This is a genomic window from Nostoc sp. (genome assembly GCF_036917555.1).
Lineage (GTDB): Bacteria > Cyanobacteriota > Cyanobacteriia > Cyanobacteriales > Nostocaceae > Nostoc.
In genome coordinates, this window is record NZ_JBALDD010000065.1 from 1 (window position 1) to 57,671 (window position 57,671).

Here is a 57,671-nt window from a genome sequence, read left to right on the forward strand (position 1 = left end):
CAACAGCAAGATTTGATTCAAGGCTTAACTGGTTTTCATTGGTGGATTCAAATCGAGGCTTAATCATAAGTAATTTACCGAACATGATATAACTCATTATCAGCAATAAAGTCTGATGCTAAAAAATCGGGGCTAACCAATAATACTGCCACTTTTGCTGCTGCTAAAGCATTTTCAATTTCTTTGCGCCACTCAGCACCAGCCTGGATTTTGGTATCGTCCCACACAAGCATATTTTGGTTACGAATCATTGGCTTGAGGTGTTTCTGGAGTTTGGTAAGCCATTCCTGATCTTGATGACTATAGCTAATGAAAACTTGATTTCTGGTTATGGGTTCAGACATAAATATTTGCAGAGTTGGTGAGGTCGGTAAAACATCGTCAATTAGTTTGCGGACATCTACCATATCACCGCTATCTTGGCACTGAATTTGGTCGCGATTATTTTCTCGGAATTTGTACAACACGTCTCGGCGGTAAAAATGAGGCGTTTGACTATCCTTACAGCTTTCACAGTTACAGGGAACAAGTGTTTGATATTGCAGACGTTCGTAAGAGTTATGAATTTTTTCTAGTTCATGGATGATAACTGCTAGCCGTTCTTTCTTGTCTTTTCCTGCTACGCGGACTTTAATTTCTCGTTGATTGTAGTGTTCAATCACTTCAGCACGGGTTTGGTCTTTAGCAAGAACAACGCCTGTTTTCCAAACTAGGGTTTGTTGTTCAATATCGGAGTGCATTTCGACTATAAAGCGGGTGAGAATACCTTTCGGCATGAAGTCATATTTATAACGCAGGATTAGGTTATTGGATTCATCCCAATTGAAATCAGGTTGGTTGACAGAGAGTAATTGAGGTGCAATATAAGTGCCGGGACGACTAGGTATTTCGTAACACAGTTTAAATTTCATCATTAGCCGCAACAGTTCTGGTCGCATATTGGCATATTTGTTTTCGTGCCAAATATTTTTTAAATCATTGCGATCAAATTTACCCAGGTTTTGAATTACTTGTGGATTATCTAACACTTTGTAAACGGCATCTGTACCCCAAGTGGGCTTGAGAATCACGGTTTTTCTTAAAAAGTCATCATCTTGGAAGTGAAGGCATACACCTAAATCATGCAGATAGTCACTGAGTTGGAGTTTATCCTCCTGTTTAGTAAAACCGTGTTGCTCACAGATGTTTAGATATTCTTCCAAGCTAATATATTCGCGAGAGTTACCTTCTAAAGCTTCTCGCACTTTGACCCAGGTTTTAGGGAGTTCTATTCCTACATGAGGTAGGTTAGTAATATAACGTTTAATTTTATTTAAGATTTCTGGCAGACCGCGATCAGTGGCCAAGTTTGTAGTAAGTATTTCCTGAAAATTAGTGGATTCATGTCGTAACTCCCGCTCGTTTATTTCTCGTTTGCGCTCCTGCTTTTCATTTTTGACAATTAACAAAGGACTATTACCGCTCAGTAATTCAACCACATTTAACCAGTAGTAAAAATCTGTGTCTTCTTTGCGAGTATCAGCAACCAAGGCATAAAGAGAGCGTTTTGTAAGAAAAAATTGGTGGGTAGCATGATAAATTTCTTGACCACCAAAGTCCCAAATATTGACCTGAAATTCTCTGTTATTGTCAAGCAAGAACTTCCATTTAATAATATCAATGCCTTCGGTAGTATTTTCATCTTGTTGTAACGTATATTTTTTGTCTTGAATTTTTTTGGCTAGCGTAGTTTTACCTGCACCACCTTCTCCCACAATGAGTAATTTGGCTTCGTAGAGGCGATCGGTTTCTCGTTGCTGCCTGTAAAAGTTCAATATTGCTTTCAATCCTTTGCTTTCAATTTCTGGTGGAAGTGGTTCTAGGGAATTGTTGATAAGTTCAAGCCGGGTGAGATTGGTGAGTTGTCCAATTTCCGGTGGCAGACTGCTCAGTTGATTACTGGAGAGGTTGAGAGTTTGTAGGTTGGTGAGTTGGCCAATTTCCGGTGGCAGACTGCTCAGTTGATTACTGCGGAGGTCGAGGGTTTGCAGGTTGGTGAGTTGGCCAATTTCCGATGGCAGACTGCTCAATTGATTGTTGTAGAGGTTGAGGGTTTGCAGGTTGGTGAGTTGGCGAATTTCCGGTGGCAGACTGCTCAATTGATTGTTGTAGAGGTTGAGGATTTGCAGGTTGGTGAGTTGGTCAATTTCCGATGGCAGACTGCTCAGTTGATTACCGATGAGGTAGAGGGATTGCAGGTTGGTGAGTTGGCCAACTAAAGATGGCAGACTGCTCAGTTGATTACTGGAGAGGTTGAGAGTTTGCAGGTTGGTGAGTTGGCCAATTTCCGGTGGCAGACTGCTCAGTTGATTACTGTCGAGGTAGAGAGATTGCAGGTTGGTGAGTTGGGCAATTTCCGATGGCAGACTGCTCAGTTGATTGTTGTAGAGGTTGAGGGTTTGCAAGTTGGTGAGTTGGCCAATTTCTGGTGGCAGACTGCTCAGTTGATTGTTGTAGAGGTAGAGGGTTTGCAAGTTGGTGAGTTGGCCAATTTTCGGTGGCAGCGTTGTTAAACCTCTGCCAGAAAGGTCTAATTTTGTCAGCTTTTTTCTGGCAGCTTGTTCAATAATTTGCGGCAGTTCTTCGTTAATCATTTCGGGTTTTACAGAGGCAATGCTTGACGATGATTTGCTGCTTGGACGCGCAGCAGAGAAATTGAGCTAATTAATAATGTAGTCTGTATGAAGGATTGCATTGTGGCAATATGCGTTAGCGTAGCTCGTCGTATACATCGCAGGCTCCTACGCCTCTAGACTCGACCTCAAAACCTCACCATTCCACCTGTGAACACCAACTGTCGGGCAAAAAGGGCGATCGCTCCACCTGTGAACACCAATTGTCGAGCAAAAAGGGCGATCGTTCCACCTTTGAACACCAACTGTCGAGCAAAAAGGGCGATCGTTTCACCTTTGAACACCAACTGTCGAGCAAAAAGGGCGATCGCTCCACCTTTGAACACCAATTGTCGAGCAAAAAGGGCGATCGCTCCACCTTTGAACACCAACTGTCGAGCAAAAAGGGCGATCGCTCCACTTCTGAACACCAACTGTCGAGCAAAAAGGGCGATCGTTCCACCTATGAACACCAACTGTCGAGCAAAAAGGGCGATCGTTTCACCTGTGAACACCAACTGTCGAGCAAAAAGGGCGATCGCTCCACCTTTGAACACCAATTGTCGAGCAAAAAGGGCGATCGTTCCACCTATGAACACCAACTGTCGAGCAAAAAGGGCGATCGTTTCACCTCTGAACACTAATTGTCGAGTCAAAAGAGCGTAGGCGTAGCCCGTCGTAGACACCGCACCTTTAAGCTAAATTATGGTGTTAGAGGATGTTTTAAAAGTCCTATTGTCAGTATCAAAACGTTCTAGATTCTCCTAAATGCACGCCACTTGCTCATGGGGGTCTCCCCAAATGGAGCGACTAGCGTCGGTTAGGGGGGATCAATAAGTGCCTAAAATCACAGCCAAACACTTTTAAAACATCCTCTTAATAAATGCTTGTGTTATAAAGGTAATTTTCTCTGGTGATATACTCAACATCTAAGTATGATTCTGAGCAGAAAGTTTTTGTTCAGAACATTTACGAGATGGGAACTCTAGCTAATAAGCTTAATTACAGTATCCCACCTAACACTGCCAATCATGTCCCATCCTGCTCACTCCACATTGGGCCAATCTTCTTACCCTCGCTTGCCTAGAAGCCTAAGTGCTGTTGAAAGTTGGGGCTTTGGTTTGACAGCTCATATTTCTTGGACAGCATTGGTTCCAGCGATTCATGCTGCTCTCGGTTCCCAAGCTATTTTTGTCTGGATACCTGCGGTGATTTTCGGAATGCTGCTCAACTATCAGGTAAAACGCTTAGGTATGCATTTCATCAATGTAGCTGGAGGAACACCTAACTATGCTACCAAGCTACTGCAAAACTACCCAGGACTAGCTCGTTATGCAGCAATTGGATACCTCCTCAATTGGGTTTCTTACCTGTCAGTGAATACAATCGTACTCAGAGATTTAATTAAAGTAAATTTAGAGACGCTGGGTATTACCTGTCCAGACATATTTCTGGATATTAGCTTTACACTATTGCCCTTTATCGTGGCGTTTAGTGGGACTCGCGCCCTGAGTATTTTACATTTGTTTTTTGTAATTCCAGCCTTTGGACTGCTAATGACCTTCTGTATCCAAGGTCTTGGCTGGTTAGCGTTTTCTCCGGTGAGTCCTGGGTTTTTTCCTAGCAGTTGGTCATCTTTGAGCTTTGTAGATTGGGCAAAGTGGTTCTTTTTCGTCACTTATGCAACCTATAGCTGTGAAACGGCTTCTTCCTTTGTCGCCGATAGCCGCAACCCCACTCAAACGCTACGGTTTCTAGATGTTGCAGCCTGGATGATGCCACCCATATTTTGGGGAGGGTCTTGGGTAGTGATGCGGTTAGCAACAAATCCCAACCTTAAAGACAATGCTTTTCTGAATCTTGCGGCAGCTTCCCTGCCCTTTTGGGGAAGATTCACTGGTGTAAGTGTTTCTTTTTTGCTAGTAGCTGCTTGTCTTTTAGGTTCGGCAACGGTGGTTTCTAATTGCCCGCGAATTTTGTATCAACTGGCGTTAGATAACCACATTTCACCAGTATTTTCTGTGGTTTCCCGTCGGGGTGTGTTTGTCCCAGCATTGACATTAACACTGGTGTTGTGCTTAATCTATCTGATTTGGGGAGATGTGGCGCGAATCGTGGCTGTTGGTAACATCGGTTGGTTTGTCTCCTTTATGTTACTGCATCTGGGGCTTTGGCTTCGGCGCGATCGCCCGGAAGTTTTGTTTCCTCGCATATCTCTGGCCATTCTGCTATTAGAAGTTGTGGTGCTGTTGGTGGGCGGATTTGCCTGGGGTTGGCTCAACTTTCTCATTGGGCTATTATTTCCCATTGGTGTTATGGGAATAGATGCGATGATTCGCCGTGTGAATTTCCCTGCATTCCATCCTGATTGGTGGATGCGGCGATATCGCACGCGCCCTGTGGTAATCATCAAAGATTCAGTAATTCTTCAGGTGAGCATCCTGATTTTTTTACTGTGCAGCGCCGTGGCAGTTGGCTGGTTATTTGGTGTCAAACTTAATAAAGTGGCAACTGCGGGCGGTGAGAATATATTTGTGGTGCTACTGATGAGTGTGGCATTTGTGGGAGTAGCGATCGCCTGTTGGACAAGTTTACCTCAAGTGGTAGCGATCGCAGAAGCCAGAGTTGCTGCCGAACACCTGTTTACTGTCGCCCAGGACGGTATTTTAGTCGTAGATAATCAAGGCATTATCCGGCAAGCTAACCCAGCCACCGAATCGTTCTTTGGTGTCAACCCATCTGAGTTGTGGGGAAATCACCTCAATAAATGGCTACCTGCATTAGTCTACTATCCAGAGCAGTGGACAAAGCGTAGCGAACAAATCCTAATTGGTAATGGGAAAAACAGAACTCTGGAAGTTTCCATCTCAGATAGGCCCCATCAGGATTTTCAGGAATATGTCGTCATTCTCCACGACATTACCCAGCGCAAACAAGCAGAGCAGATATTGCGATACTCAGAAGCCCAATTGCGCCAAGAAGCAAAGCAGCTAGTATCTCAACTGGTGCATAGTGAAAAAATGTCCAGTTTGGGGCAGTTAGTAGCAGGTGTAGCGCATGAAATTAACAACCCAATCAATTTTATTTATGGCAATGTCGGCTATGCCAATCAATATATCCAAGATTTATTGAGACTGCTGCAATTATACCAGAAAAACTATCCTAATCCAGCAAAGGAAATTCAACAAGAAACAGAAGCGATCGACTTAGATTTTCTGATTGCAGACTTGCCCAACTTGCTAACTTCTATGACAGTTGGTGCAGAACGAATCACAGAAATTGTCTTATCGCTGCGAAACTTTTCCCGGTTAGATGACGCAGAAATGAAAGCTGTGAATATCCATGAGGGTATAGATAATACGTTGATGATTCTGGAACATCGCCTCAAACCTAAATCTAACAATCTAGCAATTGAGGTCATTAAAGAGTACAGCGACCTGCCATTAGTAGAATGTTATGCTGGACAACTCAATCAAGTATTTATGAATCTTCTCGCAAATGCAATCGATGCTCTAGAAGAGTCATTAGTCATTAGTCATTCTTCATTTGCAACCGACAAAGGACAAATTCGCATTCACACTCAACTCATTAACCAAAAGCAAGTAGTTATTCGCATTGGCGACAACGGTTTGGGTATTCCAGAAGATATACAAAAACGTTTATTTGAACCATTCTTTACTACTAAACCAATTGGTAAAGGTACTGGATTAGGTTTATCTATTAGTTACCAGATTATCACTCAAAAACATCGGGGAAAATTACAATGTATTTCTGCTCCTGGCCAGGGGACAGAATTTGTAATTGTAATTCCGTTAAACCAGCAAGCTATCTAATTGTTAATATCATCTTAGGTAGTTAAATTTTTAACCGAAGTAAAATGACTAACTTTGGTTGAAAAGAGAAAAAGCCGCTGCTCAAAATTAATAATGGTGATATAGCTTATACTAATCGACTGCGAAGATTGCCATTAGAACATCAACTAATTTTTGCATTTACTACTCTTGCTATTTCCCTTGGATGCAATGCTTCTATAAAGAATTCAAAAAATTAATCATTTCATACAATGAATGATAAGTATATACAGTCTGGCTGTTTGTGATTTTCCACAAAACTTGTTTATAGTTGGATATCACTTCTACTGAGATTGGTAAGCTATTTTGAGTTTGATTAACTTGGAAGCCTGCACGTTTTAAAGCACGAATAGTCCATATTGCTGTAATCCCCTCACCTATCAAATTAATTTCTCCTTTATGGGATGTATGGAGATGAAATTCCCCAGAAGCAACATCAAACTCTACACCTTCACTCTCGAAAGTATCAGCAAAAGCACCACTCAACACCAAATCTTCTGGGGCGCCAACGTGTAAAATACCATTAGTTGATAGTAGCCAAACTTTATCAGCAAGACGCAGAGCTAAATTTAAATCGTGAGTTGAAAGGAGAATCGCTTGATTGGTTTCTCGTGCTAACTGACGCAACAATTGCATAATTTCTACCCGTCGTGGTAAATCGAGAAATGCTGTTGGCTCATCAAGTAACATAATAATAGGTGACTGAGCTAACGCACGCGCAATCATAATTTTTTGGCGTTCACCATCACTTAATTCGCTAACTTGGCGTTGTGCTAAGTGTACTGCTCCTACAGATTTTATTGCCCAATTGACTATTGCTTCATCTTCGGGTGTCAAATTTCCCCACCAGTCAGTATAAGGATATCGCCCCAGAGTGACCAAAGTGTAGGCTGATAGTATTCCGACATCAACTTTTTCGGTGAGTACCAAGCTCAGACGTTTGGCTAATTCTTGTGGTGCTAACTTGTAAATATTTTCGCCTAAGAGTCTTACTTCACCCACGATTGGAGGTTGCATTCCGGCGAGCGATCGCAGTAATGTAGATTTACCCGCACCATTGGGGCCAAGTAAACAAACCAGTTCCCCCGCTTGCAGAGATACAGAAATATCAGATGCAACACACCGAACAGTTTTTTGGGATGTCTTGTAACCAATAGTCAAGTTGTGAGTTGTGAGAATTGAGTTACTCATTATCGGAATAATACACTTGATCAATTCATAGCGATCTGTTTCTAAATACTGTACAAGCGTGATTTTTTGGAAAGATTGCTAACAAATATCATTAATCTAACTTGTATAAGGTTGAGGAAATAGTGATAATTAATCTCAATAAGTTTTAGTTTGATTAATCATGACCATTATTATTTCAGCACAAGCGCAAGATGAACTCTTTGAAAAAATTGACGGAACCCCACAAAGTAACGATCCTGATGATGAGTTAGATGTGACCTGCAAGTATCCCCAGGCATCGGGAGAAGGACATTATCGACGAGTTAAATTACGGCAAAGCTTGGTATTGGACATTCACAGCCATCAGCACTGTGACAATCTGATCATAAAACGCATTGACCATCCACATCCCCTAGAGTTTTGGTTTATGCTTTCAGGACACTGGAGGGAAAGCTCTCCTTGGGCAGTTAATGAGACGGAAGCCGGACAGTACGGTTTTCACGGCAGTGGCATGATTGTTAAAGGAGAAGATGAGTTTTCTGAGGGATGGCAACTTTCGATGAGTGTAACTTTTGAACCAGAATTGTTGCAGTCCTTCATCGGCAATTCTTCCGGGGAACTACCAAAAGCATTACAACATTTAGTGCGTGAGCCTAACCAACCCCTCCACTTTCGCTCCAACCTCATGACTCCGATGATGCAATATAATGTGCAGCGTATATTGCATTGTCCTTATCAGGGTATCATCAAGCGCACGTACCTGGAAGGCAAAGCGCTGGAACTATTAGCACTGCTGCTGGAACAAGAAGCAGAAATTCAGATGGGAAGCCGGACACCCAAGCCGCTAAAGTCGGGAACATTAGAGCGGATTCTCTATGCCAGAGATTTGCTATTGCAACAGCTAGACAATCCACCTTCAACCGCAGAACTGGCACGCCTAGTCAAACTCAATGAGTATGCACTCAAGCGCGGGTTTCTACAGGTCTTCGGCAAGCCTTTGTTTGCTTATCTCCATGATTACCGCTTAGAACAGGCGCGTCAATTGCTGGAAATTGGAGAAATGAAAGTGAGTGAAGTTGCCCAGAAAATCGGCTTCGCCAGTCGGAATCACTTTGCTGCTGCTTTTAGAAAAAAATTTGGTGTAAACCCTAAAGAGTACTTGATGCAACGCAAACACTTCTTTTAGCGACCAAAAAAAACTCCCGCTAGAGACCAAAACAGCTTTCTCATGGCACTAGATTACTGATAGTGTTTGTTGAAAAGAATTCTTGTTTGGGTTTGGTGTGGGGCAAGAAATGAAACGAAAGCTGTTGAAGACTTTATTACTAACAAGTTATGTTTGGCTTTGGGGTACAATCAGCGCAGCTGCTACTGAAATACTCAAACAAGAGGTACAGAGTAAATCTGTAGCATCGGTACTACGCAATTCTTGGTCAATTAGAGAGATTCGCCAACTCAGTGAGATAGAGCGTCCCAGCACTAGCGCTCAACAATTGCTAGTGCAGTTGCCAACACCACAAACCACACCCGCGCCGACAATTCAAATAACGGGGGTGAAAGCCAATCCCACCGACAAAGGTGTGGAGATAATTTTAGAGACCCCGCTTGGGACTCAACTGCAAGTCACAAATCGCAGTACAGGCAATAATTTTATTGCAGATGTATCTGGCGGGCAATTGCGTTTACCGTCGGGCGAGGCTTTTACATTTCGTTCGGAAAAACCGCTTGGGGAAATTACTGAAATAACAGTTACGAATATTGATGCAAATACTGTGCGGGTGACGGTGGTAGGTGTTGCAGCTATGCCCACAGTTGAGTTATTTGATGATAATGCAGGGTTGGTTTTTGGGGTAGCATCTGCTGCAACGGCGACACAGCCACCCCAGCCACCCCAAACGCCTGCTAGTGAGACACCCCAAGAGGAACCAGCAGCACAGCAGGATGAGCCGATTGAATTGGTGGTGACGGGTGAGCAAGATAGGTATAACGTACCAGATGCGTCAACTGCAACGCATACGGATACACCCTTACGCGACATTCCCCAATCGATTCAAGTTATACCCCGACAGGTGCTAGAAGATCGCAAGCCAAGAAACTTGAATGAGGCCGTGGAAACAGTCAGTGGCGTAGTTGATGGTTCAACCTTTATGGGTTCGCCTGGTGGAGGCAGAATCATCAGAGGATTCTTTGCGGAAGGAAATCTCCGCAACGGCTATCCACAAGGTAATTTCAACACCTTGACACCCATTGGGACGATTGAGCAAGTGGAAGTTCTAAAAGGACCTGCCTCGGTTCTATTCGGTGCTCTAGAGCCTGGTGGGATCATCAACACTGTTACCAAACAACCCCTAAGTGAACCCTATTACAAACTTGGATTTGAGGCAGGAAGTTATGGATATTATCAGCCCAGTATCGATTTCTCCGGACCCTTAAATGCGGATAAAACCCTGCTTTACCGCTTGATTGCTGGCTATGAAGGGTCAAACAATATTCAAGAGTTTGTCAACACCAACCTGACCACGATCGCACCCTCAATCACCTGGAAATTGGGAGATCGAACAGAACTGAATCTGTACTATGAATACATTCACTGGTTTGCAAATCCTCCTAGAAGTTTTGTTACGGTCAAGAGCGATGGTAGCTTGACACCTCGGAGCCTCTACACTGGCTATCCTGATTTCTACTTGTTCAATATCTATAATCATAAAATTGGCTACACGCTAAAGTATGAACTTACTGGCAACTGGCAGATTCGTAATAATGTTGCTGTAACGCTTACTAGTTATACCCGAAACGAATCTTATCCCAACAACATCGTGGACGATCGCTTCCTAACCGACTATGACACTTTAGAGACTGAGAATACAGAAAATAACTATTTTGGACAAATCGACTTGCTTGGGAAGTTTAATACCGGATCGATTTCACACCAACTCTTAGTGGGCTTTGATATCAAGCGCAATGTTGGAGATTTTATAGGTACTCGACCTCTAACAAATGTACCTCCTTTAGATATTTTGAACCCAAACTACGATATTCCAAGACCCGAATTTGTTCCGAACTTTAGGAATCTGAACACGATTCAATCTTACGGGGTCTACCTTCAAGATCAGATCGCGTTTAGCGATAACCTAAAACTCCTGATTGGTGGTCGTTATGATTGGGTGTCAAATGAAGCTGAAACAATAGGAAATGGAATTGATGAGCCAGTCCAAAAGGATAGCGCCTTCAGTCCCCGGATTGGCTTGGTGTATCAACCCAGCAAAACGGTTTCTCTCTATGCCAGTTACAGTCGCTCTTTTCTCCAGACCACAGGATCCAACCCGGAAGGTTCCAACTTAACTCTGAGTGCAGTTGAACCGACGAGGGGAACCCAATATGAAGTCGGTGTCAAAACAGATTTTCTAGACGGCAAGCTTTCGGCAACGTTAGCCGCTTATCAACTCACCAAGACGAATGTTCTAACCACCGATCCGGCTAACCCGCGATTTTTCTTTCAGACTGGAGAGCTACAGAGTCGAGGGATTGAGTTGGATGTTACAGGTGAGATTTTGCCTGGTTGGAACGTAATCGCGTCCTATGCCTACACCGATGGAGAAGTTACTAAGGATAAAAACATTTTTCTTGTGGGTAATCGATTGGAAGACGTGCCAGAGCATCAAGCGAGTCTTTGGACAACATATAAGATTCAGACGGGCGATTTCAAAGGGTTGGGATTTGGACTGGGGCTGTTTTATGTGGGTGAGAAGCAAGGCGATTTGGCGAACTCGTTTACACTCCGAGATTACTTCCGTACTGATGCAGCGCTTTACTATCGGAAAGATGGTTTTAATGCAGCGATCAATATCCGTAATCTATTTGATATAGATTATGCAAACTTCGCCTACGGTAGAACCACTGCTCAAAGAGATGCGCCCTTGACAATTGTTGGTTCCATCAGTTGGGAGTTTTAAGGCAGTGCGACACGTTTCCTCGAAACTAGCGTTAGCCAGAGGACATGAGTTGATGAAGGAGCAATTTCATAGTAGTTTTGCCCTTGTTGGGCAGGGAAACTTAGGCGGTGATCGGCTGTGAAATATGAGTAATGAGGTAAGCAAGATGTTGATTTCCTTAACACCTGAACAAATTCAGCGCATCCAGCAGCAACTTCATACAGGTCATTATGTTCAGTGCTGCCGAGGTGATTGATGAGGCCTTGAAACTGCTCGAAGCCAGCACAGACAAGCCTCGGCGCGGTAAGAAGATACTAGAAATATTTGAGGAAACGGGGTTTCTCGGCTCACTTCCAGAGGCTGATCCAGACCTTTCTAGTAATTACAAGTCCATTGTTCGCATTGAAATTGGGTCGCAAAATGATTCTTGCTGATACAGGATTTTTTGTCGCTATTGCCAGTATAAAGGATCGATATCATTCTCTAGCAATTACTGCCCTGGAAACGATCAATGAGCCAATCCTTACTACTTACCCAGTTATCACTGAAACTTGCTACTTACTATTAAGAGAAGGATGTAGCAAAGTTCCGCCCAGATTTCTCAGGAACTTCATCAAAAGCAAATACTTGACGATATTTAATTTAGAAATTGTTCATTTACAGCGAATTGCAGAGTTGATGGAAACCTATGGTGATACACCAATGGATTTTGCCGATACTTCTTTAGTCGTTCTAGCAGAACATCTTGGAGAAGGTCGAATTCTCAGCAGTGACAGGCGAGACTTTTCGATATCGATGGCAGAACAGCATCAGTTTAGTAATTTGATGTTTTCAAATAGTTAACAATTAGTTTCAGGAATCTTGAAATGATTAAACGATTTTCTCAGGTTTGTTTGGTTACGTTGGCTATTTTTGCTTTCCCTTATCAATATACCCAAGCGATTGAGACTCAAATTCTTTCTCCGAATGCTTATAAAGTTCCTTATTTGGGATATGACGGCGTTTTTTTTCTGAATACGGAGAGTAATAGTTCCATGAAAGACCCGCGCAATCCCAAACGGATTGTGATTGAAAAAATGGATAAGTTTAGCTTCTACAAAGATACCGAGGGAAAAACATCTATTGCCCGCAACTGTTATTATGCTTACGTGGGGGCTGTAGGTGATTCCAAGTATTACCCAGAATACAAAACAGCTGTCTGGGATTTATTTGAACTAGAAAAAGATGAAAGTAAAGACCCCGCTTGTAACCAGTTCAAGTATCTAACTTTCCAAGTTCCTCACGGTGACCCAAGTCACATGCACTTTCGCTATGGAGATGACAAATCGAGCTTTCAAACGCTGGTAAACATGAGCAATGATGCGGAAGATAAGGCGAAATTCAATCCTTGGTGGACTACTTATTGCGGTGGTGGTAGGACTAGTTGTGGTAAGGACTAATAGCATCAATTCTTGTCAATAACACAAGCGCGATCGCTTGCTGATAAAATGGCGATCGCTCATTTTTTTTGAATTCCAAAATCTTTATTAGAATCATCTATGAGTGAACTCAGCTTTTTTAAACGCAGAGGTACACGCAGTAATACCAATTCTGTATGAAGATGCACCGTATATGAGGAACGAACCGCATTCTCTGCGAGAGGCTGACGCCAACGCGCAGCGGACGCACCAGAAGGGCGCATTCGCGCAGCGTCTCCAAAAGTTGGACACAAAGAAATAAATAAATAAGAACTCGAGAAAATTTAGCGCAGCCTCACAAAGAAATGGTATTAGTACACCATTCCATTAATTCGTAGCTAATAAATTGGGCAAACCTCTGCGCTTTCCTTAGCGTTCATCTGCGTTTAAAAACGCTACAATTTTACGCAAAGCTGTACTTAGTTTGCTCATGACGGAAAAGATTTTTGGGAATTACGCCGCAGAATTACCCAAGTCACAACAGGAGTTCCAATTAAAGCAGTAACAGCATTTAAAGGTAAAACCACCTGACTTACCGCAAGTTGAGAAAACAAATCTGCAAACAATGCTAAGATTGCACCCATCATTGTTACACTAGGAATTAATATTCGATGGTCGGAAGTATTGAACAGACTACGACAAAGATGAGGAATTGCTACACCTAAAAATGCTATGGGGCCACAAAAAGCGGTAATTGCTCCAGCTAATATAGACGCACTCGTAATAATAGAAAATCTAGTTTTCTGCACCGTTAAACCTAAACTACGTGCATAAGATTCACCAAGTAAAAGTGCATTTAGAGATTTTGATTGCAACACTGCTCCCAATAAACTCAAAAGTATCACAGGAATTAAAACAACTAACTGTTTCCAAGTCACCCCAGCAAAACTACCAAACGTCCACATAATATAACTTTGAATGCGTTCTTTTGAGCTAAACTGCAACAAAATACTTACTATTGCACTAGTAGCATAACCAAACAATAAACCTAAAATCAGTAACGTCATTGTATCTTGCACTCGGCGAGAAACAACTAACATCATGCCTAACACTGACGCTGCACCGAGACTTGCAGCTATGACTAAACCAAAATCACTAATTATTCCCAAATCTGCTAATAATGTTGGTGTCGTAGCACTTGCCGTCAGCACAACTAACGCTACACCTAAACTTGCGCCAGAACTAATACCCAATACAAAAGGCCCAGCTAAGGGATTTTTAAATAGGGTTTGCATTTGTAAGCCACTCACACCTAAAGCCGCACCCGCTAAAGTTGCAGTTAAAGCTTTAGGTAGGCGAAATTTGATAATAATATGAGTCCATGTAACTTTTTCTGGTTCTTGTCCGAGCAAAATTTTTATTACTTCATTCAGGGGAATATCAACTGAACCTAAAGCTAAGTCTAATAAAAAAGCCAAGATTAAACTTATAAGTATAATTAAGAAAATAATAATTTTGACAAATGGAGTTTTTGGGGTTACTAAGGGGGTTTGAAATTTATATTTTTTGCTTAACATTATTAACTAAGTTTGTGATAATAAAATAAATGATGGTTATGTAATATCTCTGGATGTAGTATTTTAATCAAGTCAGATAAAACCATATCTGGGTTACTAATTCCGCCTTCCCAATAATCATTACCTCCACTTTCATTAACACGGGCATTATTATTGTAAAGATTGCCTGTTTTCACAGCCTTAAAATCAGTATAGCGATTATCTTCTACGACTAAATCCTTTAAATAATTCCAAGATTGGCTAAAATTCAACCAGTAATCAGCATTGGCTGCACGTTCCAAAACAACTTCAAAAGATAAAGGTAAACTACCAGAGGATTTATCATCACTCCAGAGATAGTTTGCTCCGGCGTCAGCCAGATATTTAGCTACATAACTTTTGCCTCCAGGCATATACCAAGTTCCTTTAAAATTGAATCCCACGAATACAGTTGGACGATTTTTTACAGATTTAGCTTTTTGAGCTACTCGTTCATATTTATTGGCAATTTCACTAAAGATTTTTTCTGCTTGCTCGTCTTTATTAAAAAACAGAGCCGTAAATTTTAACCATTCGCTTCTTCCCAGTGGTGTGTCTTCCATATATTCAGAATTTATCCCCACTTTCAAACCCGCCTCTGTGAGTTTGGCATAACTATCAGTTTGGGAATTTCCAGTACCAAAAGTTGTTACTAAGTCAGGATTTAATTCTAGTACTTTCTCTATATCCACATTTGAATTATCACCTAATTGTGTTACTTTTCCGACTTTAATTCTCTCGACTACATCAGGAGTATTGACTTGTTTACTATTACTAATACCAATCAGTTTATCAACTACACCTAATTTGGCTAAGTGGGGTAAATGAGTAGTAGATAGAGAAACTATGGAATTAATAGGAACTGTAACTATCTGTGCTTGATTAAATCCTTTTGGTGTGGGAGTTCCACATTGGACTAAAACATATTGAAAACCTGTGTTAGTCTTCTGCCAAGGATTTTTTATCTTGACGATTTTGTAGTGTTTATGATACTCTACTGCGAAGCCTGTTGCATGAATAATCTTAATTTTATTAGGGAAGTAATCAGTATTGGAGTCATATTTTTGAATACAGCTGTTATTATTGGTATTTATAGATGTGTTAATTGCTCTACTATGGCAAGCAATTACTAAAGTCACAATGAGAAAAACCTGGCACAAAAAAATAATTTTGGAATGAGACAATTTGACAAAATTCATATTATCTAATTTTTTATCTATCAGTGGGTAGTGGTGTTCAATAACTTTATTTATTTTCACCAAATATTCGTTTGTAGGTTGAATGAAGGCTTACACGCTAAAATAGTAGATGTAGTTATACTTAAAAGCTAAGGAATATCAATATTGATATACCTGATGAGATGCGCCTTTATGTCGAGGCACAATTGATGACAGGTACTTACAACAGCATTGGCGAGTATTTTCTAGACTTGGTGCAGCAAGACAAAAAACGTAAGGCGCAAACGAAGTTAGAAATGCTTTTACTTGAAGGTATTAACTCGGACACTTAGGAAGTAACACCAGAATATTGGCAAAATTTGCGTTCTGCGGTTTTAGATGAAAATAGTACAGCAACACAAAGCGACGCATGAGCTATAAGTTAGTTGTCAGAGACCAAACAACGTAAGATTTGCGGCAGCAGGCAAATTACATATTGGTCAATGCAAATGCAGATGTAGCGGTGAAATTTCTTCTGGCGGCAGAAATGACATTTGCTCAGTTGGCAAAAACTCCCAGTATAGGAAAGGTGACGCAGTTGGTTGTATCTAAATTGGGCGAAATCAGGCAATGGCGCATCAAAGATTTTAAGGATTACCTGATTTTTTATCGGATTCAGGATGCTACTGTTGAGATTCATCGGGTATTTCATGGAGCAAGAGATTTGGCAGATGTACTCAGCGAATTAGATGAAGATTTTTAACCGCAGTTTTAATTTAAACAGACTTCGGTGGATAGCAATGTTCAATAACTTTGTTACCTTTTAGCAAATGTTCATTGACAATAGCTTCAGCTATATTTGAGTTAACGCGAGTGTACCAAGTCCTATCATCAGAATAAAATACTACTGGCCCTTGTTGGCAAACTTCCAAACAGCCAGATGTTCTCACTTCTATGTCTAAACCTGCATTTTCAACTGCTGATTTTAAAGCATCAAATGTGGGTTGCCATTTGCGTGAAGGAAGACAGCGAGTAGAGGTACAAACGGAAATATAAGAATGCTTCAATGGATTTTTGGTAAACGGTATTGGTTTGTTTCCCAATACATAAATATCTCGTAGTTCCTCATAAAGAGCTAACTTTGATAAGTTAGGCTTGCCTTCTGGTAATAAATTCTCACCTTCTACATACGGATTTGGCAAAAAAATAGTCATGAGGTTTTCATTTGCACCATTCCAAAAATCGATTCCCCAACTTCTAGGGATACCTTCTGCATTAAACCGTCGATAAAATGCAGCACGATTTACTTGACGTTGCTGCCTTAATTCTAAAGGAGTCTTACAATGAGGCCCACCTAAATTAGCCTCAATACATAGGTGCAAATGCCAACCTTCTGTGACTACTGTGAGATATCCATCATAGAGGATGCAAATTTTTGGTGGAATATTAAATTCTAATTCTAATACACCTCCTTGAACAATATGTCCTACTCCTACCTGCTGCCAATTTTGCTGAAATAAAGTGTAAAGTAGCGACGACAAAACATCGGTACTCGAATTAAAATATTCATATTCAATAGACCCCTCTGTAGATAAAGCCTTAGTCACAACCTCATTTACTGGTGTTACCCAACAATTAAATTCAGTCATTCAAAACTCTCCTCTTTGTGAAAAAAAACTCTTTTCTTCAAAATGTAGAACTCAACCCAACCTGAAAAACCCTCCCCCCATCGGGATAACCAGGAAATAATTGGTATCTATGATTAAATATATTATCTACACTACCTATTAATATCAAGGTATCACTGAGATTAACTCGCATTTTGAAATCAAAAGTAGTATAGCCAGACAAAAACTCTGTATTAGTATTGTTTGTGGGATATGCACCCAAAGAATGCATTAGTATTCCAGCATATAAGCCTTGAGAAGTTTCATAAGAAAGTCCTGCATTTAAACTATCTGCACCAGCGAACCGTAATTCTTTATCAACTTCGGCAGCATTTGTACTTTTCAAAATCTCAGGTTCATTTGCTGTATAACTAACAAAAGCATAGAGATTCTTCGCTAACTGCAAATTTAAAACTGCTTCGATTCCCGTAGTACGAACTTTACCAATATTTTCATAAGTAGCTACCGGAACAGCAAAATTATAGGCGATTAAATCTGATATTGTGTTGTTGAAATAGGTTAAACGCAATAAACCAAAGTTGCCTAGCTTCTGGTCAATTCCGATATCATAACTATCGCCTTTCTCTGGACGAAGATTAGGATTACCAACATAAGTACTACCATTCGCATATAAGTTGAAAAGATTCGGTGCACGGAAATTCTTGATATAGTTAGCTCTGAAGGTGGTAGAATCTGTAAGAGCAAATTTTGCTCCTACGCTCGGTGATGTAAAAGAGCCATTTGTCAAGCTGCTAAAATCCTGGCGTAAACCTAAGTTGGCAGTGAAATTAGGGGTAAAGTTAATTTCATATCTAGCAAATAGCGCTCCTTGACTAATACTATCGTCGTAAGTGACTGTTTTTGTATTAACAGAAAAGTCGAATGTACTATTAGTAGCTGATACATTGCGGTAATCAAAGCCATAAATTAGGGTTTGATTATTAGCAAATTTCCAACTGTGTTGTGTTTGCAATCCATAAGAAGTTTGCCCGTTATCATATCGTGCTTGAGATGAGTTGCGACTATCATAGCGAGTGTTAAGGAAATCTGCGTAAACTCTGGCTGTTAGCAGTGAATCATTCCCACCTCCTAATTTTGAGTTCCAGGTTAAATCAGTGAGAACTTGGTCTGTGTATTTGCGATCGCTATCCGTCAACGAGTTAAAATAGCCTTGACCAAATAATGGTTCAGGAACGGGGACTCCTCCTGCTACTCCTTGGTCTTTACCTAAGTACAGGGTTGAGAGGGTTAGAGTATCGCGCTTTCCTAAATTCGCCGACAACTTAACATTAAAGTTGTTGTAGAGAACATCATTATTTTCCCTGGTTCCCTGGAAGTTCGCCTCTGGGATAGAAAAAGGATAATTATTTTCAGCTTCGGTACGGTTGTAACCTACAACCCAACCAATATCTCCTATTTTTCCGCTACTGTTGATAGTCTGTTGATTTAACCCATATGCGCCAAAAGTAACTCCCGCTTGCGTTGTCACTTTTTCTGTAGGACGACAAGTAATAATATTAATCACCCCTCCAATTGCATCAGAACCATAAAGGGTAGAACCACCACCTGGTAATACTTCGATTCTTTCAACGATATTGGTAGTAAATTCTGAAAGGTCAAAACCACCAGAACCAAGTTCGTTAATTGGCCTACCATCAAGTAAAATCAAGACTTGTGCAGAGTTAGAACCTCGGATAAATTGACCGCTTAAGGCGTTTACTTCTGTGCCAACAGTACCATCAGGCAAGATACCTGGAAGGAATTTTAGCGCTTCTCTGACAGTTTTAGCACCTTGCGCTTCAATTTCTTCACCTGTAATCACGTAAACCGGACGGGTGGAATCTTTCACTGTCCCCTCGCGGCGAAAGGGTGAGTAAACAGGTTCATTGAGTAGCTTGTCGATGACTGTTAATTCAATATCTGGTTCTTCTGTGGATGCTGGAGGATTTTGAGCAATTCCTTCTGGTTTTTTTATTGCTGCTGGAGTATTTTGAGATGTGACTTCTGCAACTGGTTGTAGGTGTTTTGCAGTACCTTCGTGTTGGGGAAACTCTGATATTGGTGTAACTTCTGTGGCTGTGGTGTTGTAATTACTGCATAATACCCCCAAAAGGACAGTCAAATTAGACACAAAAACTTGGATTTTCCAACTAACAACAAAATTAGTAGACATTTATGATCTAAGCAACCCGTATAACTAAAAATTTGACGAGATTAAAACAAAAAGCCGAGTTTTTTGTAGGGAAAACACACTAATTACCGCTTTGCATAAATTCGTATTTTCCAACCAACGACCAAATGCATGTAATGGTGAAAGTGCGATCGGCGTTTCGCCGTAGCGCTTCGCTATCGCTATCTTGTTGGAGAACATTGGGTGCTAATCCCTCAACCCTAAAAGTGCGATCGCACCAAATTTTCCTTTCTCATTATCAAGATGACGAATCACACATCCCCACCCAGGTTTTAGAAAATCTTTCCAAGCAGTCTAGCCAATTAGTAAAATGTTGGTAAGGTTGATCTTGACTTGTTAGTTACTCTTATTAGAGGTAATAATTTCCTCCCGCAAGGCTTTCGTAGCTTCCACCATATTCTTTAAAGCCGGAATCACCTCTGACCAACGACGAGTTTTCAAACCACAATCTGGATTCACCCAAATTTGTTTTAGGGGTAAATTAGCAACTCCAGTTCGCAATTGCTGTAAAATCTGTTCAGTTGTCGGGACAACGGGGCTATGGATATCGTAGACTCCATTACCAACTTGATGTGAGTAGCCACCCTCTGTGATTTCTCGCAAAGTTTGATTATTGCTACGACTATTTTCAATCGAAATAACATCAGCATCTAATCGTTCAATATCCTTGATAATGTCACCAAATTCGCAGTAGCACATGTGCGTATGAATTTGAGTTTGGGGTTGGGCTACTGCTGTCGCCAACCGAAATGCATCTACAGCCCAAGAAAGATATTCATTCCAGCGCTCAATCTTCAGAGGTAAACCCTCACGCAGCGCTGGTTCATCTACTTGAATTACCTTTGCACCAGCAGCTTCCAAATCTGCTACTTCATCCCGCAACGCTAAAGCAATTTGGAAAGCTTGTTCTGACCTGGAAATATCTGTCCGAGGGTAAGACCAATTTAAGATAGTTACAGGAGCCGTCAACATCCCTTTTACAGGTTTTTCAGTCAATGATTGAGCTACTTTAAACTCACGTAACGTCATTGGTTCAGTCCGAACCACATCACCATAAATTATTGGCGGACGAACATAACGGCTACCGTAGCTTTGCACCCAACCATTTTCAGTGAAAGCAAAGCCTGATAACTGCTGTCCAAAAAATTCCACCATATCGGTACGTTCAAATTCACCATGAACTAAAACATCTAACCCTAATTCCTCCTGTAGTTTAATGCTCTCAGCAATTTGAGCATCAATAGCAGCTTCGTATTCTGATTGACTTAATTCACCACGTTTGTAGCGTACTCGCAGTTGGCGAACTTCAGAAGTTTGGGGAAAGGAACCAATTGTAGTTGTCGGGAACAGAGGCAGAGAAATTTGAGAATCAAGTCGCAATCCATAGGATAATGAGCGCTGAAAATCATCAGTCTTTAGAGTTTTCAGTCTTTCTTGAACTGACTGCTTTACTGAATTAAACTCCTCGAACTTACTCCAGCTAATCTTGATAAATTCTTGCTCTATTTTAGTGTTTTCTCCTATTATTGTCTGAGCCAAGAAAACAACCTCTTGAAGTTTCTGTTCAGCAAAACTCAAGACATTGCGTAGTGGTGATGGTAATCGGTTTTCTCGTTTGGCATCGTAGGGAACAAATTGCAAAGAAGCAGATGGTTGAATATGTAGAGATGTTCCATGTAAAGTCTCTACAATATCTTGCAACATGGGAATAACTTTCTCGGAACGAATTTGCCAAATATTTCTTGCCTCTATAATCCCTGCACCTAGTCGCTTATTTGCTGGGAAACCGTAAGTTTTAATTAACTCTAAGTTGCGTCCGCGTGTCAAGTCTAAGCTAATAGCAACAACAGGTAAATCTATCACCCAAGGGTAAGTTTCACCTAAATCATCAAAATAAGTAACCAAGTGTAGGGGTATTCTAACTAACGAAAGTGATTGATAAACTTTTTGGAAGTTTTCTTTCCAGGATTTAGCATCACTTAAAACAAGTGCAAGTTCATGTATTTGTACTTCTTCTACTCCCAGATTTTTTAATTCAGTGAGTAGGTTTATGTATAGCGGAATTAACTTTGATACTGCTTGCTGAATATTTAGTGATAATTTGCTTAAGCGCAGTAGAGTATAGGGACCAAGTACAATCGGAATTGCCTGTTTACCTAATATTTTTTGAGCGCGGCTAACTCGTTCTAAAAAGTCACTGAAATCAGATGGTAATGTTTCTTCAGCAATTTCTGGGACGAGATAGTGATAGTTAGTATCAAACCACTTGGTCATTTCCAAGGTGGGAATTCCTTCTTTACCCCGTGCCATTGTAAAGTAGCGTTCTAAGCCGAAAAGCTGTTGAAATCTTTCAGGAATTAGCCCAAAACGAAATGTCCAGTCAAGCACATGATCATAGAGAGTTGAGTCTCCAATTCCAATATGGTCGATTCCGGTTTCAAGTTGGGTTTTCCAGTTAGATTCCTCAACTTTTTGCACGGTTTGGAGTAGTGATTCTGACTCTACATTACCACTCCAAAATGCTTCTAACGCTTTCTTTACTTCCCGGTTTTTCCCAATGCGAGGATAGCCTAATGTTGCTGTTTGAATCTGCATTACTTTCTATTCCTTCTAAGATTAATGATTTAGGTACTAAAGATTGGAAACTGAGAAATTTTACCCAATCATCAATTAGCAACAACTTATATTTAATTTTGCCCACTTATTTAGTGGTGGAATCTTTGCTAAAATACCCTTTCTCAAAATTTCAGGTCGTTCTAACCAAGGCAGTAAGCCATCAGGCTTAGTATAATATTGAGTTGCACATTCCAGTACAGCAGATGCACAGCCGTCAACTGGTAAATCGCCAAAGAGATAGGTTGATTTCCCTTGTGCTGCAAAAGCAATAACACAAGAATGGTTACAAGCACTCATGCATTCAACTCCCTGAATGAGGAATTTATTTCGCAATTCCCAATCTTGTGTAAGTTCCTGAAGCTGTAGTAGTAGTTGCTCACCTTTACTTTCACCAACTCGTTTACCATCTTGCCAGACGCTGGCGCAGGTCGTGCAAACAAATAAAGTATGTTGTTTGTCGAGCATTAATTTTGAAGTGTGTAGGATTAAGTCAGAATCGCAGATATGACATGTTGTCGCAGTCTTACAACTGCAACATAGCTATTGAGTAAATTTGGTAGAAATGATGTTACAAAAGCTTTCACGCTAGGTAAAAACCAGCGTAAATGACAGTTACACCAAAGCGCAATTGCAACTATCAATAAACTGCCTATAATTTCATAGCCATGAGTAGTCCGTGGCGTATCTCTGGCACTATGAGAATGTGAAACTGATGTATGTTTGAAATATTTATGGCAATATTCACCTGTACCTCGCAGATGGATGTGAGTTTGTCTGTTACTTTCGGCGGGCATTCTGACTTTGAGACATAAGCCTCGTTACAGCTGCGGGACAGCGCCGGATTTACACCGAACTTTCCCCCTTGCGTCTGATGGCTGATCCCCACCAGAACCGATTTGATTTGATATTGGTTTTATAATAGCATGATTATGAATTTAAGAATACTTAAACTTACTGGTTGCAATAGCTACAATTTTTTAGAGGCGATGCCTGGGTTGGATGTAGCGATGTTTACGATGGTCACTGAGCTTTGTCGTACCCCTGCGGGCAAGCTACGCGCAGCGTCTCGTAGAGAAGTGCGGGCAACGCCTACACTAACACGCCTCACTAGCTGAAAAATAAAAACTTCAAATGGAGGAAGTATAAACACTCCAAGTTCTATTGTTATGCTACCTCTATAGTGTCGAGTAAACAGAGTAATGTTGAAGGTTTTTGCTGACCGTGGTGGTACATTCACAGATATTGTTGCTGTTACTAATAATCAAGCAATTATCGATAGACTTTCAAAACATCCTGAACGTTTTTTAATTGCAACTCTGCCTAATCAGCAATGGATTATAGTCTACAAACTACTTTCAGAAAATCCTGAACAATATCAAGATGCAGCCATCCAAGGTATTCGAGATATCATGGGTATTGCTAGCAACGAACCCATTCATAATGAAGCGATAGAAGTGGTAAAAATGGGGACAACAGTAGCAACAAATGCTCTGTTAGAAAAAAATGGAGACAGGGTTGTTCTTCTGATCACCAAAGGGTTTAAAGATGCACTGCGAATTGGCTACCAAAACCGTCCTAATATCTTTGCCCGCCAGATAATTTTACCGACGATACTTTATGAACAGGTGATTGAGATAGATGAACGCTATAATGCTAATGGAAATGAATTAATACCTATAAATATTCAACAATTCAAAAGTGACTTACAAGCAGTTTACCAGACAGGAGTTCGGAGTTGTGCTATTGTTTTTATGCACAGCGATCGCTATCCCAATCACGAACAACAAATAGCCCAGGTTGCCCAAAAAATTGGCTTTACTCAAATATCTGTATCCCATCAAGTTAGTCCGTTAATGAAGTTGGTTAGCCGAGGAGATACAACAGTAGTCGATGCTTATTTAACTCCTATTCTGCGTCGCTACGTCAACCAAGTAGCGAGTCAGTTACCCGGAGTCAAATTAATGTTCATGAAATCTGATGGCGGTTTAATCGCAGCCGAACAATTTCAAGGAAAAGATAGTATTTTAAGCGGGCCGGCTGGCGGTATTGTTGGCGCAGTTCAAACTAGTAAAAGAGCAGGTTTCGAGTTAGTTATTACCTTTGATATGGGAGGGACAAGTACAGATGTTGCCCATTTTAAAGGAGAGTATGAACGACAACTAGATTCGGAAATAGCTGGGGCGCGGATGCGAGTTCCTGTATTAGCAATTAATACCATTGCTGCTGGTGGTGGTTCAGTTCTCTTTTTTGATGGTTCTAGTTATCGTGTTGGCCCTAAATCTGCTGGATCAAATCCTGGGCCTGCTTGTTATCGGCGTGGCGGTTTGTTAGCGGTTACTGATGCCAATGTGATGTTAGGTAAAATTAACCCACAATATTTTCCCTCGGTTTTTGGCATTGATAGTAATTTACCTTTAGATAAAAATATTGTTATTCAAAAATTTACAGAATTAACTCAAGACATTCAAGCCGCTACATTAAATTATTGTACCCCCGAAGAAGTAGCCGCAGGATTTATTGCGATCGCAGTGGAAAATATGGCGAATGCAATAAAAAAAATCAGTCTGCAACGTGGTTATGATGTCAGTCAATATGTGCTTTGTTGCTTTGGCGGTGCAGGTGGGCAAGTTGCGTGTTTAATTGCCGATACTTTGGGAATGAAAAAAATATTTCTACATCCTTATGCTGGAGTTCTCTCTGCTTACGGAATGGGATTAGCTGATGTGCAGGCAATTAGAGAAGGAGGAGTTGAACAACCTTTAACTCAAGCATTAGTCCCTAAGTTACAGCAGCTAATGGAATATTTAGAAACTCAAGCTAAAAGTGAAATAGATGAAGCACTGAGTCAAGTAAAAATAATCCGAAAAGCTAACTTAAAATATGAGGGTACTAACTCTACATTGACCGTTAATTTTGCTGATGATGTGGTAGTGATGCGACAGGAATTTGAGACTGAACATAAATCTCGCTATGGTTTTATTCAATTAGAGAAAATCTTAATTGTCGAATCAGCTTCAGTGGAAGTAATTCAGAAAATGGATACTCCCGAAGAACCCTTAATTATTCGTACCCGTTCTTTAGATGAAACCCCCATATCTGTTGAGACAGTCAGGATGTTTACTGCTAATAAATGGCACAATGCTCCTGTTTATCGAAGGGAAGATTTACAACCAGAAGATAGTATCAACGGGCCTGCGATCGTTATCGAAAAAATTAGCACAATTGTAGTTGAACCTAACTGGGAAGCGAGATTAACTGAACACAATCATCTAATTTTACAGCATCTATAAACTGGCTGTTGTCCTGGAAAATACTCACCCTCGCTACACTAAGCTCAATACGGTTTTATAATCAAAAGGCTATCCATTTATGGACTCTCGCATTCAGTCATATTTGCGCTTTGCGGCGAAGCAGCAACGTGATACGGAGCAAATCGGGCCTTTCCTCGCTAGCTTTAACCGCCATAGCGCTAATCCTTTTCTTAACTATGCCATCCCCAACGATGCAGCCACACCGTCACCTACCGACATCAAGGCACTAATCGCTGCTTATAAAAGTCGCGGACGAAAACCACGTTTGGAGTACATTGCTTCCCTTGTGCCTGCTGTCGAGGAGGCACTGGTAGCTGCTGCTTTCACGGTTGAGGGACGCTTGCCACTTATGATTTGCACTCCTGGTTCAGAGCAATTGCTTCCCGTCCCCCCGGATATTGAATTAATCGTGCCAGTTTCAGACGCCCAGATGCTTGCTACAGTCACAGTGCAAAACGAGGCTTACGGAGAGTCTGCACCAAGCCCCGAAGATGGTAAACGTCTTGGCAATAGTCTAGTAGCAGGCGGAATCGCTGTACTTGCTCGTGTTGCCGCAACAGGTGAACCTGTGGGGGCTGGAGTGTGTTCTGTGCCGGGAAATCAGACGACAGAAATCGCTGGTATCGGTGTGCGTGTTACTTTTCGCCGACGCGGGATAGGAGGAGCCTTAACAACCCGATTGGTGCGAGAAGCTTTTGAGGCAGGTGTTACGCTGGCGTTTCTCATGGCGGCACATCAAGAGGAAGTGCGAATTTACACCCGCGCCGGATTCTCTACAATAGGCGAAATCTTGCATATTTCGCTCCCGCCCAAGTAGATAGTGATAGCTAGTAGTAAACACTGAAGTGTTTAAAAAAGTGCTTAACTCAGATATTGCACCAGTGAAAAAACATCAGTAATAGCAAAAAAGAGACAGAAATTAATGCAGTACAAACACACTATTTACAAATAAGCCAATTCGCTAGTTATGAAAGACAATAAGGTTAGTATTTAGACTACAATCTCTTTACCATAGACAATATCCTCTGAGCTAACAACAATAGGAGTAAATCAGTGAAAACGACTAGTCCTGATCATAGTAAGATTAGCCCGACTGCCAAATTGGTGGCTTATTTCCGGCAATTTTCAGATATTCCCTTTAGCAGGGAAGTTGCTACACTGATACATGCAGAAGATGTTTTAAAAAATTTCTCACAAGGAACGAACCTCACACCAGAATTTTTGAAATGGGCAGCTCTTGCTGCTGAGATACGTTATAAAAGTATTGTCAGCGCGATAAAGAAAGAGGGCATTACACAGGTTTTGGAGTTAGCCAGTGGGCTATCATTTCGTGGGCTAGCTATGACTGAAGACCCAGAGTATATTTATGTGGAGACAGATCTTCCTGAGCTAATGCAAGAAAAGCAACAAATCCTGTCAAAAATTATATCTAATCACGGACTAAGAGAGTGCAAGAATTTATTCTTTGATGCCGTAAACATTCTTTCGTTTCCTGAAATTGAATCAGCCATCCGTCACTTTAAGCCAAATCATCCAGTAGCCGTCATCCACGAAGGACTTTATCATTACCTTTCAATGGAAGAAAAGGAGAGGGCAGCACGCAACATTCATTCGGTTCTTTCCCGCTTCGGTGGCGCGTGGATCACTCCTGATTTTCTAACAAACGCTGAGCATGAAGGACGTTTACAGACTCACTCAGAATTACAGAATATCGCGCAAGGAGTCCAAGGCATAACGCAGCGTGATGTGCACAAAACAGGCTTTGATAATCAACAACAGATTGTGGACTTTTTTTCACACTTAGGTTTTAGGAGCTGCATCTCTCCACAAATAGACGGAAGTTATCAGCTAACTGCAATGCAAAAATTAGACATATCTGAAGCTGAGTTCAAAAACTATAAGTCCCTGAACTTTAATATTTGGACATTAACAGTGGAATAGTGAGGGCATTGAGCCGAGATGTTTTTCAGAGGGAACAGGGAACCCACACTTAAAAGTGTGGGATTGAAAAAAAGGACGCCGTTTTTCTAGCGCTTTGCGTCTCTGATTGGGGACAATCCGCAGAAATTACGTTTCAAACTATATTTCCCCATTTGGTGGTGTTGTTTCTTTTACAAGACATTGAACACCTAAGAGAACAGACACTTAGTCAAGGAATTGACATTAAAATTTCCAGGTGCAAGATGTGAGTTAAGGGATTACTACACAATTTTTTTAAGGAGTTAAAAATGTACACAACATCTCAACCCGATCCCATCCGCTTAGAAATCTTCAAAAATCTCTATCAATTTATCGCCGAACAAATGGGAATTGTTCTCCAAAATACGGCAGCATCTGTAAATATTAAAGAAAGGCTGGATTTCTCCTGCGCTATTTTTGACTCATCTGGATTATTAGTAGCAAATGCCCCCCACATTCCTGTACATTTAGGCTCAATGAGTGAAAGTGTCCGCAGTTTAATTAATGAAAAATGCGACACCCTAAAACCGGGGAATGTGTATCTATCTAATAATCCTTATAATGGTGGAACCCATCTTCCTGATGTAACTGCAATTACCCCTGTTTTTCTAGAGAGTCGTGAAAATACTCCATTCCCTACTCCCGTTCAGCTACGCTCACGGCAAGCCTATTCCATATTCCCCACTCCCCTCTTTTTTGTTGCTTCTCGTGGACACCAAGCAGATATTGGTGGAATTACTCCTGGTTCAATGCCTCCCCACAGTACGACAGTAGAAGAGGAAGGAATTATTTTTGATAATTTTCTCTTAGTTGAAGAGGGCAATTTTCGAGAAGCCGCAGTAAGACAGCACCTTTCAACTCATACTTATCCTGCTCGTAACCCTGACCAAAATATCGCTGATTTTAAAGCACAAATTGCCGCAAATGAACGGGGAGTACAAGAACTTCGTAAAATGGTTTCCCAATACAAGCTCGATACTGTTCAAGCTTACATGAAGTTTGTGCAAGCTAATGCTGAGGAGTCGGTGAGAAAGGCTATCAATCTTCTCAAGGATGGATCATTTGTTTATGAAATGGATAATGGGGCACGAATTCAAGTTAAAGTGACGATTTACCCAGAAACTCGTAGTGCTACCATTGATTTTACTGGAACTTCTGAGCAACTAAATAGTAATTTTAATGCTCCCAAAGCTGTAACTCAAGCAGCAGTCTTATATGTCTTTCGGACTTTGGTTGATGATAATATTCCTCTCAATGCCGGGTGTCTTAATCCTCTAGAAATTATTATCCCGGTCGGCTGTATGTTGAATCCAATTTATCCAGCAGCAGTAGTAGCGGGTAATGTAGAAACTTCTCAAACCATTGTTGATGCTTTATATGGTGCTTTGGGTGTCATGGCTGCTTCTCAAGGAACGATGAATAATTTTACTTTTGGTAATGAGCAATATCAATATTATGAAACTATCTGCGGCGGCTCTGGAGCAGGAATTAATTTTGATGGAACTGATGGTGTTCATTCTCACATGACTAACTCCCGTTTGACCGATCCAGAAGTTTTAGAAACTCGTTATCCTGTACTTTTAGAAAGCTTTAGTCTTCGTCCAGATAGCGGTGGCAGAGGAAAATATTCAGGTGGCAATGGAGTTGTCCGCCGCATTCGATTTCTAGAACCGATGACAGCTAATATTCTCTCTGGTCATCGGCTTGTTCCTCCCTTTGGATTAAATGGTGGGGAGGCAGGAAAAGTAGGACGCAACTGGATACAACGTCAGAATGGAATTGAAGAGAATTTAGACAGCACAGCAACAGTAGAGATGAGAACTGGAGATGTTTTTGTGATAGAAACTCCTGGTGGCGGTGGATTTGGTAAATGCTCGTGAAGAAGGCAGGAGGCAGGATAGCGCAGCGTAAAGCCTTCTCTTCAAGAGGCTTCGCCAACGGCATGGCTTCTCTACGAGACGCTACGCGAACGCTTAGAGCGAGTCTGCGTACTCTTACAGAGAAGCAAGCTACGTGCAGCGTCTCGTAGAGAGGGTCGGCAGAAGGCAGGAGGTAGTGTTGTTAATAATCAAAACTTGGTATAAACCGACTTCAACTTCCCTAGAAAATTGAGCATGGCCGAAACCACAGCATCCGGCGACTCAATCAAGAAGCCATGACCACCACGTTCGATGACTACAAGTTCAGCATTAGGAATACCTTGAGCAAGTTGCTGGGAAAACTTTAGCGGGGTGAGAATATCTTGTTTACCAACCAGAACTAAGGTAGGACAATGAATTTGTTGGAGGCGGTCTATTGTGTCACTGCTAAGAATGGCTTGGCTGTGATGATAGAGTGAATGAGTTGTAGGCGGGAAAGGATATCTGATGGCAAATTCAATCAGACCTTCGATCATGTCAGGAATTGAGTAGAAAGCATCTGTAAATATCCAGGGCAATATGACTTTTTCATAAAGTTTTAGGTCTACATTACTAGGAAGTTCACCCCAAGTTTCGATGATGCTGTTGAATAATGCATCACCTTTTGCCAAAGATGAAAGTAGCATCAGACTTTTTACCTTTTTAGGGTTTGCTAATACTAACTCTTGGGCTATCTGACTACCCATTGAATGGCCTGCCAGATGCACCTGATTAATGCCGATGCGATCGAGCAATGCTGCAACGTCACTAGCCATCTGTTTCAGACTATAGGGGTTTTCGGGAGCAGAACTTCTCCCCATACCTCGGTTGTCTAAGCGAATGACTTGATACTGCGAAACCAGCGATGGCATAATTAACGACCAATATGCATGATCGCAAAGATAGCCAGCTATTAATAGCAAAGGCTCACCTGTTCCCTTAATATCGTAGAACAAATCAATCCCGTTAATCTGAACCTTGGGCATAGTAAATAATTCTGCTAAACCTTATTTTTAACCAGGGATAGACAAGGCTAAACTCCTACGTCTTGAATTTCTCATCCACGGGAATTTGATAGCCGTTGGCGAGGCGATTGGTCATATTGGCAGTGGCTGCGATCGCCATTAGTTCCCCGAATATAGTATCATTCATACCCTTGGCACGCGCTGCCGCTGTGTGCGAGGCGATGCAGTACTCACAGCCATTCGTCGCACTTACGGCAATATAAATCAGTTCGCGCATCAATGGATCGATCTCACCAGGGCTGGTCATCACTTCCTTTACAGCTTGCCACGTTCGTTTCAGGGTGGGGGGATGATTGGCTATGGCTTTCCAAAAGTTATTGATGTAGTCATTCTGACGTGTAACGCGGATGTCATCATACACTGCACGTACTTCGTCGCTGGCTTCTTTGTATTCAATCAGCTTAGTCATGTTTTAATTCCATATAGTTTCCCCAGCGAGTGGGAACCCCTAGATTGTAATACTGAGTTGCAATTAAAGATAGTGACTTGAGTCTTTGAGGCTGAAACTTTTAGCCAATGTCAGGTTACTGAAACGACAGATTGACAGCGCACTACTAAAGCGCTTTCTCAATCCAAGCAACACGAGTGAGTATCCAATCATCTACTTCTTGAGCGATGACACTCCCCTCTACTTGAAATCCAAGCTGTTGTAAATACGTTTCAATGTCCAGAGGAATTATTCCTCGGCTGCGACTACTGTAGCTGCTGACAATTAATCGTCCTGCTGGTGCAACCAGTTGTTCAAGCAGTCGCCTCAAGTACTCTAGGTGTAAGTTTTCGGGGACATATTCCAGTAATGTGTGTACAAAGTCATACTGCATTGGTGTTTGCAAAGTGAACGCATTCGCAACTACTAAGTTAGTTGCAAACGCAGGTAATCTCCTACGTGCTAGTTCAACAAGCTGGAGTGAAATATCTACACCATACGGAGTTAGATAAAACCCTTGCTCACCTGCCCATTGCATCAAACACTCCAACAATAGCCCATTAGCACAGCCCAAATCGAGAAAAGTACCACTTTTATTGACTGCCTTTAGAATCAGCTTTCGCGCAAATTGCCAGCGTTCAGGTGTACTTCCCCAACCCGATTGTTGATAAGAATTTTTTGAAGATAGATAGGCAACTTCAATCTCGTTTTGTTGAGCATCAAACCAAGCTTTTAGTTGAGAACTATTGGAAGCTTGTTCACTTTGATAGTCATTACTCTCCATATACGGGCATGAATCAGTTAGTTATCTACTTGAACAGACTAAACGGGAAACTTATATTATTCTGTCAGAGAGAAATAGGTAGGGTCGTCCATGAAAAAACTGATCCAGCGTATTAAGAGATTGCTAAAACGTATCCTCAAGAGGTCTGCATCCAATTCTCAGCAACCATCGCCCCTAATAAATTCTCGATTAGAAACTTCTATTCCAACTGTTTCTCCCCGATGGGAATCTGGTTTGGTGCTTGTGTGTTCACAATGTGCAAACGAGCGGTCAGGCTCAACAGCTTCCGAAGACTTAGAAAATTGGTTGAAATCTCGTTTAAAGTTTGAGAGATTATGGGGTGAATTTCGGGTCGTTAGCAGCAGTTGTTTAGGGGTTTGTCCACGGACGGGCATTACTGTTGTGGTTGTAAGTAATGGAAGTTACGGAAATAGTCCATGCTTAATTGTAAATCCTCACAGCGATCGCGAATTTCTCTATTCATACATCAAACAGAATAAAGTTCATTTTTAAGCAGCTTGAGGATAACTCGCTGTTGCGTCTTTGGCGTTTGTGCTTGATAAATAATTGTTTGGATTCCTTCGTAGAGAGTCGAGTTGATTTGGTATCCAGTACGATTTGGCATTGAGTTTTGACTATAAAGTTATAAAATTAGCATCATCCCTGTTCTATAGTGAAAGGGGTTCTAGTTTAATTATTCCCAGTACGTAGAAAATTATTAACATTGTGCTTCAGTATCCAAGGGTTGTAAATTCAAAAGCGATTATTTCCTTGTAACGGAGACCAATGGCTAAAATCTGATTGTAACTTTTACGTCAACCGCAGATAAGGACACTTCTGTAAAAATCCAGAGGCCTTATTATGGGCATCTAAATTATGAGTATGCGTTGGCGTAGGTCGAATAATGCCATCAAATAGGTCATCCAACCCGTAGGGTGTGAAAAATTGCCATTGTCCTTGGGTATTTAGCCGAACTCCCACAGCCGTAGCGGTGTGCAGCCAATCTGTGATGCCATCCTCTGTACTAGTGTATAGTCTGCTACCAAGACGCCAACGAGCAAAACTGGCTTGATTTTTGACATCAAACTCGTCATCAGGAAATTGTTCTGTGAGAGTCGCCTTTGCTGCTAGTTCTTGAGAACGGTTTCCTTCTATATCAAAGAATGCAATATCAAAATCTTTAATACCTAACCCACAGTCATTACCAAAAATTGAAGACCAAACGGTGTTTCGGACTGCACCCCCTGCTAACCACCAGTTAGGTAGATTTAGTTGAGCGATCGCAGGTAATACTGTATTGATACGTGTATCAGCTAAAATCATCTGTAGGCGAGTGTTACTATTCATATCAAATTCCTGGGATTATCAAGTAGAAGGTGAAAATATTATCATTCATATTTCTTAAACTTACGGTGTTCATAGTCCTGTTGTGACACTTTGCAGACCAATATTTATCAGGAGAACTTCTGTAGTCATAGTATGAAGAAAACAGGTTACACAGAAGGTTAAATTGTGAATTTAGAATTTAGAATTTTGATTTATGGAAGATTTATTTGCGCGACTAGAACGCACACTCAATCCTGAACTGCCTTCCCTAACAGAGTCACAACAACAACTCCTCCAAGAACTCAGTATTGATGAAAATCAACCTGGTACGATTCTACATGACTTTCAAACCCTGATAGATTTCTTGCAACCAAATGGAGTAGAAGTTAGTAGTGTTAATAACCTTCTACCGCTAAAAGTCCTATCAGAAGTTAACTCTCGATTAAGTCATCCAATTGAAACCAAACTCAAACGCCCCGTACAGAAATCGTACCCCTATATTAATGGACTATATCTGTTATTACGCAGTTCTGGAATAGCCCAAATTAGATCCCAAGGGAAGAAGCAGGTTTTAGTTTTAGACGCAGCAACTTTGCAATCATGGTCAAGCCTCAATCCAACAGAACGCTATTTCAACTTATTAGAAGCTTGGTTTATTTGGGGAAATAACGAAATTTTGGGTGAACATCAAGATTCATTAGGGAATTTATTTAGATGTATTCAACTTTGGACTCGTGTCCCAGATAAAGGTTTAAAATTTCCTAAATATGAAGATCAAAACAATATTAGTTATTACCCCGGTCTGCATAATGTTGCCCTGTTAGAGTTATTTGGATTGTTATTTATAAAACATGGGAAACCACAAGAAGGCAAGGGGTGGCGCATTACTAGTTTACAACGCTTACCCTTTGGTGATGCTCTGTTGCAATTCCTCTTTCCATTAGGTATACGAGGAGAATTACAGGATGATGTAAATATAAGTTTTGGAAAATTACAGTCACATTCTCAACCATTTTTTCCAGAATGGGAGCAGAATTTACTTGTTCCCAAGCAAGGCTTCACTGATGGTATTTATATTTTCAAAGTATCCCTTTTTAAGGCTTGGCGACGCATTGCCATACCAGCAAAAAAACCATTAAGCTGGCTAGCAGAGATAATTCTCGATGCTTTTGACTTCGATTACGATCACCTGTATGAGTTTAGTTATAAAGACCATTTTGGCCGCATAATAAAAATCAGTCATGCTTACATGGAAACACCCCCATTTGCCGACCAAGTGCAGATTGGTGATTTGTCTCTAGAACCAGGTGGTAAAATGACCTATCTTTATGATTTTGGTGATAACTGGAAATTTGATGTGCAGTTAGAAGCAATTAATTCCCCTGATAACAAAATCAAGAAACCGAAGATTTTAGAAGTTCACGGAAATGCACCTCAACAGTATTGGAGTGAGGATGATGAATTGGATGAAGATGAAGGATGAGGAAGATTTAAAAAAGTGGAAATAATGAAAAATCCCTCGTGTCCCTGTGTCTACTAAAACCCGCTTTAAGATAGAGATAGTTTTAGTTACAATAAAGTAATACAAATTGTCAGGAGATAAAACTTGTGAATCTTCCATATACTGGAGGTTGTCAATGTGGACAAATTCGTTATGAAATTCATGCCCAACCGTTAACACTTTACCTATGCCACTGCAAGGAGTGTCAGAAACAATCGTCTAGTGCCTTTGGTATGTCTCTTACAGTATTACGAGATGCTGTTGTAATTGTTCAGGGAAAACCGAAAGCTTGGACTCGAAAAAATGATAGTGGACGTGAAGTAAATAACCTGTTCTGTGGCGATTGCGGAACGCGATTGTTCCATGAACGGATTTACAAGCCCGATACTATCAATGTCAAAGCTGGAACCTTAGATGATACAAGTTGGTTACGCCCAGTGGGTAATATTTGGACACGCAGTGCCCAGTCATGGGTGATAATTTCAGATCAATTGCTCAACTATGAAGGGCAACCAGAGGATACGCAGGCTTTATGGGAAAAATGGAAACAACAACATCTATAAATGCATAACTCCTGATATTAGACATCATATTCCTGACACTTAAATTAATGTCCTTGGCTGTTAGTCTAACTCATGACTGTACCAAAGGAGATAATGATAATATTTTACTGGTAAAGTGCTTTAATGAACATATTAAATTATTTGAAAAAGTAATAGTAAACTAAAATTATAAGTTCAGTTTGTGTATCATATATATTTCCACTGGTCTGCAAATCATTAATAAAGCTAACACAATATTAATATTTCACATGAAAACTTACTGGATATTTTCAATCAAGTAATTTAAGTGAAATTGGATAAGTAAGGTGATTTTGGTTCATTTTCAACACTTTTAACAGTTATTTCTAGACAAGCTTGATGAAAAACGATACACCGCAAGAATTGAACCCAGACCCAGAAATTGGGCGCTTGATTGATGAGGTAATGTCTTCATCTTTGACTGATGAACAGTACCGTAAAAAGATGCAGCGACGCAAAGAAGTGCAAGACAAGCGCATAGCAGAAGCTGTACCAGAAAAAGGGTTAATTATTGTAAATACTGGTAACGGTAAGGGTAAAACCACTGCGGCTTTGGGGATGGTGTTGCGATCGCTCGGTCATGGGTATAAAGTAGCGATCATTCAATTCATCAAAGGTAGCTGGGAACCTTCCGAAAAAAGAGTTTTCAGCTATTGGGAAGACCAGATAGAATTTCACGCAATGGGCGAAGGCTTTACCTGGGAAACTCAAGACCGCGATCGCGATCTTGACAAAGCTAGCGCCGCTTGGGAAAAATCGTTAGAATACATCCGCAACCCAGACTTTCATCTAGTGTTGTTAGACGAAATCAATATCGCCCTCAAAATGGCTTACTTACCAGTAGAAGACGTTTTAGCAGGTTTGGCACAAAAACCAGCTAACAAGCACGTTATTCTCACAGGTAGAGGTGCACCACCTGCTTTAATTGAGCGTGCTGATTTAGTTACTGAAATGGCCCTAGTTAAGCACCCTTTCCGCGATCAAGGTGTGAAAGCACAACCGGGAATTGAGTATTAAATCAGAATTCAGAACTCAGAATTCAGAATTCTGAATTCTGCTGTAAGTCCCATTTGTTACTTCTTATTCCAAAGACTTAAAAATGCTTGAGAGATTGCTGGTGTCATCTGACTTTGTAAGTGATTTAGTGCATCACGATGGTTTGCATTGTTGTCATCATAATAAGTAAACAGATTCGTCAGCTTGACAATCTCAGGATTTTGATCGTTTGTTCCTCTCCATTTGTTAGTAACTTTGTGTAAAACATCCTTGGGTAAATTTTGTTGTAAGTTATTTAATGCTGCAATGTAAGAAGGATTTTGAGGATTCTTTTTGAATTGGAAATACAAATCTATCAGCTTGACTTGTGACTGGGGCTGTGGCTGGGGCTTATCTGTTAAACTAGATTGCTGTAGAATTTGACGCTGTTCAAAAGTAGCAATCCCATTTTCAGTTAAACCTTGAGATTTTTGAAATTTCTTGACTGCTGTATAAGTGGCTGGCCCATAAAAAGGCAAGTCTTTTGGAATTTCAGCATTGGTTGCAAAACCGTGAAACTTCAATCTATTCTGAAGCCCTTTGACTGTATCTTCCATTACAGTTCGAGTCTCTGCATCAGCGTTACCATTAACCGTAAGTTTTTGTGAATACTGTTTCTGAAACTTTTTAATCGCTTCTTCAGTAGGATCGTCTGTCAAAAAGTCGCTATTCCGCTTCCAGGGAGCAAATTTAGTGAGATCCGGCTTAGGATCGATCTCAGGAGCTAAATATCCCAATCCGATTAATATGTGACGGATGACTTCAGGGCTACTAACGGCCATGCTTTTTGGTTCCTTTGCGATTAAACTACCATTTAATGTATCTTGTTTTACAAAAATTGGGTAAGTAGAAATAAATAAATCTAACATTTCTTGTTTGCAAGGCGTTCCGAAAGTTAAGCGATGTGTGACGACAAGCTGCAACTCTTTGAGACGTTTGGCGTAGGCGACTACAGACAGTGAAAAAGAAAGCGCCGCGATCGCTTATTCTCAACTATTGATGATACTACGTGTTAAGGGCACACATCTGTGCGCCCCTACTGCTCTACCCACTGCAAATTTATTAAAATTAATGTGGTGGAGTACTAGCTAACAGACTCTCTGGCGTTAACAACATATAAAAACTCATTTTCATTCTTGGGTAAGAAAACGAGTGGTTTTTCCCTCGCTGGTTGCTGCAATTGAGGAGGAAGTAAAGTATAAATTTCTTGGAAATCAACTGTAATTTTCTTAGTAGTGCCATTAACTAAGAAACAAGATGGATTCTTACTTCCACTGCTATATTGATCGTAGAGAGCATCAAGTACTTTCTTGCGTAATTCTTCAACAGGAGAAACGTAGATAAAATAACCTTGGGCATCTAGTTCTTTAGCTCTTTTAGATGCATCGTCTGAATCTAGAAAGAAATTTATCTGAGTGTCTTGAACTTCTAAAGGACATTGCTGCAAAGGTTTGCCAGATACTACACTATATAGTTTCTCTCCCGAAGGAGCATCAACACTAAACAATTGGTTGCCAGTACTTTCAGCTTCTCCAGCTTGGAAGTCGAACCAAGCTTTCGTAACTGAACCATCTCCAAGTCCTTTAACTAGTCTTGGTACTACTGTTTTATCAAACTCTTCTTTAGTGGCAGGAATTGGAAAATTTGGAGGTAGAGAAAAAGGGGTAGCAATTGCGTATTGAAGTATATCCTTATAGACCGTAACTCCTTGTCCTTGTTCTGACGGGGTGCTGTAAAGAGTGGTTACACCTAATACTGTTTTGTTATCTGCTAAAGCTGGACTCAGCCCACCTAGCCAAAGAATAAAGCTGAGAATAATTATTAAAATGTGACTTAATTTTTTCACTGCATTTATGAATTGGAAAACTTTTTGTATTTTGCACGTCTAACTCTGCGCTAACAACCGAAGTTAAGGAACTTAAGAAATAAATTTAAAATTTTTTAGTCGCTAATTCCCCAAAGCTTTGACCAGTAAGGATTTTATCCACCAACAACTTTAGCAAAACTTCTGGTTCATCTCTGGCAGTTTTGCAAAGAATTCATCGTCAGTAACAATAGACATCTGGTGAAATCAAATTTGCGTTATCCAGAACCCTCGTAGAAACGTAGCAGTGCTATGTCGATACATTCATATTTCTAATATTCATAATATTTAACAAACCTGATTTCAGGAAAAGCACATCTCATCTTTGTAGCACCCTCTTAAGTGAAGTAAATATTTTGGCGGCATATTACAGGCGCTAACTACTGACTATTACTTTATGAGTGTATGTACAAAACTTAAGGGACAGTAATGAATCCACTACAACGTAGGCGCAAACGGGGTGTTATTCTTACACATCAAGGGTTTGAGAAACTTCAAACAGCAAAATGTCAGGCAGAAAGTTGGGAAAACCTAGATAAACGTTATACTTTGGAAGATTTAAGCGATCGCACTGGCTTAGATCCAGATACCCTGATGAAAGTATTTCATTGCCAAGTAGGAGTTGACAAGCAAACTCTAAACACCTGTTTCAGAGCTTTTAATTTATTACTTGAACCAAGTGATTATCAACTACCTCGGACTGATGAAGTAATCAGTAATCAGCATTCAATCCAAAATTTAACTGATTGGGGCGAAGCACCCGATATCTCTGTATTCTTAGGACGTACAGCAGAACTAACAACACTAAAACACTGGATTCTCGAAGAACACTGCCGATTAGTGACTTTGTTAGGTATGGATGGGATGGGCAAAACCAGTTTATCAGTAAAGCTAGCAGAGCAAATTCAAGATAAGTTTGAGTTTGTGATTTGGCGTAGTCTCCGCAATGCTCCACCAGTAAAAGATATGCTAGCCGAACTAATTAAAATTTTATCCAAAGGGCAGGAAACTAATTTATCAAAAACTTTAGACGACACAATTTCCCAGTTGATTCATTATTTAAAAAATGCTCGTTGTTTATTGATATTAGATAATCTAGAGACAATTTTACAAGATGCTTCAGATAAATATGATATTGGATATTATCGTCAAGGTTATAAGGGTTATAGCGAACTTATCAGACGAGTGGCACAAACACTTCATCAAAGCTGCTTAGTTCTTACAAGTCAGGAAATGCCGAAAGACATTAGGCGATTCCTAGGAGAAAATTTACCTGTTAGAGCATTGCAGATCAAAGGCTTACAAATCACAGAAGTAGAAGAAATTTTTCAAACCAAGGGTGCTTTTTGGAGTTCAACTGGTGATTTGCATCAACTTATTGAAAACTATGCTGGTAATCCATTAGCATTAAATATAGTCTTTAACAAAATTGATAAGTTATTTCATGGTAATATTTCAGACTTTTTAAACCAAAAAACATTAGTTTTTGGGGAGATTAACCAGCTTTTAAAAGAGTATTTTAAATGCGTGTCAGATACAGAAAAGATAATTATTGAGCGGTTAGCAGGTAATTTTCAGCCAGCTTCACTTTCTGAACTGCGATCGCAAATATCACCTACTATACTAACACCACAATTACTAGATGCTTTAGAATCTTTGCAAGAGCGTTCTCTAGTAGAGAAGAATGCTTATCTTTTCTCCGTCTCCCCAATGATTAGAGAATATATAAATCACCAATTAATCCAAAAGAAAATTAGCTCCAATCTCAAACAGCAGCAGCGTCCATCACAAAAACATCGTTCAATTACTACCAAAGAAAAAAGCAAACTCTCGTTTAATATTCCAGCGCTTCCCGTCGTGAAGCAGCAACGTTAATTTGTCAGCAGTAAACTCAAAATGCAACTGACGATTTTCAAATTCTGGCCAAGCAGCTTTAAAATTCTGCTTTGTTAAATCCCGAAATGCAACCGTTAAATGGGGTGCAAAAGGGCGGGGTTTAGAAACATTGTCAACAATTCTCAAGTTGCTTTCTGTATAAGCCATTAAATCAGCTTGCAAAGTTAAAAGCTCTTGACTTCTGAGGACATTAATGTATATGACACGAGGTGTAAAGGCATCAAACCCTTTGAGTGTAATTGCTACTGGCTGTTGTCCACTGGCAAACTCCTTCAAGGATGCTTCTAATAATGGCAAGTTAGCATCTGCCCATTCAAAAGGCGGTTGCAGAGTAATATGAGGCGGAGACTTTAGCGCCCCGCTACTAGCATAGCGATTGGCAAAGTACTGCTTAATCTCGTTGGCGTAGTCTTGAATATCTTGCGGTGGTAAGAGGGCAACAAAAAAACGGCTCATATATCTATCTGTATTAATTAGTAAATCGCTATAGTTCGTGTATATTGCTACTCAAATGCTACTCAAAAATAGTCATAACTAAAGCAGGATGTTTGTTGTAACTGGAGTTAAGAAGCTAATGCCGTGGTTTGTAAAAATTGAAGAAGGCAAAGTCGATAAACCTAGCTTTGACCAATATGTACCTGCCCACAAAGCCTACATTCAAGACTTGATTGCTAAAGGACACAAAGCACGAACAGGGTATTGGGCAGAGCATAGAGGCGGGATGTTGCTGTTTGAGGCAGCCTCAAAGGAGGAAGCGGAAGTGATTGTGGCTGATGACCCCTTGGTGAAACACGGCTGCGTCAACTATCAGCTTTATGAATGGCGAATTGTTATGGAATAACATACACTTACTGAATTTTCATGTTATCTTTATAGAAGACCTGGATCTATGCGATCGCAACACCCAAATCTTGTCAGAACCGGAAGGTAGCAGCAACACGGGAGGCTTGTGGTAGGCGTAGTCTCCGGGTCGCCTTATTTTTAGGAGCGGTTAGCAACAATGCCTGGTTTTGGAGATATTGTTCAAAAAGCTTTTTACCTCGGTGTTGGATTAGCTTCTTACGCAGGTGAGAAAGCAGGGGGAAAACTAGCCGAAGTGCGATCGCAAGTCCAAAAACTGGCAGATGAAATGGTGGCAAAGGGCGAAATGAACACAGAAGAAGCCCGCCGCTTCGTTGAGGACATGATGAAGCAAGCCCAACAAGCCCAAGCATCTGGTGAAACCTCACCAGAAACGCCCCCTTCTCAACCTCGCCGCATTGAAATTTTAGAGGACGATGAAGAGCCAACGGTCAAAGAGGCGTCAAATGATGAGAATGTAGATAAATTACGCCAAGAAGTGCTAAACCTGCAAGACGAGTTAAAACGATTGCAACGCGACTAATATAAAAGCATTGTTTGAGCAAAATATCAGTAATAAGTGGCATTTTCATATGACACTTCGGATAAAAACTTGATAAGATACATTGCCTAGTGTGTATTTTAGTGCTTCAAGCCAGATAACACAAAGCGTCCTGTTTATAGCCTGCAAAGGTGTCAAGTTTATGGAACAGTGGCAAAAAGATTTAGTAGAAATCGTTGAAACAGTGGCTGATGAAGTAGAGCGCTTCTTCCTCGGAATGAGTGAAGTGGTAGACGCATTTTTTGAGCTAACGGAAGAAGTCAGCGAGCAAGTACACAATAATATTGTTACTGAAGTCGATCAGTATCTACAGGATTTGGCTGAACCGATGTTGGAAGCTTACTGGGAACTGGAAGACATTGTAGCAGATGTCGATCCGGGTTTTCCTTATTCAGTTGAACCCACATCTGAAAAAAATCCTGCCTGTATCGGTTGTAGTCACTACCACGGTCAAGTTTATGGTGGTAATTTATTAGTTTGTGCTATGCATCCTCACGGTTGTGAAGATGAGAATTGTCCAGACTGGGAGAAGGAAGAGTATTAAGAGGCAGAGGGGCAGGGGGCAGGGGGAGTAAATGACAAATTACAACTAAAAACTAACAACTGACAAATGACAACTGATAAATTATCTGAAAGTCCATCCCAAACCAGCCAAGAAATGAAGTATGGCGAACGCGACATTGCAGAAGGTAAACTAATTACCTTTCCGAATCCGCGTGTGGGCAGGCGATATGACATTAACATTACTTTGCCGGAATTTACTTGTAAATGTCCGTTTTCCGGTTATCCTGACTTTGCGACAATTTATGTTAGCTATGTCCCTGATGAACGGGTAGTGGAATTGAAGGCGCTCAAACTTTATATTAATAGTTACCGCGATCGCTACATTTCCCATGAAGAATCTGCCAATCAAATTTTAGATGATTTTGTGGCTGCTTGCGATCCGTTGGAAGTCACTGTGAAAGCAGATTTCACGCCTCGCGGTAATGTACATACTGTAGTTGAAGTGCGTCACCAAAAGTAACATCATTACTGATGAGCGCAGATGGCATTAATCGGCTTCATTCAGCAATTTTCTTCACGGCAGATTGCACTTGAAGCACAACTTTTTTTGATAAAGGAATATACCCAAGTTCCAAACTGGATTTTTGCCCGTCAATCACAGCCCAATTCACAAAATTTTTCAGCGCTTGAGCTTTGACTCGGTTGGGATATTGGTGATAAGTTAAAAGCCAGCTGTAAGTGACGATAGGATAAGACTGGGCATCTGTAGGATCGGTGATAAAAGCAATCAACTTATCATCTGGTAATTTCACTGTTTCTAGAGTTTGTGCTACAGATTCTGGTGTCGGTGTAATATAATTACCAGATTTATTTTCTAAAGCAGCTACAGGAAGCTTATTTTGTTTGGCATAAATGTATTCTATATAGCCAATAGCTCCTGGTATCTGTTGAATCAGGGCGGTAACACCTTCGTTACCCTTTCCACCAATTCCTACTCCCCATGCTACAGATTTACCAGCCCCAACTTTGCTTTTCCATTCTGGACTTATGGTGCTTAGGTGTTGCGTTAACACGCTTGTGGTTCCACTACCATCAGTTCGGTGTACAACTTGAATTGGTAAATTGGGCAAACTTGCTCCTGGGTTAGCTGCGGCTATTCTAGGGTGATTCCAATTCTTAATTTTTCCAAGAAAGATATCTACGTAAACTTGGCGTGGTAGTCTTAGAGCAGGTGGCACATTCACTTGAGACGACTGCTGTGCAACTGATTTGAGATTATAAGCTAGCACAATAGAACCAGCAGTTATTGGCAAAGCGATTACTCCCCGTTTTATCTTGGCTGCTTGTTCACTTGTAATTCCTACATCACTAGCGGCAAAATCCACAGTACCATCGATAAGCTGTTGCACTCCAGCACTGCTTCCTATAGCTTGATAGTTAATTTCTATATTGGGATTTTGCTGGTTGTAATCTGAAAGCCAACGCTCATACAAAGGTGCGGGAAAACTTGCCCCAGTACCAACAAGGGAAACACGCTTTATGTTTTTTTGCTCGGCAGCGCAAGAAGCAATACTCAACAAGATAGCGATTAAAGGTAGAAGGCAAACCCGTCCCTGAGATTGAAGTTTGGCAGACATAGAAATCTTTTGTTCCAATGTTTAATAAATACCTCTAGTAATTTTCCAATTTGTGGCTGTGTAAGCGTAATTAATTGTAAATAACTTTGAAATGCATAGGTACTTCGCCTTCCCGCAGGGTAGGGACGCAGAGGTTAACGCAAAGGTACGCAAAGTAATCCTCTGCGTACCTCTGCGATTTCCTTTGCGCGACGGCAGTCGCTACAACGGGGAGGCAGCGCGGTCTTCTCCCAAAGGGAGAGGCTAGCGCCAAGGGGGTTCCCCCCATGAGCGACTGCCGTGGGAACCCCCGCAACGCGCTGCCTCCCCTTTGCGTTTAAACTTCAATCGCCGTCTCTTTCTCTTCACCTTTTGGCTGTGAACTCAGCCGATCTAAAATCTCCAGAACTTCTTGTTCAAAAGCAACTTGGGCACGATTAGTTTTGCCACCTACATACAAGCGATCGCCTTTTTGCAATGCCCATATTTGTGAGTGGGAAAAGTAACTCATCACCACACCCAGCATGAGCAAACCAAACCCTGTGTAAACAATTGGTATGCCTGGATCGGCTTTAATTTGTAAGCCTGTGCTACCAATGACATCCAAAATTTTCAGCTTCACGCCATTAACTTCGGTGAACATCCCCGCGCGGACTGTATCAACAAGTTTGCCAGTGGCATCATAAATTAATACCATCCCTTGCAAGTCTTTCGCTAACAGGGAGACACCCTCACTCAAATCTGGTTTCGTTGGAACCCACGTTCCCCAAATGCGCCCGTTACCGTTGGTGTTCAATTGCGCCATCGGAAGTTGAAAAATCGGGCTGTTATTAAATTGGACGCGAACACCTGCAATTCCCCAATCAGTTTGATAGAAAGTTATGCCATGATAGCGCAGAGGCTCGTTGACAAAAATCTTCTTGTGGTCAATTTCCTTTCCCTGATTATTCAAAACAGACATATCTGAATAAAATTGATTAATGCCGCCAGATGGAGTGTAATCAATCCAAAAACGATTGACGCGCACAGACCAATCTTTTGGGATTTTTGCGGCTATTGGGCCAGCATCGACAATATTTGTCACTTGAAATGTATCGCCACTAGCAACCATTTCCTGAGCGAGAAACCCAGTCATTGCCCCCCAAATTCCCCCTAGCAAAATAGCGACGATGCCAATATGAACGATAATTGGGCCGATGCGTCCAACTATTCCTTTGCGGGCGTAAAGGAGATTTTCTTTTTCTTGATTTGGAAAAATTTTATAGCGGTGTTTCTGTAATATTTCGCTGAGAGAATTCAGGGAACCAGTATCTAGTTCTGTACTTAAAGCTAACTTTTGAAATTGTCGGGGTTCTTCGTAATATTTCCAGCGCTGGGCAGCTTTTAAGGCTGGTAACTGACGGGTAAATGAACAAGCAGTTAAGCTAGTGCCAAATAAGATGAGTAATGCCAGAAACCACCAGGTACGATATACGTGGTCTAATCCAACTACTTGAATTACCTTCCAAGTTAAGAAACCAAATAAAGCTGGATGTTCTGGGTAATTGGCTTGGTAAAATGCGGGTGATTGACCTTGCTCGATTACAGTACCGGTGGAGCTAAAGATGGCAATCAATAGCAGTAGTGCGATCGCTAGTCGTAAGTTAGTCAGTACAGGCAAAAGCTCTTGGCGTAAGAACTGCCCAGGTAGTGCCCACCATTTTAATTCTTTGGACGCCGAATCTTCTAAAGTCATTATGTGTAAAATCTAACAAAGGTATTGATATTAAAAACTGCCGAGTGGAATCCGAGAAATTAAGGAAAACACACCAAATCCTACCAACAGCGCCCCACTAACTGGGTTAATCCAACCAGACCAGCGACGCAATTCTAGTAACTTTTTAATTGAAGCTGTAAAAGTACCCGCCAAAATCAATGGTGCTACATAACCGGCTGTATAAGAAAGTAGCAAAACAGCACCTAAAATTAAGTCTTGTGTATTGGCAATCCAACCCAACAAACTAGCTAAAACAGGTGTGCTACAAGGGGATGCGACTAAACCGAAAGTCAGCCCCAGCAAGTAAGAACGCAATCCTGCTGGTAAATCTGGTGAAATCCAATTCGTTTCACCCAAGGATGGAAATTGTAGAGGCAGTGCTTCTAATAAGTTCAGCCCCATGAGAATGGCGATAATGCTGACGATAATCGGCAAACCAATTCCTACTTGACCGTAGACTTTTCCAACAAAACCTGCTAAGATACCTAGTCCTGCCAATGTAGTTGCTAATCCTAAAGCAAACCAAGTTGATTGGGCAGCTGCTTGCAAGCGGCTTTTAGCTTCATAACCGCCGATGTAACCAATGGTAATTGGCAGCATGGAAAGCATACAGGGTGTGAGACTGGTGAGCAAACCAGCTGCAAAGATGATACCAATACTCACCACGCTTAGGTGTGTTAGTTGGTTAGAAACGAGGCTGTTGGCAAATTGTTCTAGTTGGTAAATTTGGGTTTGCAGGTTATCAAACATGGGAAGTTTCTGAGCGGGAAATGCTTACTCTGCTTGAATTGTAGCTTATTTTTGGTTTTTGAGTCAGTAGAAGTGATTATCCGAACCTGATATTATCTAAATTTCATCTGCCCAAAGAAATGTATTTAAAATACAATTAAGCTCGGATTATCCCTGAAGAAGCACGGCTGGAGTATTTGGCATGATGATTGCATTACCCGGATTTCAGATTGTCACTTTGTTAAAAGCAGGGGTAAAAGCAGTCATATACCGTGGAATTAAGGTTAAAGATCAATGTCCGGTAATTATCAAAGGGCTACGTCCAGAACAGTGTACACCCAATAATATCGAACAACTCAAACATGAGTATGCGATCGCCCAAAGGTTAAATATCGCCGCCGCAGTCAAAGTCTACGCCTTAGAGATGCATCAGGGAATCCCTTATTTAATTATGGAGGATTTTCAGGCGCGATCGCTCGACCAGTTTCTAGACCAATTTCAACAGCCTGTGCCGTTTCTGAAGATTGCGATTGAAATTACTAGCAAACTCGCACAAATTCACACTCATCATATTGTCCACAAGGATATTAAGCCGCAAAATATCTTAATTAACCTCGAAACTAGTCAGGTCAAAATCGCCGATTTTGGAATTGCTGCTTTCATTCCATACCAGCAGCAAATAGTTAGCAGTTCCAGTCGAATTGAAGGCAGTCTACCTTATTTATCACCTGAGCAAACCGGGCGAATGAATCGAGGAATTGACCATCGCAGCGATTTGTATTCTCTGGGAATCACCTTTTATGAGATGCTAACAGGTCAGCTACCATTTCAAGGCAAAGACCCCTTAGAATGGGTGCATTGTCATATTGCCAAATCTCCACCATCCCCGAAAAAGCTAAACTCTGATATTCCCCAAATGCTCTGTGACATCATCATCAAATTGCTGTCTAAGGTTGCAGAACAGAGGTATCAGAGCGCTTTAGGTTTACAATTTGATCTGGAAAGGTGCTTAAAACAATTGGAGATAACTGGACAAATCCAATCCTTTGTTTTGGGTGAACAAGATATCTCAGAGCGCTTTCAAATTCCTCAAAAATTGTATGGGCAAGAGCCAGAGATTGCCAAGATTTTACAAGCATTTGAACGAGTTGTTAGTCAAGGGAAACCAGAACTAGTGTTAGTTTCTGGCTATGCTGGAGTTGGTAAATCTTCTTTAGTGAAAGAGATTCACAAGTCCATTGTTAGAGAACGCGGGGTTTTTATCTCTGGTAAATTTGATCAGTATAAACGAGATATTCCTTATTCCACCATTGTTCAAGCTTTTCAAACACTGGCTCGACAAATTTTAACGCAGCCTGAAAATCAACTTGCTACCTGGAAAAAGCGAATACAAGCAGTATTAGGAAACAATGGTAAGCTAATCACAGATGTAATTCCAGAAGTTGAATTAATCGTTGGAGAACAGCCTCCTATACCAGAATTAGGACCTGCCGAATCTCAAAATCGATTCAATTTGGTGTTTCATAATTTTATCAGCGTCTTTGCTCAAAAAGAGCATCCGCTCACTGTCTTTTTAGATAATATGCAGTGGGCAGACAGCGCTACTTTAAATTTCATTCAAACTGTCATTACTGGCTCTAGTATCCAATATCTCTGCTTCATTTTGGCCTATCAAGATAACGAAGTAGATGTTGTACCTCCCTTCAATTTGATGATAGACAAGGTTCTGGCGTTAAAATCTGCCCAAATCGGTGTTTGGAGTTGGGATATTGCCAATGATCGCTTTGATTGGGATGAGCAAATTTATCAACTATTTGGGTTAACACCTGAAACCTTTGCTGGAACTTCCGAAGCAATTTTAGTTCGCCTGCATCCAGATGATCGAGGATTACTGGCTCAATCGTTGAGTCGAGCGATTAACGAAGGCGTAGAGCATGATTTAGAATACCGAATTATTCAAGATGACGGCAGTATCCGCTACGCAGCCTGTCAGGGAAAAGCCTTTTTCAACGAAGCTGGTAAAGCCACACACATGAGTGGTGTTGTGCTTGATATTACAGAGCGCAAACAATCTGAAGCCGAACGTATCCAACTGATTCAAGAGCAAACCGCCCGACAGGAAGCAGAAGCCGATCAACAACGAGCGACATTTTTGGCTCAAGTCAGTACAACACTCGCCTCTTCCCTTGATTACGAAAGGACGCTAACAAGCGTGGCAAACCTGGCTGTGCCTTACTTCGCCGATTGGTGCGCCGTTGATCTGCTGCAAGACAACCAATCAATTAATCAAGTAGCAGTTGCTCACCGTGATCCAGAGAAAGTTAAACTCGGTTGGGAACTTCATCAGCGTTGTTCCAGAGGGTTGGATGCAACTGAAGGTGTGCCGAAAGTGGTGCGTACAGGAGTTGCAGAAATGGTAGCAGAAATTTCAGATGTAGCCCTAGCAGCAGCGATCAAAGATCCAGAACATCTCCAAATTCTGCGTGAACTTGGTTTAAACTCATGTATCATATTGCCCTTGATGGCACACGGACGGATTTTTGGTGCAATTTCTTTTGTGACTGCTGAATCAAAACGTCGTTACAGCACGGCTGACTTGTCACTAGCAAAAGATGTTGCCCATCGAGCTGCGATCGCCATTGATAATGCCCGCCTTTACCAAGAAGCGCAGCAAGCACAAAAAACGGCAGAACGAGCATTGGAGCGCATTGCCCGTCTCCAGTCGATTACGGCTGCGCTTTCAGAATCCCTGACACCAGCCCAAGTATCTGATGTGATTGTAGAGCAGAGCATGGCTGTCTTGGGAGCCAGTTCTGCCCTTGTGGCTTTGGTGAATGAAAGTAAAACTGAACTGGAAATTGTGCGGGCGGTTGGCTATAAGCAGGATTTGATAGATGCTTGGCGTATTTTTGCCATCGATTCACTCTCTCCAATAGCAGAAGCTGTGCGAACTGGGAAACCTATTTGGGCTGAATCAACAGAAAATCGGGTAGCTGATTACCCACATTTAGCAGAAATTTACGCTCAATATGATTTTAATGCCTGGATTTCTATTCCTTTGATGGTAGAAGGTTGGGCAGTTGGCGGTATAAGTTTGGGATTTACTCAGCCTCAACAACTGAGTGGAGAAGATCAAGCATTTATTTTGGCTGTTGCTCAACAATGCGCCCAAGCGATCGCTCGCGCCCATCTCTATGAAGCCGAACGAACGGCACGAAGCGCTGCTGAATCAGCAAACCGCATCAAAGATGAATTTCTCGCTGTCCTCTCCCATGAATTGAGAACACCACTCAACCCGATTCTAGGTTGGGCAAAACTGATGCAAAGCCGCAAGCTTGATCAAGCAACCAGCGATCGCGCCCTAGAAACCATTGAGCGTAATGCCAAGTTACAAACCCAATTAATTGAAGATTTGCTGGATGTCTCCCGCATCCTTCAGGGTAAACTTAACCTCAACTTCGACCGGATTAATTTGGTATCAGTCATGGAAGCTGCGATCGAGACAGTGCATTTATCGGCGGAGGCTAAGTCTATCCAGATTCAGACAACTCTTGAATCCGGTGTCGGGCAAGTTTTAGGCGATGCCAATCGATTGCAACAAGTCATTTGGAATATCCTTTCTAATGCCATTAAGTTTACTCCCATCGGTGGACAGGTAAAAATTAAATTAGAGCAAGTTGGCTCACAGGTACAAATCTGTGTAACTGATACAGGAAAAGGGATTGCACCTGAGTTTTTACCTTATGTCTTTGATTATTTCCGTCAAGCAGATGGTGCGACAACTCGAAAATTTGGCGGTTTAGGTTTAGGATTAGCGATCGTCCGCCATCTTGTGGAACTTCATGGGGGAACCGTGCAAGCAGAAAGTCTGGGTGAAGCTAAAGGAGCAACTTTTACCGTCAAACTTCCATACTTACAGGATGAAAACAAAGGAATCAAGGATGCCAAAGATAACTCCTCACTGGTGGCGGTTCAGTCTTCGCCCTTGTCTGGCTTAGAGATTCTGGTGGTGGATGATGATGCAGATATGCGAGAATTTTTGCCCTTTATGCTGGAGCAGTATGGTGCGACTGTTACCGTTGTTGCCTCAGCCATTGAAGCTTTAACTGCCTTGAGTCAATCCCAGCCAAATCTGATCATCAGTGATATCGGGATGCCCGAAATGGATGGCTATATGCTGATGCGACAAATAAGGAGTCTGGAACCAGAGCAAGGAGGGATAATTCCCGCGATCGCTTTAACTGCTTATGCTGGTGAGATGGATCATCAACAAGCGATCGCTGTCGGATTTCAACAGCATATTTCTAAGCCTGTAGATCCAGAAGAATTGGTGAAGGCGATCGCGTCATTAACGATATAGCCAAACACGCAACAGCGACAGCAATTGCTCAGTATCTACAGGTTTTGTAATGTAGTCTGATGCGCCGGCTTCAATACACTTCTCGCGATCGCCTTGCATGGCTTTAGCGGTCAGTGCAATAATCGGCAAAGACTTAAATTGCTCGTTTTGGCGGATCGTGCGTGTTGTTTCGTAACCATCCATTTCTGGCATCATTACGTCCATCAAAACAACATCAATATCTGGTGTATTTTCTAACAGAGTGATTCCCTCTCTGCCGTTTTCAGCATATAAAACCTGGATTTGATAACGCTCTAGCATACTGGTAAGGGCAAAGATATTACGCATATCGTCGTCTACAATTAGCGCTGTTTTACCAGTAAGTAAATAGTCTTGTGAATGCAGTTGTTCGAGTATTTGTCGCTTCGGTTCAGGTAAATTTGCTTGGACTCGGTGTAAAAATAATGCTGTTTCATCGAGGAGACGTTCGGGCGATCGCACATCTTTAATAATGATTGTCTCGGCAATCCGTCTGAGTTCTGTTTCTTGAGCTTTGCTAATTTCTCTCCCTGTATAAACAATAATTGGCAAAGTTTTGCCGTTAGGTAGAAGCTTTATCTGCTCAATTAGTTCAAATCCGGTCATGTCGGGTAGCCCTAAATCGAGGACAAGGCAATCAAAATGCTGGGTGCGAATAGCTTCTAGAGCAGTTGCACCGTCAGCCACAGCAGTGGTGGAAACATCGCTGTTACCAATCAACTCAACAATACTCAGCCGTTGAGTGTCGTCGTCTTCGACTACCAATAAATTTTTCACCTGACGCTCAACAAAACCTTTAATTTTGGTCAATGCCTCAGATATTGTCTCACTGGTTAAAGGTTTTTGCAGATATGCGATCGCACCTAGTTGTAAACCGCGCTGTTTTCCTTCTTCAACAGTCATGATATGTACGGGGATGTGACGGGTATTTGGGTCATGTTTGAGACGATCCAATACCGTCCAACCATCCATTTCTGGCAACCGAATATCTAGCAAAATGGCTGAAGGTAGGAATTGCTGTGCTAGCATCAAACCTGTACTACCTGTTTGGGCAGCTATCACCTTGAATCCTTGCTGTTGCGCCATATCTAGAAGGATACGGGCAAAATTAAGGTCATCTTCGACAATTAGTAACACGCGATCGCCTCTTTCTATAGTCGTGCGATCGTCATTTATGAGTGGGGAGTGCTGAATGCTGAGTGCTGAGTGAGGAGTGGGAAGTAGGGAGTAGGGAGTGGGGAGTGTTAATCTAGACTCAGGACTCGATTGTGGTAAGTAGAATGTAAAAGTGCTACCTTCACCGGGTTGACTGATGAGTTTAATTTCGCCGCCGAAAAGACGGGCGATTTCGCGGCTAATTGATAAGCCCAATCCCGTGCCGCCGTATCTCCGACTGGTAGAGCCATCGGCTTGCTGGAATGCTTCAAAAATCACTTTCTGTTTTTCGGGGGCAATGCCAATGCCTGTATCGCTGACTGAGAAAGCAATCACAAGCTGGGCACGATTTAAGGTTTCGTTGCTGTTGCTCCACCCTAGCTTGGCCACTGCAATCCGTAAGCGTACCTCTCCTTGCTCTGTAAATTTAAAAGCGTTAGAGAGCAGATTTTTCAACACTTGTTGTAAGCGTTTAACATCTGTATAAATGCTATTTGGCAATTCGGCAGTAAATTCAATAGCGAAGGCAAGTCCTTTACTCTGAGCGATTTGTCGGAAAGTACGCTCAATCTGCTCACCCAACTCTGCTAATGGTATTTGGGTCATGTCAATAGACATGGTTCCAGATTCAATTTTAGCGAGATCCAGGATGTCATTGATCAACGTCAACAGGTCAGTACCGGCTGAGTAAATTGTCTGGCTGTATTCGACTTGTTTCCTAGTAAGGTTGCGATCAGTGTTATCTGTCAACAATTTTGCCAAAATCAACAAGCTGTTTAGCGGTGTCCGTAGTTCATGGGACATATTGGCAAGAAATTCTGATTTGTATTTTGAGGAAAGGGCGAGTTGTTCAGCTTTATCTTCTAAAGACAGTCTTGCTTGTTCAATTTCCCGATTTTTGCGCTCGACTTCTTTCTTCTGCATCGCCATCAACTCTGCCTTTTCTTCTAATTCGGCGTTGGTTTGTTGCAGTTCTTCTTGCTGTCCTTTGAGTAAATCCTCGGAAGTTTTGAGTGATTGGGCTTGTTGTTCTAAACGCTGGTTGGTTTCCCGGAGTTCGCTTTGTTGGGTTTGGAGTTCTTCAGCCAAAGATTGCGACTGTTTGAGTAACTCTTCAGTTCGCATCGATGCTGCGATCGTGTTGAGGACGATCGCGATACTTTCGGTAAGTTGGTCGAAGAATGTCAGATGAATTTCGCTAAAGCGGCGGAAGGATGCTAATTCAATCACTGCTGTCACCTGTCCCTCAAAAAGTACAGGTAACACCACGGCATTCAGGGGCGTGGCTTCTCCTAACCCAGAGGAAATTCTGACATAATCGCTGGGTACTTCCGTCAGTAGAATTCGTTCTTTTTCTAAAGCGCATTGTCCCACCAAACCTTCACCCAAGTGGAAGCGGTTAGCTAGATGTCTGCGTTCGCGGTAAGCGTAGCTACTGATTAGTTTCAAATATGGTGTATTTTCCCCAGACTCCATCAGGAAGAATACCCCGTGTTGCGCTCCTACCAAGGGTGCTAGTTCTGAGAGAATTAATTTAGATACGGTTTCTAAGTCTCGCTGACCTTGCAGCATTCGGGTAAACTTGGCTAAGTTAGTTTTCAACCAATCTTGTTCGGTGTTTTTCTGCGTTGTCTCCCGCAGATTTGCAATCATCTGATTGATGTTGTCTTTGAGTATCGCTACTTCCCCTAGTGTCTCGACGGCAATTGAACGAGTTAAATCGCCCTTAGTTACAGCTGTAGCAACTTCTGCGATCGCTCGCAACTGAGTTGTCAGTGTAGCAGCAAGTTCGTTCACATTATCTGTCAAATCTTTCCAAGTTCCAGCCGCACCAGGTACTCTAGCTTGTCCGCCTAACTTTCCTTCGATTCCCACTTCCCGCGCCACTGTGGTTACTTGATTGGCAAACGTTGCTAGAGTATCAATCATCTCGTTGATAGTCTCTGCCAAAGTTTCAATTTCTCCCTTGGCATCTAACATCAGTTTCCGTTTCAAGTCACCGTTAGCAACTGCGGTTACAACTCTGGCGATACCGCGAACTTGTGCTGTGAGGTTCCCCGCCATCGAGTTCACGTTATCTGTTAAATCTTTCCAAGTCCCTGCAACACCTTGGACTTGTGCTTGTCCGCCCAACTTCCCTTCAGTTCCCACTTCCCGCGCCACCCGCGTCACTTCACTGGCAAAGGAGCTGAGTTGATCTACCATCGTGTTGGTAGTGTTCTTCAAGTCTAAAATTTCGCCTCTGGCATCGACGGTAATTTTCTTAGAAAGGTCGCCATTAGCTACCGCCTTGGTAACTTCGGCGATGTTGCGAACTTGTCCGGTGAGGTTCTCCGCCATTGAGTTAACGTTGTCTGTTAAATCTTTCCAAGTGCCTGCAACTCCTCTGACGTAAGCTTGCACGCCTAATTTCCCCTCAGTTCCTACCTCACGGGCAACCCTGGTAACTTCCGATGCAAAGGAATTTAGCTGATCCACCATTGTATTAATGGTGTTTTTAAGTTCCTGAATTTCGCCTTTGACATCGACAGTAATTTTTTTAGATAAGTCGCCGTTTGCTACAGCAGTAGTCACTTCGGCAATGTTCCGCACCTGTGCCGTCAAACTTCCCGCCATGAAGTTTACACTGTCAGTTAAATCTTTCCAAGTTCCGGCTACACCTTTAACTTCTGCTTGTACACCCAGCTTTCCTTCAGTTCCCACCTCACGCGCCACCCGCGTTACTTCACTTACAAAGGAATTGAGTTGATCCACCATCGTGTTGACAGTGTTTTTTAACTCCAAAATTTCCCCTTTGACATCAACGGAGATTTTCTTAGATAAGTCGCCATTAGCTACGGCGGTGGTGACGGCGGCAATGTTTCGCACTTGTGCCGTTAAGCTTCCCGCCATGAAATTTACGCTGTCAGTTAAATCTTTCCAAGTGCCAGCCACGCCGCGCACATCTGCTTGTACGCCTAATTTACCCTCACTTCCCACCTCACGGGCAACCCGTGTTACTTCACTTGCAAAGGAATTAAGTTGATCCACCATGATATTGATGGTATTCTTCAGTTCGAGAATTTCGCCTTTGACAGCAACAGTAATTTTCTTGGATAAGTCACCATTGGCGATCGCAGTTGTCACCTCGGCAATGTTCCGCACCTGTGCCGTCAAGCTTCCCGCCATGAAGTTCACGCTGTCGGTTAAATCTTTCCAAGTACCAGCAACGTCTTTCACTTCCGCTTGTACGCCCAATTTACCTTCAGTTCCCACCTCACGCGCAACTCTTGTTACTTCACTGGCAAAGGAACTGAGTTGATCTACCATTGTGTTGATGGTGTTTTTCAACTCCAGAATTTCGCCTTTGACATCAACGGTGATTTTCTTGGATAAATCGCCTGTTGCAACCGCCGTAGTTACTTCGGCAATGTTCCGCACCTGCGCCGTCAAGCTTCCCGCCATGAAATTCACGCTGTCGGTTAAATCCTTCCAAGTGCCAGCCACGCCGCGCACTTCTGCTTGCACGCCCAGTTTACCCTCACTTCCTACCTCACGCGCAACCCTTGTTACTTCTGATGCAAAGGAATTGAGTTGATCCACCATTGTGTTGATGGTATTTTTGAGTTCTAAAATTTCACCTCTGACATCGACAGTGATTTTCTTAGATAAATCGCCTGTTGCAACTGCCGTAGTAACTTCGGCAATATTCCGCACCTGTGCCGTTAAACTTCCCGCCATGAAGTTTACGCTGTCGGTTAAATCTTTCCAAGTGCCAGCCACACCGCGCACATCCGCTTGCACACCCAATTTACCTTCACTGCCAACCTCACGGGCAACTCTTGTTACTTCCGATGCAAAAGAACTAAGTTGATCCACCATGATATTGATGGTATTTTTCAGTTCGAGAATTTCACCTCTGACATCGACGGTGATTTTTTTAGATAAATCGCCATTTGCGATCGCAGTCGCAACTTCGGCAATATTTCGCACCTGTCCGGTGAGATTACCTGCCATTAAGTTAACGTTATCAGTTAAATCTTTCCAAGTTCCCGCTACTCCCCGCACTTCTGCTTGCACGCCCAACTTCCCTTCAGTTCCCACCTCACGCGCAACTCTTGTAACTTCCGATGCAAAAGAATTGAGTTGATCCACCATTGTGTTGATGGTGTTTTTCAGTTCCAGAATTTCACCTTTTACATCCACAGTGATTTTCTTAGATAAGTCGCCATTCGCCACGGCCGTAGTCACTTCGGCAATATTCCGCACCTGTGCCGTCAAGCTTCCCGCCATGAAATTCACACTATCGGTCAGGTCTTTCCACGTACCTGCTACGCCGCGAACTTCTGCTTGACCGCCTAATTTACCTTCAGCACCTACCTCACGGGCAACTCTTGTCACTTCCGATGCAAAAGAATTAAGTTGATCCACCATGATGTTGACGGTGTTTTTCAACTCTAAAATTTCGCCTTTGACATCAACAGTGATTTTCTTGGAAAGGTCGCCATTCGCTACCGCCGTTGTTACTTCCGCAATGTTACGGACTTGGGCTGTTAAATTTCCTGCCATCAAGTTAACGTTATCAGTTAAATCCTTCCAAGTTCCTGCTACACCTTTAACTTCTGCTTGTACGCCTAACTTCCCTTCAGTTCCCACTTCACGGGCAACTCGCGTTACTTCCGATGCAAAAGAATTAAGCTGATCCACCATCGTGTTGACGGTGTTTTTGAGTTCGAGAATTTCGCCTTTAACATCGACAGTGATTTTTTTGGATAAGTCACCATTTGCGATCGCAGTGGCAACTTCAGCGATGTTACGAACTTGTCCGGTGAGATTACCCGCCATCAAGTTAACATTATCAGTCAAATCCTTCCAAGTGCCAGCCACACCCTGCACTTCGGCTTGGACACCCAACTTCCCTTCAGTTCCCACCTCACGGGCAACCCGCGTTACTTCCGATGCAAAAGAACCAAGCCGATCCACCATCGTGTTAACGATATTAGCAGTTTGGAGAAACTCACCTTGCAGGGGTCTGCCGTCAATTTCTGTGGCGATCGTTTGCGATAAGTCACCATTGGCGACTGACCGAATTACACGAGTAGTTTCAGCAGTTGGTTGAACTAAATCTGTAATTAGACTATTGACAGAAGTAACACAATCTGACCAAGAACCACGAACATCTCCGAGAGAGGCGCGATCGGTAATTTTACCTTCTTTGCCGACAACGTTACCAATCCGCTGTAGCTCCGCCGCCATCCGCTCATTCTGGTCAATAATATCATTGAGCGTATCAGCTATTTTCCCTGCTACACCAGTATGGTCTATGGACATCCGAACCGAGAAGTCACCCTGTTTAACAGCATTCAGCGTTCTTAGTAGCTGATTTAAATCTAGATTGTCGCTGTCTCTAGTTAACTGTTCGGTTACCATAACCTTATCCTTAATCTTGATTCTTGAGAAATTTTTTGTATTTTTTGTACCCCGTATCTATTTAGAGTACTTTTAGCCAATGCGTATCACAATAGAGAACAGGGAATAAAAAGTGGATCGAACTAATTTTTATGGGTGCGAGTGTAAGCAGTTGATAAAGACTGCTAACTAAATAGTATTGCCGTCGATGTATTTGGCATACCACTTAGCTAATAATAGCTAGTACAGGTTAGCAATGCCTAACTTGGGCGAGGGTATGGTCAAAAGTAGTTAACAGAATGGCATGAAGTGAGAATTGGTTTCGCTCATGGTGTAAAGCAAAAAGAGCAACGAATTTTTGTCGCACGGATGGGTTATATCGTGTCCGGTGAAAGACTTATCATTAAGAGTGCAAGAGAGCAGGGGGCAGGAAGAGAAAGAGTTTTCTTTCTTTTTGCACAGATGCGAGAATTATAACTAATTAGGCGGACATGATATTAATATCCCGAAGTGGTGCAACAACTTCATAGTGCAGCTATTGACCAAGGATTATCAATTTATACCTTAGAGGATGTTTAAAAAGTGTTTGACTGTGATTTTAATCACCCCCCTTAATCCCCCGATGCATGGCGGGAAACCACGCAACGTGATTAGAAAGTCGGTGTTTCGCCCTCACGTCCATTAAAATTATTGGGTTGCGCTGTTATTTTCGCCACGTTTCAAAGCTATGCCTCGACTTGCAACACAATCTTGCCCCGCGTGCGACCGCCTTCGGAAAGCTGAAGTGCCTTTTTCACTTCCACGAGCGGCAAGACGGTTGAGACGTGAGCTTTTAATCGTCCTTCGTCCACCAATTCGCTAATCGCGGTTAATTCTTCTGCGTTCGGCTTGCAAAAAACCCGCGCGGCT

Annotated in this window: 47 protein-coding genes, 1 other RNA gene and 1 riboswitch (1 of these 49 running past the window's edge); of the genes, 24 read left to right on the top strand and 24 right to left on the bottom strand. The window is 41.8% G+C overall.

The window, feature by feature from the left end; genetic code table 11:
* Positions 1–74 precede the first annotated feature (74 nt).
* Positions 75–2,633 (bottom strand): COR domain-containing protein, encoded by a 2,559-nt coding sequence (locus V7K60_RS25635; RefSeq protein WP_334929588.1) that lies wholly within the window; start codon positions 2,631–2,633, stop codon positions 75–77.
* 167 nt (positions 2,634–2,800) lie between these two features.
* Positions 2,801–3,337: a hypothetical protein gene (locus V7K60_RS25640; RefSeq protein ID WP_334929590.1), complete on the bottom strand. Its 537-nt coding sequence runs from the start codon at positions 3,335–3,337 to the stop codon at positions 2,801–2,803.
* 345 nt (positions 3,338–3,682) lie between these two features.
* On the opposite strand from V7K60_RS25640, the gene V7K60_RS25645 reads away from it, so the two are divergent.
* Positions 3,683–6,484 (top strand): ATP-binding protein, encoded by a 2,802-nt coding sequence (locus V7K60_RS25645; protein ID WP_334929592.1) that lies wholly within the window; start codon positions 3,683–3,685, stop codon positions 6,482–6,484.
* Between the two features lie 195 nt (positions 6,485–6,679).
* Here the strand turns inward: V7K60_RS25645 and V7K60_RS25650 are convergent, their stop codons facing one another.
* On the bottom strand, positions 6,680–7,693 hold the full coding sequence (locus V7K60_RS25650; RefSeq protein WP_334929594.1) for an ABC transporter ATP-binding protein: 1,014 nt from the start codon (positions 7,691–7,693) through the stop codon (positions 6,680–6,682).
* A 160-nt stretch (positions 7,694–7,853) separates the two neighbouring features.
* Between V7K60_RS25650 and V7K60_RS25655 the strand changes: the two genes are divergently transcribed.
* The 5 genes from V7K60_RS25655 to V7K60_RS25675 all read left to right on the top strand — a co-directional run bounded on the left by V7K60_RS25655 (position 7,854) and on the right by V7K60_RS25675 (position 13,043).
* Positions 7,854–8,858, top strand: a complete 1,005-nt coding sequence (locus tag V7K60_RS25655) for a helix-turn-helix transcriptional regulator (RefSeq protein ID WP_334929596.1) — start codon at positions 7,854–7,856, stop codon at positions 8,856–8,858.
* 109 nt (positions 8,859–8,967) lie between these two features.
* On the top strand, positions 8,968–11,625 hold the full coding sequence (locus tag V7K60_RS25660; protein WP_334929598.1) for a TonB-dependent siderophore receptor: 2,658 nt from the start codon (positions 8,968–8,970) through the stop codon (positions 11,623–11,625).
* Positions 11,626–11,834: 209 nt separating this feature from the next.
* Positions 11,835–12,038 (top strand): hypothetical protein, encoded by a 204-nt coding sequence (locus tag V7K60_RS25665; protein WP_334929600.1) that lies wholly within the window; start codon positions 11,835–11,837, stop codon positions 12,036–12,038.
* Positions 12,025–12,447: a type II toxin-antitoxin system VapC family toxin gene (locus tag V7K60_RS25670; protein ID WP_334929602.1), complete on the top strand. Its 423-nt coding sequence runs from the start codon at positions 12,025–12,027 to the stop codon at positions 12,445–12,447. Before V7K60_RS25665 ends, V7K60_RS25670 begins: the two co-directional genes overlap by 14 nt.
* A 23-nt stretch (positions 12,448–12,470) precedes the next feature.
* Positions 12,471–13,043, top strand: a complete 573-nt coding sequence (locus V7K60_RS25675; RefSeq protein WP_334929604.1) for a hypothetical protein — start codon at positions 12,471–12,473, stop codon at positions 13,041–13,043.
* A 446-nt stretch (positions 13,044–13,489) separates the two neighbouring features.
* Here the strand turns inward: V7K60_RS25675 and V7K60_RS25680 are convergent, their stop codons facing one another.
* Together V7K60_RS25680 and V7K60_RS25685 are read right to left on the bottom strand one after the other, a co-directional pair.
* Positions 13,490–14,578 carry an iron ABC transporter permease gene (locus tag V7K60_RS25680; RefSeq protein ID WP_334929606.1) on the bottom strand — a complete coding sequence of 363 codons (1,089 nt, stop codon included), beginning with the start codon at positions 14,576–14,578 and terminating at the stop codon, positions 13,490–13,492.
* Between the two features lie 2 nt (positions 14,579–14,580).
* A complete protein-coding gene (locus V7K60_RS25685) occupies positions 14,581–15,795 on the bottom strand; it encodes an ABC transporter substrate-binding protein (protein WP_334929850.1) in 1,215 nt (404 codons plus the stop codon).
* Between the two features lie 161 nt (positions 15,796–15,956).
* Between V7K60_RS25685 and V7K60_RS25690 the strand changes: the two genes are divergently transcribed.
* Together V7K60_RS25690 and V7K60_RS25695 are read left to right on the top strand one after the other, a co-directional pair.
* Positions 15,957–16,106, top strand: coding sequence for a hypothetical protein (locus V7K60_RS25690; RefSeq protein ID WP_334929608.1), 150 nt, complete (start codon positions 15,957–15,959; stop codon positions 16,104–16,106).
* Positions 16,107–16,225: 119 nt separating this feature from the next.
* The gene (locus V7K60_RS25695; RefSeq protein WP_334929611.1) at positions 16,226–16,516 is read left to right on the top strand and encodes a type II toxin-antitoxin system RelE/ParE family toxin; all 291 of its coding nucleotides are present in this window, start codon (positions 16,226–16,228) and stop codon (positions 16,514–16,516) included.
* Between the two features lie 13 nt (positions 16,517–16,529).
* Here V7K60_RS25695 and V7K60_RS25700 read toward each other — a convergent pair whose 3' ends face one another.
* Together V7K60_RS25700 and V7K60_RS25705 are read right to left on the bottom strand one after the other, a co-directional pair.
* Positions 16,530–17,402, bottom strand: coding sequence for a (2Fe-2S) ferredoxin domain-containing protein (locus V7K60_RS25700; protein ID WP_334929613.1), 873 nt, complete (start codon positions 17,400–17,402; stop codon positions 16,530–16,532).
* Between the two features lie 37 nt (positions 17,403–17,439).
* Positions 17,440–19,593 (bottom strand): TonB-dependent receptor plug domain-containing protein, encoded by a 2,154-nt coding sequence (locus V7K60_RS25705; protein ID WP_334929615.1) that lies wholly within the window; start codon positions 19,591–19,593, stop codon positions 17,440–17,442.
* A gap of 125 nt (positions 19,594–19,718) precedes the next feature.
* On the opposite strand from V7K60_RS25705, the gene V7K60_RS25710 reads away from it, so the two are divergent.
* Positions 19,719–19,931 carry a hypothetical protein gene (locus V7K60_RS25710; protein WP_334929617.1) on the top strand — a complete coding sequence of 71 codons (213 nt, stop codon included), beginning with the start codon at positions 19,719–19,721 and terminating at the stop codon, positions 19,929–19,931.
* Positions 19,932–19,947: 16 nt separating this feature from the next.
* On the opposite strand, the gene metE is transcribed toward V7K60_RS25710, so the two are convergent.
* The 3 genes from metE to V7K60_RS25725 form a co-directional block, all read right to left on the bottom strand.
* The gene (gene metE, locus V7K60_RS25715) at positions 19,948–22,206 is read right to left on the bottom strand and encodes a 5-methyltetrahydropteroyltriglutamate--homocysteine S-methyltransferase (protein ID WP_334929619.1); all 2,259 of its coding nucleotides are present in this window, start codon (positions 22,204–22,206) and stop codon (positions 19,948–19,950) included.
* 75 nt (positions 22,207–22,281) lie between these two features.
* Positions 22,282–22,692: a DUF1636 domain-containing protein gene (locus V7K60_RS25720; RefSeq protein ID WP_334929621.1), complete on the bottom strand. Its 411-nt coding sequence runs from the start codon at positions 22,690–22,692 to the stop codon at positions 22,282–22,284.
* A 20-nt stretch (positions 22,693–22,712) separates the two neighbouring features.
* The gene (locus V7K60_RS25725; RefSeq protein WP_334929623.1) at positions 22,713–23,021 is read right to left on the bottom strand and encodes a hypothetical protein; all 309 of its coding nucleotides are present in this window, start codon (positions 23,019–23,021) and stop codon (positions 22,713–22,715) included.
* A riboswitch (cobalamin riboswitch) is annotated at positions 22,996–23,138 on the bottom strand. Its footprint overlaps the gene before it by 26 nt.
* Before the next feature lie 18 nt (positions 23,139–23,156).
* Here V7K60_RS25725 and V7K60_RS25730 point away from each other — a divergent pair.
* The 5 genes from V7K60_RS25730 to V7K60_RS25750 all read left to right on the top strand — a co-directional run bounded on the left by V7K60_RS25730 (position 23,157) and on the right by V7K60_RS25750 (position 29,377).
* The gene (locus tag V7K60_RS25730; RefSeq protein WP_334929625.1) at positions 23,157–23,342 is read left to right on the top strand and encodes a hypothetical protein; all 186 of its coding nucleotides are present in this window, start codon (positions 23,157–23,159) and stop codon (positions 23,340–23,342) included.
* Positions 23,343–23,426: 84 nt separating this feature from the next.
* Positions 23,427–25,517: a hydantoinase/oxoprolinase family protein gene (locus V7K60_RS25735; RefSeq protein ID WP_334929627.1), complete on the top strand. Its 2,091-nt coding sequence runs from the start codon at positions 23,427–23,429 to the stop codon at positions 25,515–25,517.
* Between the two features lie 79 nt (positions 25,518–25,596).
* Positions 25,597–26,355, top strand: a complete 759-nt coding sequence (locus V7K60_RS25740; protein ID WP_334929629.1) for a GNAT family N-acetyltransferase — start codon at positions 25,597–25,599, stop codon at positions 26,353–26,355.
* Positions 26,356–26,591: 236 nt separating this feature from the next.
* The gene (locus V7K60_RS25745) at positions 26,592–27,479 is read left to right on the top strand and encodes a class I SAM-dependent methyltransferase (RefSeq protein ID WP_334929631.1); all 888 of its coding nucleotides are present in this window, start codon (positions 26,592–26,594) and stop codon (positions 27,477–27,479) included.
* Positions 27,480–27,766: 287 nt separating this feature from the next.
* Positions 27,767–29,377, top strand: coding sequence for a hydantoinase B/oxoprolinase family protein (locus V7K60_RS25750; RefSeq protein WP_334929633.1), 1,611 nt, complete (start codon positions 27,767–27,769; stop codon positions 29,375–29,377).
* 188 nt (positions 29,378–29,565) lie between these two features.
* Here the strand turns inward: V7K60_RS25750 and V7K60_RS25755 are convergent, their stop codons facing one another.
* From V7K60_RS25755 to V7K60_RS25780, 6 genes are all read right to left on the bottom strand, one after another.
* Complete coding sequence (locus tag V7K60_RS25755) at positions 29,566–30,381, bottom strand: alpha/beta fold hydrolase (RefSeq protein WP_334929634.1); 816 nt, start codon at positions 30,379–30,381, stop codon at positions 29,566–29,568.
* A 55-nt stretch (positions 30,382–30,436) separates the two neighbouring features.
* The gene (locus tag V7K60_RS25760; RefSeq protein WP_334929635.1) at positions 30,437–30,829 is read right to left on the bottom strand and encodes a carboxymuconolactone decarboxylase family protein; all 393 of its coding nucleotides are present in this window, start codon (positions 30,827–30,829) and stop codon (positions 30,437–30,439) included.
* A gap of 145 nt (positions 30,830–30,974) precedes the next feature.
* Positions 30,975–31,631, bottom strand: a complete 657-nt coding sequence (locus tag V7K60_RS25765) for a class I SAM-dependent methyltransferase (RefSeq protein ID WP_334929637.1) — start codon at positions 31,629–31,631, stop codon at positions 30,975–30,977.
* A gap of 158 nt (positions 31,632–31,789) precedes the next feature.
* Positions 31,790–32,026, bottom strand: coding sequence for a hypothetical protein (locus V7K60_RS25770; protein WP_334929639.1), 237 nt, complete (start codon positions 32,024–32,026; stop codon positions 31,790–31,792).
* Positions 32,027–32,118: 92 nt separating this feature from the next.
* On the bottom strand, positions 32,119–32,256 hold the full coding sequence (locus tag V7K60_RS25775; protein ID WP_334929641.1) for a hypothetical protein: 138 nt from the start codon (positions 32,254–32,256) through the stop codon (positions 32,119–32,121).
* Positions 32,257–32,441: 185 nt separating this feature from the next.
* The gene (locus tag V7K60_RS25780; RefSeq protein WP_334929643.1) at positions 32,442–32,978 is read right to left on the bottom strand and encodes a nucleotidyltransferase family protein; all 537 of its coding nucleotides are present in this window, start codon (positions 32,976–32,978) and stop codon (positions 32,442–32,444) included.
* Positions 32,979–33,171: 193 nt separating this feature from the next.
* On the opposite strand from V7K60_RS25780, the gene V7K60_RS25785 reads away from it, so the two are divergent.
* The 3 genes from V7K60_RS25785 (at position 33,172) to cobO (ending at position 36,056) form a co-directional block, all read left to right on the top strand.
* Positions 33,172–34,440 carry a plasmid pRiA4b ORF-3 family protein gene (locus V7K60_RS25785; protein ID WP_334929645.1) on the top strand — a complete coding sequence of 423 codons (1,269 nt, stop codon included), beginning with the start codon at positions 33,172–33,174 and terminating at the stop codon, positions 34,438–34,440.
* Positions 34,441–34,565: 125 nt separating this feature from the next.
* On the top strand, positions 34,566–35,021 hold the full coding sequence (locus V7K60_RS25790; RefSeq protein WP_334929647.1) for a GFA family protein: 456 nt from the start codon (positions 34,566–34,568) through the stop codon (positions 35,019–35,021).
* Between the two features lie 357 nt (positions 35,022–35,378).
* A complete protein-coding gene (gene cobO, locus V7K60_RS25795) occupies positions 35,379–36,056 on the top strand; it encodes a cob(I)yrinic acid a,c-diamide adenosyltransferase (RefSeq protein WP_334929649.1) in 678 nt (225 codons plus the stop codon).
* 56 nt (positions 36,057–36,112) lie between these two features.
* Here the strand turns inward: cobO and V7K60_RS25800 are convergent, their stop codons facing one another.
* Both V7K60_RS25800 and V7K60_RS25805 read right to left on the bottom strand, forming a co-directional pair.
* A complete protein-coding gene (locus V7K60_RS25800; protein ID WP_334929651.1) occupies positions 36,113–36,997 on the bottom strand; it encodes a peptidoglycan-binding domain-containing protein in 885 nt (294 codons plus the stop codon).
* Between the two features lie 161 nt (positions 36,998–37,158).
* Positions 37,159–37,920: a hypothetical protein gene (locus tag V7K60_RS25805; RefSeq protein ID WP_334929653.1), complete on the bottom strand. Its 762-nt coding sequence runs from the start codon at positions 37,918–37,920 to the stop codon at positions 37,159–37,161.
* 447 nt (positions 37,921–38,367) lie between these two features.
* On the opposite strand from V7K60_RS25805, the gene V7K60_RS25810 reads away from it, so the two are divergent.
* Positions 38,368–39,813, top strand: coding sequence for an NACHT domain-containing protein (locus V7K60_RS25810; RefSeq protein WP_334929655.1), 1,446 nt, complete (start codon positions 38,368–38,370; stop codon positions 39,811–39,813).
* Here V7K60_RS25810 and V7K60_RS25815 read toward each other — a convergent pair.
* A complete protein-coding gene (locus V7K60_RS25815) occupies positions 39,739–40,290 on the bottom strand; it encodes a 2'-5' RNA ligase family protein (protein ID WP_334929657.1) in 552 nt (183 codons plus the stop codon). The two genes, V7K60_RS25810 and V7K60_RS25815, sit on opposite strands and share 75 nt — an antisense overlap.
* 118 nt (positions 40,291–40,408) lie before the next feature.
* Here V7K60_RS25815 and V7K60_RS25820 point away from each other — a divergent pair, with 118 nt between their 5' ends.
* The 5 genes from V7K60_RS25820 to queF all read left to right on the top strand — a co-directional run bounded on the left by V7K60_RS25820 (position 40,409) and on the right by queF (position 42,260).
* Positions 40,409–40,675 (top strand): YciI family protein, encoded by a 267-nt coding sequence (locus V7K60_RS25820; RefSeq protein WP_334929852.1) that lies wholly within the window; start codon positions 40,409–40,411, stop codon positions 40,673–40,675.
* A gap of 37 nt (positions 40,676–40,712) precedes the next feature.
* Positions 40,713–40,809: signal recognition particle sRNA small type (gene ffs, locus V7K60_RS25825), an RNA gene on the top strand.
* Positions 40,810–40,834: 25 nt separating this feature from the next.
* A complete protein-coding gene (locus V7K60_RS25830) occupies positions 40,835–41,218 on the top strand; it encodes a phasin family protein (RefSeq protein WP_334929659.1) in 384 nt (127 codons plus the stop codon).
* 160 nt (positions 41,219–41,378) lie between these two features.
* A complete protein-coding gene (locus V7K60_RS25835) occupies positions 41,379–41,780 on the top strand; it encodes a hypothetical protein (RefSeq protein ID WP_094350338.1) in 402 nt (133 codons plus the stop codon).
* A gap of 66 nt (positions 41,781–41,846) precedes the next feature.
* Entirely contained in the window at positions 41,847–42,260 is a 414-nt protein-coding gene (gene queF / locus V7K60_RS25840) for a preQ(1) synthase (RefSeq protein WP_104904668.1), read from the top strand.
* Positions 42,261–42,297: 37 nt separating this feature from the next.
* Here the strand turns inward: queF and pstS are convergent, their stop codons facing one another.
* The 3 genes from pstS to V7K60_RS25855 form a co-directional block, all read right to left on the bottom strand.
* Positions 42,298–43,377 (bottom strand): phosphate ABC transporter substrate-binding protein PstS, encoded by a 1,080-nt coding sequence (gene pstS, locus V7K60_RS25845; RefSeq protein ID WP_334929662.1) that lies wholly within the window; start codon positions 43,375–43,377, stop codon positions 42,298–42,300.
* A gap of 316 nt (positions 43,378–43,693) precedes the next feature.
* Entirely contained in the window at positions 43,694–45,091 is a 1,398-nt protein-coding gene (locus V7K60_RS25850; protein ID WP_334929664.1) for a cytochrome c biogenesis protein, read from the bottom strand.
* Positions 45,092–45,121: 30 nt separating this feature from the next.
* Positions 45,122–45,862, bottom strand: a complete 741-nt coding sequence (locus V7K60_RS25855) for a cytochrome c biogenesis protein CcdA (protein WP_292782130.1) — start codon at positions 45,860–45,862, stop codon at positions 45,122–45,124.
* A gap of 181 nt (positions 45,863–46,043) precedes the next feature.
* Between V7K60_RS25855 and V7K60_RS25860 the strand changes: the two genes are divergently transcribed.
* The gene (locus tag V7K60_RS25860) at positions 46,044–50,201 is read left to right on the top strand and encodes an AAA family ATPase (protein ID WP_334929666.1); all 4,158 of its coding nucleotides are present in this window, start codon (positions 46,044–46,046) and stop codon (positions 50,199–50,201) included.
* Here V7K60_RS25860 and V7K60_RS25865 read toward each other — a convergent pair.
* Both V7K60_RS25865 and V7K60_RS25870 read right to left on the bottom strand, forming a co-directional pair.
* Positions 50,190–56,783: a HAMP domain-containing protein gene (locus V7K60_RS25865; RefSeq protein ID WP_334929668.1), complete on the bottom strand. Its 6,594-nt coding sequence runs from the start codon at positions 56,781–56,783 to the stop codon at positions 50,190–50,192. The genes V7K60_RS25860 and V7K60_RS25865 overlap by 12 nt on opposite strands.
* A gap of 704 nt (positions 56,784–57,487) precedes the next feature.
* Positions 57,488–57,671, bottom strand: partial view of a zinc-binding dehydrogenase gene (locus V7K60_RS25870; RefSeq protein WP_334929670.1) — the 3' portion only. 44 nt of this gene lie beyond the right edge of the window; the window shows 184 of its 228 coding nt (coding positions 45–228); the start codon falls outside the window, past its right edge; the stop codon is at positions 57,488–57,490.

Coding starts and splice junctions, on each gene's coding strand:
- V7K60_RS25865 (WP_334929668.1), bottom strand. CDS start 56,783: ATGGTAACCGAACAGTTAACTAGAGACAGCGACAATCTAGATTTAAAT.
- V7K60_RS25850 (WP_334929664.1), bottom strand. CDS start 45,091: ATGACTTTAGAAGATTCGGCGTCCAAAGAATTAAAATGGTGGGCACTA.
- V7K60_RS25730 (WP_334929625.1), top strand. CDS start 23,157: ATGAATTTAAGAATACTTAAACTTACTGGTTGCAATAGCTACAATTTT.
- V7K60_RS25820 (WP_334929852.1), top strand. CDS start 40,409: ATGCCGTGGTTTGTAAAAATTGAAGAAGGCAAAGTCGATAAACCTAGC.
- V7K60_RS25720 (WP_334929621.1), bottom strand. CDS start 22,692: ATGCTCGACAAACAACATACTTTATTTGTTTGCACGACCTGCGCCAGC.
- V7K60_RS25705 (WP_334929615.1), bottom strand. CDS start 19,593: ATGTCTACTAATTTTGTTGTTAGTTGGAAAATCCAAGTTTTTGTGTCT.
- V7K60_RS25855 (WP_292782130.1), bottom strand. CDS start 45,862: ATGTTTGATAACCTGCAAACCCAAATTTACCAACTAGAACAATTTGCC.
- queF (WP_104904668.1), top strand. CDS start 41,847: ATGACAACTGATAAATTATCTGAAAGTCCATCCCAAACCAGCCAAGAA.
- V7K60_RS25860 (WP_334929666.1), top strand. CDS start 46,044: ATGATGATTGCATTACCCGGATTTCAGATTGTCACTTTGTTAAAAGCA.
- V7K60_RS25735 (WP_334929627.1), top strand. CDS start 23,427: ATGTTGAAGGTTTTTGCTGACCGTGGTGGTACATTCACAGATATTGTT.
- V7K60_RS25740 (WP_334929629.1), top strand. CDS start 25,597: ATGGACTCTCGCATTCAGTCATATTTGCGCTTTGCGGCGAAGCAGCAA.
- V7K60_RS25765 (WP_334929637.1), bottom strand. CDS start 31,631: ATGGAGAGTAATGACTATCAAAGTGAACAAGCTTCCAATAGTTCTCAA.
- V7K60_RS25685 (WP_334929850.1), bottom strand. CDS start 15,795: ATGAATTTTGTCAAATTGTCTCATTCCAAAATTATTTTTTTGTGCCAG.
- V7K60_RS25835 (WP_094350338.1), top strand. CDS start 41,379: ATGGAACAGTGGCAAAAAGATTTAGTAGAAATCGTTGAAACAGTGGCT.
- V7K60_RS25780 (WP_334929643.1), bottom strand. CDS start 32,978: ATGAATAGTAACACTCGCCTACAGATGATTTTAGCTGATACACGTATC.
- V7K60_RS25725 (WP_334929623.1), bottom strand. CDS start 23,021: ATGCCCGCCGAAAGTAACAGACAAACTCACATCCATCTGCGAGGTACA.
- V7K60_RS25680 (WP_334929606.1), bottom strand. CDS start 14,578: ATGTTAAGCAAAAAATATAAATTTCAAACCCCCTTAGTAACCCCAAAA.
- cobO (WP_334929649.1), top strand. CDS start 35,379: ATGAAAAACGATACACCGCAAGAATTGAACCCAGACCCAGAAATTGGG.
- metE (WP_334929619.1), bottom strand. CDS start 22,206: ATGCAGATTCAAACAGCAACATTAGGCTATCCTCGCATTGGGAAAAAC.
- V7K60_RS25655 (WP_334929596.1), top strand. CDS start 7,854: ATGACCATTATTATTTCAGCACAAGCGCAAGATGAACTCTTTGAAAAA.
- V7K60_RS25660 (WP_334929598.1), top strand. CDS start 8,968: ATGAAACGAAAGCTGTTGAAGACTTTATTACTAACAAGTTATGTTTGG.
- V7K60_RS25775 (WP_334929641.1), bottom strand. CDS start 32,256: ATGCCAAATCGTACTGGATACCAAATCAACTCGACTCTCTACGAAGGA.
- V7K60_RS25635 (WP_334929588.1), bottom strand. CDS start 2,633: ATGATTAACGAAGAACTGCCGCAAATTATTGAACAAGCTGCCAGAAAA.
- pstS (WP_334929662.1), bottom strand. CDS start 43,377: ATGTCTGCCAAACTTCAATCTCAGGGACGGGTTTGCCTTCTACCTTTA.
- V7K60_RS25770 (WP_334929639.1), bottom strand. CDS start 32,026: ATGCCCGTCCGTGGACAAACCCCTAAACAACTGCTGCTAACGACCCGA.
- V7K60_RS25700 (WP_334929613.1), bottom strand. CDS start 17,402: ATGACTGAATTTAATTGTTGGGTAACACCAGTAAATGAGGTTGTGACT.
- V7K60_RS25785 (WP_334929645.1), top strand. CDS start 33,172: ATGGAAGATTTATTTGCGCGACTAGAACGCACACTCAATCCTGAACTG.
- V7K60_RS25710 (WP_334929617.1), top strand. CDS start 19,719: ATGCATGTAATGGTGAAAGTGCGATCGGCGTTTCGCCGTAGCGCTTCG.
- V7K60_RS25675 (WP_334929604.1), top strand. CDS start 12,471: ATGATTAAACGATTTTCTCAGGTTTGTTTGGTTACGTTGGCTATTTTT.
- V7K60_RS25830 (WP_334929659.1), top strand. CDS start 40,835: ATGCCTGGTTTTGGAGATATTGTTCAAAAAGCTTTTTACCTCGGTGTT.
- V7K60_RS25810 (WP_334929655.1), top strand. CDS start 38,368: ATGAATCCACTACAACGTAGGCGCAAACGGGGTGTTATTCTTACACAT.
- V7K60_RS25750 (WP_334929633.1), top strand. CDS start 27,767: ATGTACACAACATCTCAACCCGATCCCATCCGCTTAGAAATCTTCAAA.
- V7K60_RS25755 (WP_334929634.1), bottom strand. CDS start 30,381: ATGCCCAAGGTTCAGATTAACGGGATTGATTTGTTCTACGATATTAAG.
- V7K60_RS25645 (WP_334929592.1), top strand. CDS start 3,683: ATGTCCCATCCTGCTCACTCCACATTGGGCCAATCTTCTTACCCTCGC.
- V7K60_RS25690 (WP_334929608.1), top strand. CDS start 15,957: ATGCGCCTTTATGTCGAGGCACAATTGATGACAGGTACTTACAACAGC.
- V7K60_RS25665 (WP_334929600.1), top strand. CDS start 11,835: ATGTTCAGTGCTGCCGAGGTGATTGATGAGGCCTTGAAACTGCTCGAA.
- V7K60_RS25650 (WP_334929594.1), bottom strand. CDS start 7,693: ATGAGTAACTCAATTCTCACAACTCACAACTTGACTATTGGTTACAAG.
- V7K60_RS25670 (WP_334929602.1), top strand. CDS start 12,025: ATGATTCTTGCTGATACAGGATTTTTTGTCGCTATTGCCAGTATAAAG.
- V7K60_RS25815 (WP_334929657.1), bottom strand. CDS start 40,290: ATGAGCCGTTTTTTTGTTGCCCTCTTACCACCGCAAGATATTCAAGAC.
- V7K60_RS25760 (WP_334929635.1), bottom strand. CDS start 30,829: ATGACTAAGCTGATTGAATACAAAGAAGCCAGCGACGAAGTACGTGCA.